Consider the following 57,671-nt stretch of genomic DNA (forward strand, 5'->3'; position numbering starts at 1 on the left):
CAAAATCAGTCCCTCGAAGGATTGGAATATTTCCTAAGCCCTGAATCAATCGTTTTCGATTTTGGAGTATATAATGACAGAAGTCTTTACTATAAAACAATGTCTCGACGGCGAAATCAGTATTGATGAAACCGTTACGGTAAGAGGATGGGTGAAAACCCGAAGAGATTCAAAAGCTGGCTTGTCCTTCATCAGTCTTCATGATGGCTCTTGTTTTTCTCCCATACAAATCGTCGCAACCGATCAGTTATCCAACTACCACAAAGAGGTTACAAAATTAACTGCTGGCTGCTCAATGATAGCGACTGGAAAATTGGTAGCATCACAAGGAAAAGGGCAATTTTTTGAAATCCAGGCCGAATCCATTGAAGTGGTGGGATGGGTTGAAAATCCAGATACATACCCTATTCAAGCCAAGCGCCATACTCTTGAATTTTTAAGAGAAGTGGCTCACTTGCGCCCCAGAACCAATACCATAAGCGCTGTCACCAGAGTGCGCCATTCATTGGCACAAGCCATTCACCGTTTTTATCATGAACAAGGCTTTTTTTGGGTGCATACACCTATCATTACTGCCAGCGACTGTGAAGGGGCAGGAGAAATGTTCAGGGTATCTACTCTGGATTTATTAAATATACCTAAAAATGATAAAGGACAAATTGATTTCAGTAAGGATTTTTTTGGCAGAGAAACATTCTTAACTGTTTCTGGCCAATTAAATGTGGAAGCCTATTGTATGGCCATGTCCAAAGTATACACATTTGGACCAACATTTCGAGCTGAAAATTCGAATACAAGCCGCCATTTGGCTGAATTCTGGATGATCGAACCTGAAATCGCTTTTGCAAATCTCGAAGACATTTGTAAACTTAGCCAAAATATGTTGCGTTATCTCTGTAAAACTGTTCTTGAAGAGCGTGCCGATGATATGGACTTTTTCAATCAATTTGTCGCGCCAGGATGCATAGAGCGCATGGAACATATTGCGGATTCTGAATTTGAAATTATGACCTATACCGATGCAATCAAAGCACTTGAGGCGAGTGAGCAAAAGTTTGAGTTTCCAGTGAGCTGGGGGCTGGATCTGCAATCAGAGCATGAACGTTACCTGGCTGAAGTGCTTTGCAAAAAGCCTGTCATTGTGACAAATTACCCGCAAGAAATTAAAGGCTTTTACATGCGCCTTAATGACGATGGGAAAACGGTAGCTGCCATGGACGTTTTAGCCCCGGGTATTGGTGAAATTATTGGTGGCAGCCAACGCGAGGAGCGATTGGAAATACTGGATAGACGCATGGACGAGTGCAACCTGAATAAAGAACATTACCAATGGTATAGAGACTTGCGTCGTTATGGCACTGTGCCTCATGCCGGATTTGGCTTGGGCTTTGAGCGCTTGATCAGCTATGTTACAGGGGTATCGAATGTGCGAGATGTAATACCATTCCCTCGCACACCAGGCCATGCGGATTATTAAATCGATAAGGCGCTTAAAGAATCTTCCTCAACTTCAGCTGTTTGTTGTTGAGGTTGATTCCCCTCAGACAGCAATCGCCGTCTATTTCTCGGCGAAAAAATTTTTTCTAATATTTCATCCTCCGGAGTACTCGCAAGCGGTCGTCCTGCATCCACTGTATCATACTGTTCCCTATTGAAATTAGGACCAGGTAGAAATCTTTTATTACTTGCCTGTTCTGAAGAAGGTACTTTTAAATTTTCGGTTGAGTGAGGATAAAAAATAGAAAAACTTCTTCTATGTGACTTTACAGGTAGATTACGCTCGGATTTTCTCAATGGTTGGGCTTTTTTCTCATCCTCAACAGTGCTTGTAATTTCATTGATCTGAATTGTTTTATCTTTTTTCTCATCCATTGTTAACACTCCTTATCTTATTTTTATTCTCTCGCATACAAACTGCCTTCATGCAAAACAAGTACTCTATCCATACGTTCTGCAATCCGTTGATCATGAGTTACTATAACCAAGGCTGTATTCATTTTTTTATTAAGTTCCAACATCAAATCAAAAACTTTACTGGCCGTTGCCTCATCCAAATTTCCAGTCGGCTCATCAGCCAGAACACAATGTGGCTGATGCACCAAGGCTCTCGCTATGGCAACCCGTTGCCTTTCTCCTCCAGACAACTGAGCGGGCTTATGCGTTAATCGTGGTTTAAGCCCTACCTGTTCCAGCATATTAATGGCTTTTTCTTCCGCATCTTTCACAGCCATACCCGCCAGCAATAACGGCATCATCACATTTTCAAGTGCCGTAAACTCAGGCAATAAGTGGTGGAACTGATAAACAAATCCTAATTGTTGATTGCGCAATTGACAACGTTGCTTTTCATTTATTTTTTGCCAATTGACATTGCCAAGAGTAATCAGGCCGCTGGTTGGTTTATCCAGCCCCCCCAACAAATGCAAAAGAGTACTTTTTCCAGAACCTGATGGCCCGATAATAGCGATCCGGTCCCCTTTTGTTATGGCCAAGTCCACTCCTTTTAACACCTCGACTGTTGAAGTGCCATCATGGTAGGACTTATACAGTTTTTGACTGGTTAAAATGATGTCATTCATAATGCAAAGCCTCCGCGATGACTGTCTTTGATGCTCGCCAGGCAGGATAAATGGTTGCAGCAAAACTCATTAATAATGCCATAGCACAAACTTGCCACAGATCACGAAACATAATTTTAGAAGGCAAGTAATCAACAAAATAGATGCTTGAAGACAACACCTTCACCTGGAAAAAGGACTGCAATGCATTAACTATCTCCGTTGCATTATTGGCCAACACTAAGCCTCCTAACAGCCCGAGAATTGTACCAACCAGACCAACCATCATTCCCTGTACAATAAAAACCCATAAAATGGTAGAAGGAGTAGCGCCAATAGTTCTTAAAATGGCAATTTCAGCTTGTTTGTCATTGACTACCATTACCAGAGAGGACACCAAATTAAAAGCTGCTACAGCAATAATAAGCAATAAAATCATAAACATCATCGTTTTTTCCATTTTAACTGCTTCAAAAAAAGCTCCAAATTGCTGGGTCCAATTGCCTACTTGATATCCTTCTCCCAAAAGATCGGATAATTCATAAGACAATTCAGGTGCTTTGTATACATTATTAATTTTCATTTTTATACCTGAAACGTCATTCTTATCCATTTGCATTAATTTTTGAGCATCTTCGATATTAATAAATGCCAATTTAGTATCGAAATTAAATCCTGTACCAGCAGAAAAAACACCTACAACGGTAAAGCGCTTGAATCGAGGGATCATACCGGCAGGAGTTACTGTTGCTTGCGGGATCATTATCGTAACCTTATCCCCAATCATCACCCCAAGGCTGTCCGCAAGACCTTTTCCAAGAATAATCCCAAAATGTTTCAGATTATCCATATTACCTGCCAGTAGTTTCTTATTGAGATGAGTTACAGATTGTTCTTTTTCTGGCAGAATACCGGTCAGGACGATAGGCAAAACCTGGCCTTCATGAGTTAACAACCCCTGACTTCCAACATAAGGCGCAATTGCCTTTATCCCAGGTATGGTTTCAATCTTTTTAACCACTTCAGGCCAATCACTTAATCGCTCATCAGGACCTGTTATGGTGATTTCAGGCGCCATCCCAAAAAAACGACGATGAATTTCCTGATCAAAACCATTCATCACTGATAAAACAGTGATTAAAACCATCACTCCCATGCCTATACCCAACATGGAACTTAGGGAAATAAAGGAAACAAAGTGATTTTTCTTACGTGAACGCGTATAACGTAATCCGATAAAAAGAGCCAATGGTTTATACATAATCGTATTCAGCTGGATTAAAGTTAGTATTGTACAGCACTTACAGAAAAGGCCAAGATTGAAGCCTAAAGATTTTAAAGAACTTATTAATAATTCATCATCAGACAACCCACATAGTTATCCACAGAATCTGTGGATAACTAATAGCTGGGATTTCATAATCATGGGATTTTGGGACACCTTCTCATATTCTAAATTTGGCATAACTGAAGGCTTTCATCGAAAGATGAAATTGATTTAAAGACGAGCTTATGGGTTTAGAAATTTTGAAAATTATAGATTAAGAGTTAGAGTGCTTTGTGGTTGATTGAAGTGCCCCCGGATTTGGGGAAGAGCCTAAAATTGGTGCCCAGGGCCGGAATCGAACCGGCATGGTGTTACCACCGAGGGATTTTAAGTCCCTTGCGTCTACCTGTTTCGCCACCTGGGCATTCACTATTTTTTAATGGAGGCTGAGGCCGGAATCGAACCGGCGTACACGGCTTTGCAGGCCGCTGCATGACCACTCTGCCACACAGCCTCAAATCTATATACTTCGCTATTGCTCTAAAAAAAAAGCGACCTTGATGTCGCTTAAATTTGGAGCGGGAAACGAGACTCGAACTCGCGACCCTAACCTTGGCAAGGTTATGCTCTACCAACTGAGCTATTCCCGCGTCTCTACGGGATGAGATTCTACCGAAAATAAATACCCTGTCAACAGCAAAATTAACTTTTTTTCATTAACTCTGGCCAGGCAATAGCCAAATAAATTACCATGGACCAAATCGTCAAAATAGCAGACACATAAAGAAGAACAAACCCTATACTCCCCCACCAGGAAACAAGGGGATTAAATGCCAGCAATAATACCAAAGCGATCATTTGCAAAGAAGTTTTAACTTTCCCTATATATCCAACGGCAACGCTAGCACGACTTCCAACTTCAGCCATCCACTCGCGTAAAGCTGAAATTACAATTTCTCGTCCAACGATTACGATAGCAGGTATAGTGATGTAATTAATATCCTTTGCTCCAACTAACAATAACAAACTTGTCGATACCAATAACTTATCAGCGACGGGGTCAAGAAAAGCACCGAAATGAGACATCATTTCAAGTTTACGCGCCAAATAACCATCTAACCAATCGGTAATGCTTGCAATAGCGAAAAGAACTGCAGCAGTAGGATGAGCCCATTTGAAAGGAAAATAAAATACCATAATGAATATAGGGATGATTGAAATCCGCATCAAGGTTAATATATTAGGCAAACTGGTTAATGTACTCACAGCTAAACATCCCCCTTATTCTATTCTTCTGGCAACATCAGATAAGCTGACAATAACTTATAATCATCAAATACAGCTAAAGCACCTGCTGCTTTAAGCTCTTCCTCTTGCTGATGGTAAAAATCCATGCCTATAGCATTAACATTGATTCTTTTTGCCATTTCCATATCCGTTGCAGAATCCCCTATCATCAAAGTTGATGAAGGATCTCTCCCGAATTCCTCCATAATTTCCTCAAGCATTTGCGGACAAGGTTTTGCCGGTACTTGTCCAGCTGAGCGTGTCACTTTAAATATTTGATCAAGCCCAGTTGCCTGAAGAGCGCGCACTAGAGAATTGTGGCCTTTATTTGTAGCAATAGCCAAATCAACCTTTGCTTGATGAAGCTGCTTGATAAATTCTAATACCCCGGGTATTAAACGTACTTCTGTAGGTCGAGAAATCATCGCAGACTGTACCGCTTGTAACAGATCTTCCTGTTGCCCGGCAGTGAGATTGGGCAATGTCTTTTTTACTGCTTGAACCAATCCCAAGTCTACATATTTTCTTGCTTGATAGGGGTCGATATCACCAAAGCCCAACATTTTGGCTTCAGTAGCAACAGTATGTAAAATCACTCCCAATGTATCAGCAATCGTGCCTTCCCAATCAAAAATTACTAATTGATATGCACTACTCATAGCTCAATAGGCTCCTTGCACGTAGTTGCTTTAAAGTATTTCCAAATCCGTCGTCTACATCAGCTTGAAATACCTGCATTGCTCCATTCAGATTGAATTGAATAGACCTTGCATGCAGATAAAGACGATTCTGTTGATAGTCTATACCTTCCACCTCACCCACCTTTGCACCATATTTCTCATCACCAACAATGACATGACCAAAGTAAGCGCTATGAACGCGAATTTGATGTGTCCGTCCTGTTTTAGGAGAAGCTTCTACCCAACAGGCCTGATGATAATTTTCCAACAATTTAAAATCTGTTTCTGATGCTTTACCATCTTTTTGAACGGAAACAACTCTTTCCCCTGATTTCAATGTGTTCTTCTCGAGAGGAGCTGTAATTGTGATTTTCTTTTTACCGTCCCAACGATGCGTTAATAAAGCCCAATAAGTTTTCTGCACTTCGCGGGCTTCCAATAGCGATTGAATGGCTCGTAATGTACTTCTTTTTTTAGCTAATAAAAGACAACCGGAAGTCTCTCTATCCAATCGATGTACCAATTCCAAATAGGATAAATCGTGCCTTGTCTTTCTTAAAGCTTCAATAACCCCCAGGCTTAAACCACTACCACCATGTACTGCAATACCTGCTGGTTTATTAATTACCAGCAAGGAAGAATCTTCAAAAATGATACTATCCTTCAAGCGTTTTGCCAAATTATCACTTACAAAAATTTCTTTAGAATCAGTCATTCGAATTGGCGGTATTCTTATACTGTCCCCAATTTGTAAGCGACTGTTAGCTTGTGCTCTTTTTTTATTAATCCGAACCTCACCGCCACGAATAATCCTATAGATATGGCTTTTAGGAACTCCTTTTAAAATTCGAATCAGATAATTATCCAAACGCTGCCCATTCTCTTCGGAGCCAATTTCTTTATAACTTACTTCACTCATTGTCAATAAACCTGTTTTCTGAGCGTGATTTTTTTGATATGATTAGATATCGTACGGGAAAATCCCTTACGACCGAATTATAACGTATAAATAGAAAAATAGTTTAATAATCGATTCATAATCGATAAAAGATTTGTAATTAATTAGTTAAAATACTTGCGTTCATCTTAATTTTTTATCATTAATCAAGAATGAAAAATTAACAGAATAGCATAAATTTAGTTAATTTGATAGCAAATCAAACTAAAGAAGCAACTGCTCAAGCGCATATAAAACAGGTTGGATTCAATAAGAACTTGAACCACAAGTTGAAGAATTACCCCTGTTTTTTCATCTTGATGAGCATGAGCAGATGCTTGGAAGAAAAAACAAGATGCGCTTCCATTTAAGTCGAAGATATAAGGAAGCGACCCAATACCAGAGTAAAATTGATAATTATTTCGACAGATACCTACGCATGCCAGACATGCTTTATACCAATTACGAATTATTGCCGGGCTTTTGCACGCCTGATGAAAGGCCTTTTTTTTCCAACCCACTTAATCTGTAAACGGTACATCATACAGTGTGCACCTTTAACTATTGAGGTAACATGCGTACGGTCTGTCAACAAGGTCATGGGTCAGCTTAAAGTTCCTCACCCTGCCTGCTCAATAACATTGTTTTTCAAAAACAAAATTGAGCAATTAGGAAATAGGCTGTTATCGTTTCGCCAGAATAATAGAGACCAGGACATTAATTTTCTGACTCCCTCTCTCAGCACATTTAATATGAATGCAAGATGTGGAACCAGGAAAATTAACTTCGTGGCAAGAAAACTGTAGAAATGATCATGCGCTATACAGAGCCTTACACTATCTCGATATAAATGTATGCGCCCTAAATATGGGGTTATACATGGAAAAAATGCTAATCAATGCAATGCAAACAGAAGAAATTCGTGTTGCACTAATTAAAAACAATCAATTATTTGATCTGGATATTGAATGCCCAGGAGAAATAAAGAAAAAAGGTAATATTTATAAAGCTATTGTCACAAGAAGAGAACCCAGCCTTGATGCTGTTTTCGTTGAATATGGTTCCAAACGTCAAGGTTTCTTACCCCTGAAAGAAATAGCGCCTGAATATTTAAGCAAAAACCCGGAAGAGTTTGGAGATGAGAAACCTCCAATTACCAGCCTTATCCGTGAAGGCCAAGAATTACTTATCCAGGTGGATAAAGAAGAAAGGGGTAATAAAGGGGCAGCTCTGACGACTTTTATTACCCTGGCAGGTTGTTACCTCGTTTTAATGCCCAATAACCCTCATTCTGGCGGAATATCAAGACGCATTGAAGGTGAAGAGAGAGATGAATTACGTGAAACATTAAATGCCTTAACCCTTCCTGAAGACATGGGTCTTATTATTCGCACTGCAGGTGTTGGGAAAAGCCTGGAAGAGCTGCAAGATGACTTAAACATGCTTTGCAATCAGTGGCAATCCATCAAGGAAGCTTATAATTCAGAACTTGCACCTTGCCTGATTCATCAAGAGGGCGATGTCATTATTCGTTCCATTCGCGATAATTTGCGAAAATCCATCAGTGAAATTATTATTGATGATCAAATCTCCTATATCAAAGCAAAACAATACATTGAACGCGTAAAACCAGAGTTTTTACCTAATCTAAAACTCTATAACAGTAGTATCCCTCTTTTTAATTTCTATCAAATTGAAAGCCAAATTGAGACAGCTTACCAGCGTCAGGTCATGCTTCCTTCTGGAGGTGCCTTGGTCATCGATAGAACTGAGGCTCTGGTATCAATTGATATTAACTCTGCCAAGGCTACAGGCGGTGCCGATATTGAAGCGACTGCATTAAATACCAACCTTGAAGCAGCTGATGAAATTGCTCGTCAGCTTCGCCTGCGTGATTTAGGTGGTCTGGTAGTTATTGATTTTATTGACATGAGTTCAAGTAAAAATCAAAGAGAAGTTGAAAATCGGCTCAAAGAAGCGCTGCAGGCTGATAGAGCCAGAATTCAAGTCGGACGAATTTCACGTTTTGGCCTTCTTGAAATGTCACGGCAACGCCTCCGATTATCATTAGGAGAAACTGCCCAGGAAGTTTGCCCTCGTTGTGAGGGTAGAGGAACTGTACGAAGTATACAGTCACATGGCTTATCGATTACCCGTCTTATTGAAGAAGAAGCGCTCAAAGAAAAAACAGCTGAGATTCAAGTGCAATTACCGCCAGAAATGGCCACGTTCATTATGAATGAAAAACGCAATTTTATCAGAGATATTGAAAAAAGGCATGGCGTCAGTGTCGTTGTTATTGCGAATCCTTATTTGCACCCTCCACAATATACGATTACTCGTCTGAAAGAAGACAATGTAGGGAAATCTAAAAAACCAAGCTACTCTTTGATTCAGCAACCTGAAGTACAGGTTCCCAGCAGTGATAAAGAGCCGGCGTCCCATGACGAACCTGCTGTTAAATCATATGCCGAACACAGGGTCATCAAACATCCTCATACCAGTTTCATTAAGCGATTATGGACCAGTTTATTTGGCGGCCATTCAGCAGCTGCCCATACCGCAACTCAAGAACCCGGTAAAAAACATCATCATCGCGCTCAAAGTCAAGGAAAACACACGTCTTCCAAAAACTCAGGAGGAGACAAACGTCAACAAGGCAGCAATCCAAATCGTAGACGTCGTTCAGGCGGAGGTCAGCAACGTTCTTCATCAGGAAATACAAATGCTGGCGTCAGCGCAAACCAACAACGGAAAAAATCCAACGCGAATCAGCAAAGTCATGGTGGCCAACAAGGAAATCGTTCAATCCCTGCAAAAAATGAAGGCAACAAAAAAAGGGAAGCCATACTGGCTAAAGAGCAAGAGGAGAAATAGGGCATATTAATATGTACCTATTCATTTTTTCAATTAAGGTTTATCCGCAAAATCCAGGCAACCTCTGGATTTTCGGATAAAACAGGGCACATTTTATTGTCAGGATACCGATTTTAAAATTGTAACTATTCATGGGGTATGCAAATTTTCCTGTATAATCCTTAATTACATATCCCTTGAACAGTTACTTAAAATTATAACTTTTAAAACAAGCCTGGCTCTTGTTCCTTAAGTCCTTCTCTTAATTAACTAAAGCAATAGTCTGATTATCCTCTACTACCTCTACTTTAGGTTGGGAGACTTTACCTTTGGGTGGACTATACATTCCATGGGAAAGCAAACCTGAATGAACAGGGGCATTACTGGGTTTAACGTTTTCTTTGTCTACTACTTTATCCAATCTGTGTACTTTATCTAATTTAGGTAAACCCAATTTTTCCAAGCGTTCAACTTGTTGCTCCTGACGCTTTAATAATTCACTATAGCGCTCATTGCTTTTTCTTAATTCTTCTTTGACTGTTTTAAGTTCTTCTTCTGCCTTGCAAATTCGCTCCGCTACTTGATCAAAGCTGACTTGTTTCTCATTCAGGAATCCATCCAGTTTCTTTTGAAATGTGACGCGTTGTTCTTCATCAGCAATGACTGTTCCTGTCAATGTCTGGACTGTTCCCTCCAATGTCCTCGCCACTGTTTTAGCCTTTTCAACTTCCAGACCTAAAGACAATCTGACTTCATGTAATTCAGCTATTTTTTCAGCTAACTGCAATTGGCTTTTTTCGTATTCCTTTCTGATTTTTGACAGTTCTTTTTGATTCTTTTCCAATAAATCCGTTTGTTTTGTGGTAGACTCTTGAAGTTTTTTGACGGTTTGCTCCATTTCATTTGTATCTTTACGGAGCATTTTCTCAATTTCAATATACAACTCGACCTGCGCACTCAGTGATTCCACTTCACTGCCCAGTCTATCGATGTTATCAGTTAATCTGAGATTTTCATTCTTAAATTTCTCTATTTCCTCGGCAAATTTTTTGCGAATTGAATCCAATGCCTCAATCGTAATTTGTAACAGATCTGCCAAACCAAAAAGTCCTTCTTTTAATCGTTTGGCAATATTCACATTGCAAGTATGGTGGTCATCCAAAACAATTGCACCTGCTGTATAGGTTATTCCTGTTACTCCCCCTATTACTAATAAAACACCGATGTGGGCAAATAATCCTACTGCCAAAGTAGGTGCTGTCAGGACAATACCACCTGTAACTTTCTGCCACATAGGTAGTTCACCCCAGGCAGACGCAGCACGAGTAATCAGGCTGGGATTTTCCGCTATACTGTCTACTATTGATTCCAGGCTTTCTTTAACTTGGCTCAGTTGTTTTTGGGTATCGACGATTTGGGCAAGACTACCGCTTTCAATTTCAGGAGTGTCAGTACTTGCCTTAGGATCCTTATCAGTACTGTCCAAGCTAGAAGTAGTGATTGTTGATTTGCTATCATGTTGGATCAATACTTGAAGCTCTGTTTCATTAGTAGCCATATTTACTCCTTACGATTAAAAATCTTCCTTAGATGTCCATTTTTAATCATAAATTATCAATAAGACAAGTAATTCTTGCATTTTTTACAATTAAATTTTATTTTAATAAACCAACCACAAAAAAGTTCTGAAAATTCAAATACTAAGTCAAAATGAGGCATTATCATCTTTTGACTTATTAATGCTCCTTATGAATTAATACTCTTCATGCAATATCGGATGACAAAATAATCTTTTCTTTTATTTAAAAATAAAAATTTGCTTTCACATGCAAATAAAACAATCAATTTGCCACTAAAATTATTTGTGTAACTTGTATCAAAAATTGATACAATCACGCATTAAAACATACAGTTCATTTTCAATTATTTAATAATGAACGTGAGTTATGGATAAGATAGGTCGTTATCTCCAATCGTTCGGGCTGAGGAGGCATTTATGCCGTCTCGAAGCCTTATATGGAATTTAATGTTTCATGCCAAGGCTTCGAGACGATGCTTAGGCATCTCCTCAGCCCGAACGAACCCTGCATATCGACTACTTCTTATATAATCCTTATCCATAATTCATGTTAATGAGGAAGTTTCTCTAAATGACATTTTGCATTGGTCAACGCTGGATAAGTAACACCGAATCACAACTGGGTTTAGGTATTATTACTGAAGTAGATGGCAGACAAGTTTCTATCAGTTTCCCGGCCGCTGGAGAGGATAGAATTTACGCTATAGATAATGCGCCACTAAGCCGCATAGTCTATAAAACAGGTGAAGAAATCCTTACCAATGATCAGCAAAAAATAAAAATAACTTCCGTCCAGGAACAAGATGGTGTTTTACTGTATACAGGAAACGACGACTTGGGAAATGTGACTCAAGTTAGTGAACTGGCACTTAACTGTTTCATCAAACTTAATTCCCCGCAACAAAGACTCTTCAGCGGATTATTAGACAAACTGAACGCTTTTAAGCTTAGAATTAAAACCTTAGAGCATTTAGGTCGATTACAACAATCTAAAGCAAGAGGCCTATTAGGTTCGCGAACTAGCCATCTTATCCACCAAATCTATATCGCTTATGAAGTTGCCCAAAGATTTGCTCCCAGAGTGATGCTTGCCGACGAGGTTGGATTGGGAAAAACCATTGAAGCGGGAATGATTTTGCATTATCAACTGCATACTGGCCGTGCTTCACGTGTATTAATCATTGTTCCAAATTCATTGATTCACCAATGGTTTGTCGAAATGTTAAGGAGGTTCAATCTGCATTTCTCTATCATTGGTCCAAATCAATACGATGCCATGCCATCCGCACTTGATGAGTTGGAAGATAACGACAATCCAATCGAGCCAGCATTAGAAGATGGCAATCTGTTTGAAGATGAACAACTGGTATTAACCAGCCTGGATTTCCTTCTGGAAAATGAAACAGCGCGTCAACAGGCATTAGCTGCGCAATGGGATCTTCTGGTAGTAGATGAGGCGCATCATCTTTATTGGTCGGAAGACTCACAAAGTCCCGAATACACGTTCATTGAAAAATTATCCGCTCGAAGCACAGGCCTGCTTCTTCTTACCGCGACTCCTGAACAAGTTGGAATGAAGAGTCATTTCGCTCGTCTTCGTCTACTTGATCCAGCACGCTTTTATGATTTTTCAGCCTTTGTAAATGAAGAAAAGCAATACCATGAAATTAATAAAATAGTTCAGGATCTCATGGATTATAAGGAAAAAAATGGCGTAGATGAGTTAAATCCCCAACTCCACTCTCATTTAAAACAACTCTTGGGTAAAGAAGCTCCTGCTGGCATTAATGCAACGATCAAAGAGTTGCTTGATAGATTCGGCACAGGTCGAGTACTTTTTCGCAATACTCGTGCAGCGATTAAAGGATTTCCCGAAAGAAGAATACACCCTGTCGCATTAACATGCCCAGCGCTTTATTCCGAGATAATCAGAGAATCCAACTTAATCCATCTTTACCCTGAAACTTTGCTTAATAATGACTCCTGGATAGACCATGACCCCCGAGTGCAATGGCTTGTTAACAAAATTAATGAATTACGTCCGGAAAAAATTCTGGTAATCTGCGCAAAGGCAAAAACAGCCATTAGTCTAGAACAGTATTTAAAATTAAAAACAGGCATTCGAAGTACTTTATTTCATGAAGGACTTACCATTATAGAGCGTGACAGAGCCGCCGCTTATTTTGCAGAACAAGAAAATGGTGCACAGGTTCTTGTTTGTTCCGAGATAGGAAGTGAGGGAAGAAACTTCCAGTTTTCCCATCATTTGGTTTTGTTTGATTTGCCATTAAACCCTGACCTTTTAGAACAGCGTATCGGGCGTTTGGATCGTATTGGTCAAAATCATCCCATTGAAATTCATGTACCCTATTTAACGGGTACCGCGCAGGAAAAGCTATTTCGCTGGTATCACGAAGGAATCAACATTCTTCAACAAAGCTGCTCTGTTGGCTTTTCAATTTTTGAAACTTTTGAAAATCGGCTGACACCTGTTTTATCTAATCCCATGCAGGAGACTAACGAACACTCATTAGAGAAGCTTATTGCTGATACCCAATTACACACCCACCATATCAAAGAAGCCCTTAATGCGGGAAGAGATAGATTATTAGAATTAAACTCTTGTAACTACGCTATAGGGAAAGAACTCATTGAAGCGATAGAAGCAGAAGAAAATTGCCTTGAACTTGAAAATTACATGTCGCAAGTGTATCAGGAATATGGAATTGATCAGGAATATCATTCCGAGAATGCCGAAATATTGCGCCCTGGTAACCACATGAAAACCGCTCATTTTCCTGGACTAAAAGAAGACGGTATGACCGTCACTTATTCTCGCCCTAAAGCTCTTGTTCGGGAAGACATGGAGTTTTTAAGTTGGGAACACCCCATGGTTTACGACACTATGGAAATGATCCTGGAGTCAGAACTTGGCAACGCCACAGTGACTACTATTTCAATCAAAAGCATAAAACCGGGTACCCTCTTCCTGGAAACTTTTTATACCATTAATTCTTCCGCCCCTAAATACTTACAACTTGACCGATTTATTCCTTCATTGCCAATTCGAATTTTGATGGATACTACCGGTAAAAATTTATCAAGCATTTTAAGTTATGAGCAGCTTAATAATCTGTGCCAACCACTTAAACGTCATCTGGGTTACCCTGTTATTAAACAAGTTCGTGAAGAGATTGAATCCATTCTGCAACAAACCAACAAAATCGCAGAAGATCAGATGAAATTATTTATTGAAGAAGCAAAATCAATGATGGAACTAACGACTTCTCAAGAAGTTAATCGACTGGAATCCTTGCAAAAAATTAATCCCGCTATTCGCGATGAAGAAATTGAGTTTTTTAAAAGGAAAATTTCAGAGAGTAATTACTTCATTAATAGCTCCACTTTAAAACTTCAGGCTATTCGGGTTGTAATCAATGTCAGTTAGTTAATCATCCCTTCACAAATTGACACGAGAATAAAAGAAATTGCTTGTCTTACAGGCTGGACGCTGATTTCACAAAATCAACAACTATTAGATTATTAACCGAAAATTTCTGTTTATAGGCCTGTCGCAACAGGATTAACGCCAATATTAGGATTAATCCCACAATCATCCAGAATTTTCAATAAATTATTTCCTTTACGGGTTAATCGTTTAATACAGTATTCTTCCAGATAACTGCTCAAAACATAATAATATTCATCTAATATCAAAATATTAAGAATTTTCTCCGCTCTTTCCAGATGATGCTTCTTGCCATGATCACAAGCTTGAAACAAAATACCTCCCAATATTGCAGCAATACTTGCTTTGCGTTCAGGACTGGCTAAATAAAAGCGTTGTATGCATTCATCAAGGGCCCTGTCTTTATCCCACTCGACCCACTCATCATACAGTGATAAGGCCGCGTCAGGATTAAAATTTTCTACACTGGTCAGCTCTTGCATAGAATATGCGACTGGGACAACCGCTTGCACATTAGCCCAAGAACAATTTCCACTAATTTGAGAGCTGATTGGCATTTGAGCAAAAGGAAGCAGCCCCAATTGTTGGTTTATCACTTGATGATAAAATCTTCTGTTTTGTTTTTTATATAAAAAGTCATGGATAAAATTGACTGTCAGTGCCTCTGGCCTGGTTATTCGGTAAATATTAACGCTTCCTTCTTGCAAGCTGTTTTCACCCCTGTCAATTTTTGCCCACCACTGGTGATAGCGGACAAAACATAAGGCATGACCACGACTTGCCGCAGGAAGAATCAGCATGGGAGCTTTTAACAAAGCGGCGATACGTTTGAAATGTTGTTCGCCAAGTCTGGGATGATGTTGATACTGCAACAGTTCTGCTGCGTCAGTAAAAGCATCCATAATATTATGAATATATGGAAAATAATCCCTTAAATGCCGAGTCGAATAACTACTGATAAATCTCCGCAAGGAGTCTTTTACAACAGCAACAGTGAATTCCAAAATAAACCCTTCATAATCGAGCTCGATGAATTCACCTTTCGCATTGACAATATCCACATCGCCTTGCAATTCAAATCGATGACCAATCAATTTGGCATTAATAAAATCAAGAGCAAAATCAAGTTTCGCACCATGATGGTACAACAACTGCTTTATTGCGTCTTGGCCACGCAAAACCGGGTAAACCAACACACAAAGACCATTACGAGTGTAAGCATTAGGATCAGCACCATAGGTTAACAAGAGTTTGGTCATATCCAAATCATTATTGTCCACTGCCCAATGTAATGGAGTACGTCCTGTGACATCTGGCTTGTTAATATCAACTTTGCGAGCAATTAACTGCTCCGCAATTTTAACTTGCCGTGTAATAGCACACTCTATGAGGGGAGTAAAACCATATTCATCGATATCATCCAAAGACTCCCCTGCGCGCAGATAAGCATCAAAATCAGGCATTCTATGACTGATAATATCGTTTGCAATACTCATTTAGGGCCCCCGTGGGGTAGGTGCTGTAGTAAATTTTGGCATGTTGCCTAAACGTAATTGTTTTTCTTTATCCTGTTCTCTTCTCTCATTATCAAACTCCCTCCGTGCTTCCGTATTGAGCGGAGGTTCGGGATTTAAATTAGGATCTATTCCATCGAAACGCTGACTGTTCAATTCAGGGTGTTGCAATATATTGTTTTGCAACTCCCCTTCTGGAGCAACCTTGATTTCTTCTTCCGAATGTTCGCGTGCTTTAACAGAAGCAAATCTCCTCTCTCCCTGCTGCTCAGCCAACCGCCTCCGTCTTTCCATTGCTTTTGTTTCAGCCACCAGAAAAGTACTTTCACTTCGATTGGAAGGCAAGCGTGTGGGTAACTCGACATGAAATACTGAGCCCAGCAAGACATAAACAGCCGCAGAACCACCATCCTTAGGCTTGGCACTATGAAATGCCAATACTTCATTGATCTGAGGTAACCACCGATTAACCAGATTTTTCATTAAAGGCGGTTTGTCCTGAGAATTATCCGCGCCATGAATAATAAGAATGCATTGCTTATTACTTTTTATTTGAGTTTGGATAAATTGATATAAACTCTTACGCGCAGATTCAACTTTTAAACCGTTTAAATCCAGTTCCGCTTCCCAAGGAATTTTCCCATTTTTTAAATCATTGAAGCGTTTTGATGATAAATTGGAGCGAGAGTAAGACAATACAGTACTCGCGAGTACTATCTCTTCGATTTCATCAGATAAATAATATTCTTTCGCCATCTTTTTCAAAATTTAACAGTCATAATAGAAGTATAACTTAGGATATAAAAAGTATGGCATTTTTTCTAACATAACCTGCATGACCGATGGAGGACATACAGGTTTGCTATCAAGATACTGAATCTCTGTTATTGTGGCAACGGAAGCTTTACAGAAACTCTCTTTGCAGTATTTCAGCGATCTGTACCGCGTTAGTTGCCGCACCTTTTCGGATGTTATCAGCGACTATCCACAAATTGAGCCCGCAAGGATGAGAAATATCCTGTCTTATACGCCCTACAAAAACATCATCATGTCCGACTGCATCCTTAATTGCAGTGGGATAACTTGCTTTAGCAGTATTATCCACTACAGTAACTCCAGGTGCTTTTGCCAAAAGCGCACGAGCATCGTCAGCCGTCAAAGGTTTTTTTAATTCCAGATGAACCGCTTCAGAATGCCCATAAATAACAGGAACCCTGACGGCTGTAGGGTTAACCATAATGCTGTCATCTTCCATAATCTTGCGAGTTTCCCAGACCATCTTCATCTCTTCTCGGGTATAGCCATTGTCTTCAAATTGATCAATATGCGGAAGTGCATTAAAAGCAATTTGCTGAGGATAAACTTGAACATTAGCTGGTCTTCCATTTAAAAGATCACCTACCTGAGCAACCAGCTCGCTGATGGCTTTTTTGCCAGTCCCGGAAACAGACTGATAAGTCGCTACATTGATACGACTAATACCAACAGCGTCATAGATTGGCTTTAGAGCAACTACCATCTGAATGGTGGAGCAATTAGGGTTAGCAATAATACCTCTTTTAATATAATCAGCGATTCGATGAGGATTGACTTCAGGGACAACAAGAGGAATATCATCCTCATAACGAAAACAGGATGTATTATCAACCACCACACACCCGGCAGCCACAGCTTTTGGCGCATACTCTTTTGAAACAGCGCCACCGGCAGAGAATAAGGCGAGATCCACTTGGCTAAAATCAAATTCTGCCAAATCCAAAACATCCAATTCCTGATCTCGAAAAGTTACTGTCTTGCCTACTGAGCGAGAACTCGCTAATGGATAAAGGGATTCAATTGGAAAATTTCTTTCTTCCAAAACGGTTAAAAAGGTTTCTCCAACAGCGCCTGTTGCCCCTACAATAGCTACATTCAAATGTCTGCTCATTATGACCTCATCTTACCATCAGTTAACAATGCCTTAGCCAAGTATATCCCCTATCTGCGAAACGAAGTACTGACTACGACACGGATAAATTTTTAAACAGTCTAATTTATTATTTACACTGTGCTTTATGTCGTAAATAATGATCCATTAACACCAAAGCCATCATTGCCTCTGCAATTGGCACGGCTCTTATTCCCACACAAGGATCGTGACGTCCCTTGGTTACTACAGTGACCTCTTCACCTTCAGTATTAATGGTTTGTCCTGGAGTTGTGATACTTGAAGTTGGTTTTAAGGCTATACTCACTTCGATAGGTTGTCCAGTCGCTATTCCCCCTAAAATACCACCGGCATGATTACTCAAAAATCCCTTGGACGTCATTTGATCTCTGTGATTACTTCCCAGCTGCTCCACAGCATTAAAACCAGCTCCTATTTCAACACCTTTAACAGCATTAATCGACATCATTGCATAAGCGAGAGTGGCATCCAGTTTATCAAATACCGGATCTCCCAACCCTGTTGGCACTCCTCGTGCCAGTATCTTCACTCGAGCCCCAACGGAATCGCCCTGGCGTCTCAAGCGATCTATATAATCAGCCAGCTCGTGAACTTGCTTATTATTAGGGCAAAAAAAAGGATTTTTATCGATTTCACTTTCATTTTCAAATCGCAACTTCAAATCGCCCATTTGTTGCAAGTAACCAATAATATCCAGGTTTAAATAACGCTTTAAATACAATCTGGCAATGGCACCGGCAGCAACTCGTGCCGCTGTTTCACGAGCGGAAGACCGACCCCCGCCCCTATAATCTCTGTGCCCATATTTATGATGGTAGGTAAAATCAGCATGCCCTGGTCGGAACAAGTTTTTAATGTCTTCATAATCCCTGGAACGCTGATCAGTATTCTGTATCAGTAATGCTATAGGAGCGCCTGTCGTTTTCTCTTCAAATACACCAGAAAGAATTTGTACCGTATCGTCCTCTCGCCTCTGGGTGGTGTATTTGGATTGACCCGGTTTGCGTTTGTCTAGAAAAGGCTGGATATCTGCTTCATTTAAAGGCATTCCGGGAGGGCAACCATCAACCACACATCCAATAGCAGGACCATGGCTTTCACCAAAGGTTGTTACAGTAAATAACGTTCCAAAGGTATTCCCTGACATGCCTTACTCGCTTATTTAAAAAATTCTTCTAATTGCTGTTTTGTTAATAAAAACACCCCTTGCCCACCGTTGCTCATTTCCAGCCAGGTAAAAGGAACCAAAGGATAGGCTTCGCATAGAGCCTGTTCACTATTACCTACTTCCACGACCAAAACTCCATGTTCACTTAAATAAGCATGGGCGTTCTTTAAAATTTTTTCAATAATAGCTAAACCATTATTTCCTGTTTCCAATGCCAAAACCGGTTCATGGCGATATTCATCCGGCAGGGTCTGCATCTCTTCCTTACCCACGTAAGGGGGATTGCTCACGATCAAATCATATTGTTTCCCTGACAGTGCTGTAAAACAATCCGATTCGATCAGTGTCAATTGATCGCCAACATCATGACGTTCACAATTCTTCGTAGCTACAGCCAATGCTTCATTTGAAATATCCACGGCATCGACCTGAGCCTCAGGGAATGCATAACAACAGGCAATCGCTATACAACCACTCCCGGTACACAAATCCAAAACCTGATGTACTTGTTCCGCGTCTATCCAGGGGGAAAATTGATTACTGATTAACTCTCCTATTGGTGACCTGGGAATAAGCACTCGTTCGTCAACATAAAAAGGCAAATCACAAAAATAGGCTTCCTTGATTAAATAAGGTACGGGCACTCTTTGATTAATTCGTTTATCCAGTTGATTACAAAGATGTTTACGTTCACTGGTTGTTAAACGTGCATTTAATAAAAAAGGATCAACATCGTATGGTAAAGACAAACTTCTCAAAATCAGGGATCTCATGTCATCCCATGCATTGTCCGTACCGTGACCATAAAATAATTGTGCGTTTTCAGCACAGGATAAACTAAATCGTAAAAAATCCAGAATAGTAACGAGTTCTTCTGTTTCCTTGCTAAAATAACTGCTCACGAGCTTATCAACCATAACCATAGAAAAAGTACAAATTGTACACTAAATTAAAACATATGTCGTGCATTCTTTAATACTAGGGATGTGATCAAAAGAGTGCCTTTGCATAGCTCGATTCTCACCTAAAGAATTACTCCAAATTAAGTTATAATTAAATATATTCTTTTGATTCCTGTTAAAAATGACTGATGATTTCTTGTCTGATGAGGATAAAGCCCTGTTTCGTCATCATATGCGTTCTGTAAAACCATTAAACGAAAAAACCAAGCGAGAGAAAACCTCGACTTTGTCCACCCATGAAAAAAAAACCACAACGTCCGAGAGTCACTCCATACCCAAAGAAGAATATTTTTTATCCGATTTTATTCGTGACACTGTGGAGTCTGATACTGTTTTGTCTTTTTCAAATTCCAGTATACCCAGTCAGAGATTTCGATCGCTAAAAAATGGACAAATTCTGTGGGAAGCCAAACTGGATTTACACGGATTAAAAACTGAAACAGCTCGTCAAGCTCTTTATGATTTTATCCAGACTCAATCACTCAATAATAAACGCTGCTTACTCATTATTCATGGCAAAGGAGGTCATCAAGGCGCTCCTCCGGTAATAAAAAATCTAATCAATCGCTGGTTGCCGCAATTTAGTCAAGTTCTGGCATTCCATAGTGCTCTTCCAAAAGATGGAGGCTTGGGGGCTGTGTATGTCTTATTAAAAAGAAATAGAGAAAAAGATGAACAAGACAATTACTAGTAACACTTTACTTGCGTTAAAGCAGTAATCTTAGGATAATTCGTCAAATTAAAAAATATCTTGAGTACAGCTATGGAAAAATTAGGTCAGTTCATCATCAATCATTGGCAACTCTGGCTCGCCTTTGTTGTGGTTGTATTTTTAATTTTCATTAATGAAATACTCTCTCAAAGAAAGAAAGCCAAGGAGGTTTCACCGCAATCCTTAGTTGATTTAATGAACAATGAAAATGCCATCGTCATCGACATACGCGACAAGGAATCATTCAAAAATGGCCATATCATTAATTCAATGAACGTAAACCCTGATGATTTTGATCAACAAAAAATGAGCAAGTACAAAGATAAACCCATTATTCTGGTCTGTGCCCGAGGCTTACAATCTCCAACCCTTGCAATGAAAATCCGCAATCAAGGCTATCAACCTCTCGTTCTGAGTGGAGGAATTCAAGCTTGGCAAAACGCTGATCTTCCTTTAGTGAAGGGTAAATGAACAGATGAATGAAGTCATACTCTACACTACAGGTTATTGTCCTTATTGTATTAAAGCGAAAGAATTGTTAGATAAAAAGAAGGTTATCTACACCGAAATCCGCGTCGATTTACAGCCTGAATTACGTGAAGAAATGATACAAAAAAGTGGTCGACGTACAGTGCCTCAAATATTCATTAATAACCAGGCAATAGGTGGTTGCGATGATTTATATGCCCTGGAAGCCCAGGGAACATTAAATGAACTTTTAAAAAAATAGGAATAAAACATGACTGAACAACTGAATACTAATCAGCAAAATGATGAAGCTCAATTCATGATTCAACGAATATATATCAAAGATTTATCCTATGAAACACCAAATACTCCGGCTGTTTTTCAACAACAATGGGAACCAGAACTCAAACTGGATCTCAATACAACGACGACTCAACTGGATAAAAACGTTTATGAAGTGGTTTTAACTGTTACAACCACAGTGATGAATCAAAAAACCACTGCATTTTTGGTTGAAGTAAAACAAGCAGGCATCTTTACTATCCAGGGCGCCGCAGCAAGTCAGTTGGATCACTTGCTTCATAGTTTCTGCCCCAGCATCCTGTTCCCCTATGCTCGTGAAGCAATTACCTCGCAAGTCATTCGTGGCAGCTTCCCCCAATTAGTACTCGCACCGATTAATTTTGATGCTTTATATATGCAGCAGCTGGAAGAAAAACAAAAAGCAACTGGAGCTAAAGACGAGACTGTTTCTCACTAAGATGAATAAAAAAACCATTGCCATGTTAGGTGCCGGCTCCTGGGGCACCGCTGTCGCAATTCATTTAGCTAAAATAGGGTATAAAACGCTGCTGTGGAGCCATAATCCACAGCATGTTGCCCTCATGGCTGAACAACATTCAAATCCAGCTTATCTTCCTGATATAACTTTTCCAGAGAATTTGATCCCATCTGATGATTTAATTCGATGTGTTCAAGCGTCAGATTATGTCATCATAGCGGTTCCATCCCATGCCTTTGCGGAATTAATCAATAAAATCCCTAAATCAACCAAAGGGTTAGCGTGGCTTACTAAAGGTGTTGATCCAGGAAGTCATCAATTATTAAGCCAGCTGGTTGCGAGTCGATTTGGGATTGATTTTCCCATAGCAGTTATTTCAGGACCTTCCTTTGCCAAAGAAGTGGCCCGCTTCCTGCCAACAGCTCTCACTTTGGCCAGCAACAATATGAGCTATCAAAAAAAAATGCATGAGTTATTTCATCACGATAACATTCGTGTCTATTTAAGTGATGATTTAATAGGCGTGCAATTATGTGGCGCTGTTAAAAATATCCTGGCGATAGCGTGTGGAATCAGCGATGGCTTAGGGTATGGTGCCAATGCCAAAGCAGCGCTTATCACCCGTGGACTTGCTGAAATGACTCGTTTGGGATTAAGCCTGGGAGCACGGCAAGATACTTTTCTAGGCTTGGCTGGTGTAGGGGACTTGGTATTGACTTGTACCGATGATCAATCGCGCAATCGCCGCTTTGGATTGCTCTTGGGTCGTGAAGTGCCTATTCCTGAAGCCGAACACCAAATTGGCCAAGTAGTTGAAGGGAAACACAATGCCGCTCAAATTTGCGCTATAGCCAACAAAAATAGGGTGGAAATGCCAATTTGTGAGCAAATTAATGCGCTATTGCATGGTATTGTTCATGCCCAAGAGGCCGTGAACAACTTAATGAGTCGTCCCGCTAAGGAAGAATAACCCTAACCCATAGCATCAATCAATTCAATATCACTCAAACTCAATTGCTCGCCTAAAAATATCTCGCCTACCTTCTGGAACCTATTAATAGAATCTGTTACCAAATAGTTGATTTTAGGGGCCACAACCAAATTGTCATTGTGTAGATTTTGATTTCGCAATAATTCATAAAGAGAAATTGCAGTCGCCTGAGCAGAATCGACAATTGCTACGCCTTTGGGTAATAAGCTGGATAACAAGGGTTTAAATACTGGAAAATGAGTGCATCCCAACAACACCGCATCTTCATCCGAAAAATCGTCGAGATAATGTTTCAATGCCTCACGAGCAACGGAATTAGTCACCATGCCTTCTTCTGCCAAGGCGACCAAAACACTACAAGCCCGACTGCTGACAACCGCCTCAGGCAAACTCTTAATGATCAAGTCATGATAAGCTCTGGAAGCAATGGTTGTTTCTGTAGCCAGAACAGCAATACGATGATTTTTTGTAGCAGACACAGCAGCGGCTGCACCAGGTGCCACCACACCCAGAACAGGGATATCGGTTAACATGCTCTGTAAATGAGGCAAGGCAGCCGTCGTTGCCGTATTACAGGCAATAACTAAAGCCTTTATGCGACGCTCAACCAGAATTTTTGCCATTTGCATAGCATATTGTTTGACTGTGTCAGGGCTTTTCGTACCATAAGGCAATCGGGCCGTATCTCCCAAATAAACAAAGGACTCGTGAGGTAATTTATCACGCAGAGCCCTTAAAACCGTAAGCCCCCCCATGCCTGAATCAAATACACCAATAGCCAATTCCTTGTTAGAGTTCAATTGAGTACTCCTTATTGTCATTTATTTCTTAGCCCTGTCATTTGGCAAAAGAGCGTCGTTCCACCAAAAATGAGAACCAGAGTCATTATTATTTACTTACGCATCCCTGTACTTGGACTTTCAGGTGCTGGTCCTTCCTGTTCAATGGTTTTCTCGGTTGTTTTATGTACCGGATTCAGTTCCTTCTTCATCTTGCTTTGTTTATCAGTGATCTCTTGTACTTTGGAGTCCACTTTTTCTCTTTCTTTTTGAGGACTAAATTTCTCATCAGTCATTTGTTGCATATGTTTTATTTTAGACTGTATTATGTTTTGGGTCTCAGTTAATCCTGTGTTAGTAAATACTTGGCTATATAATGAATTGCTACTAAATCCCCACAACCGTCCTTTTACATTATCTGGATGGAATACCGCAGAATTTACCTCAATCGCGTCACGGCTAAACTTGAATTTTGGATTCTTTTCACCAAGAATCACCAAGGCAGTGTACAAATATTCCAGCTCTTCAGGATTAGATCCGCGTAATCTTATTGGTTTATCCTTGGTTGGAGGACTATCCAGACTCGCTAAAATATCAGCCGCCATAGCCATGGAGAAATTGACTTTAGCTTCTACCAGAGGATCATCACTTGGACTGGTTGGAGGTGGGACTTGGGTCGGGAATTGTAAAATCTCAAATTTACTTCCGGGAACCTTGCTTATTTCTCCTTTTTTGCTCGTTACCTGATCAGGAACGTTGTTATCCTGAGTATACCGTCCTATCGTTTCAACAGGAGCTCCGGATTTTGGTGCCGTTTTATGAGACACATCAACAACAACGATCTGTCCTTCCGGTATTTTTTCACCAACAAGAAATTCTTGTATCTTTCCGGTAGAGCCAGTGATAGCTGTCGTACCTGATGATCTCAAGGAAGGGTTGGGTACATTGGGTAATGGAGGTATCTGATCGCGCGAAACAGGAGGATGGCGTTTAATACCCTCGGAATTGTAGTAGTAATGCATCTTACCTTTGGCTGCGACATCCACTTCTTTTACAATAGTCTCTAATTTTCCCTGTATTTTTTTATAAAAATCCAAATCGTTGCGCACCGCACTCAATTCCGCTTCCAAATCAGTACGTAACTTTTTGATTTCCTCTTTTTGTTCCAGGGTCAAGCCAGTAGCCTTAAATTCACTGTCTTTGGGCAAACTTTTCAAATGACCTTCGAGAGCGACCACCTGACGCCTTAATTGATCAACAACAAGCCCACAATCCCTGGACAATCCTTCGTATCTCTCTTTCATTTCAGCCGCTTTCGATCTGGCGGTACCCTGAAAGGTTGGGTTGTATAAATGAACCGGATCAATATCATTGATAAACTTTAACTTATCAGCATTGGTTCTTATTGGCCCTGTGATTTTTTTAATAGCCTCGAATTCGGTATTCAGATCATGGACTGCTGTCATTACATTAGCAGGATTGGTATCTAACAATTCCTGTTTCCTGATATCATTTTTTATTTCGTTAAATAAAGCAGGGGTTAGCTCCCTTAAACAATCTTGTTTAAGCTTTTGAAGCCCCGGATCAGTCGGATTTTTGCCAAATAATTTATCGGTGTATTCTTCAACGGTTTTACTGTCCTTTAGATGTTCCAAAAAATAATTTGTTATAGGTGAGCTTGTAGGTGTTGATGGCTTTCCACGTATTCCAAAAATTACAAGTTTATCCAAACTTAATAAGACACCTAATAGTTTTTTATTTCCTGAATTGGCAGGGTTATTGTATTCAATGTACAAATTCTTATTATGTTGTTGCTGCTTACTCATCTCATCTTTTCGAGGAGTTGAACTGGTAAAAGCACTACCATCATCGTTTAAATTAAACGCGTTATAAAAATCTTTTTGATTTACCGAGCCAGATTGAGTTTTAATGGCATCAATCAAGGTTTTGTAGTCGGTGACCTGGGTATAGGTATTGGGGTTAGAGTTGGCGGTGGTTAATGCCTGATTAATAGCAGCAACTTGCTTATCATTTAAAGTGATTTCAGGTTTAAAATTAGCCAAAACTCTGGCTACCTCGGCATTGTGAATAGCTCTAAATCCCTCGAGTCTTTTATTCTCTGTCAAGAGCTCTGCAATGCCGGATGCGTTTTTTCCAAGGTAATGTTCTGCTACATGAGATTCATAAGCGTTCATTAAATGGCGTAATTGTTGTGGCTTGGCCAAAATCTCTCTTTGTTTTTCTACTGGAAGCTGGGTCAATGCGCTCATTAATTTCGAATGAGCTCCACTACCTAAAGAAGAGACCCTGTTTATTTCAAGTTCAAACTGGCGCGCTCTCGCCCATTGTTTCATATCCTTCAAGTCGCTGTCTTTTACCCAGTCCGCTGGAGTAATACCTAATTTACCCAGTACCTCTTTAAATTTATCCAGATTTTTAGCCCCATCCAATGCCTTTAAAGCATCCAGTGCTTTTAAATTCGGCTCATCCTTAATATTATTAATAAAGCTTTTCATCATGCTTTTTTTGAGCGAGCCTAAATTTTCTTCTGTCACCGCTTTATCAATGTAGTCATGGGATCCCAAAAGGGCAGTTTTTTTTAATTCAGCAATCAATGCATTGGCATCTTTAGCATTGAGAGCATCCTTGAGATTTTGAGTTGTTGATGATAAAACGGCTTGAAGATAACGAGCTCCCAAAACACTTATAGCCATGCCCGATGCATATTCTGGTAAATACGTATTGTAGGGCTCGTCCAAGCTGTCTTTAAATGCCTCAAATGCACCATCCTCTAATCCTGTTTTCTTGGCTAAAAGTGCATCGTGCGATAGTGATTGGACATAGTCAACAAATCCAGCCTCGGCAGCTTTCTCTTTTAGCTTCTGAATCCTCTCATCCAAAGCCTCTTTTACTTTATCATTTAGAGGATATGCTAATGCTCCTTTCCCTTCAGGAGGAAAACCCAAAGCACTCATAACGCGCACAGCATCATCCCTAGTCCCCGCACCAAGTAATTCCTCTAGTCGTCCGTTATTTTCAGAACCGTTAATCAATTTGATTAATAACAATTCCCCAGCTTCTTTTTTAATTCTATTAATCGCTTCATCAGATAATACATTAGAGGATTTATTGATTGTTACCGAAGGAATAGTGAGTGCAGGCTCATTCTGTTTCCAACCATGCACATTCCCTTCACTAAAATTACCCAAAACAGGTTTTTTGGATTCGATATAAGCCCTGCACTCATCTGGATTGTTTTTCAAAATTGCAACTAAAGTGTCTGCATCTGATTTTTCTAACCCGAGTTTGACTCGTTGTTCTGCAGCCAATTGATGTAATTTTTGAAAACTGTTTGTTGAATCATTAGAGTCCAAAAAATTGTCTGATTCTAAATATTCTTCTCGACTTGGACCAAAAAGCCATCCTTCTTTAAACTCCATCAAGCTGGAATAATCATGCTTATCCCAAAAATCCTGATTATCAGTTATTACCTTTCTAAAAGCTTCAGGATCAGAGGGATCGGTTTTCAATATATCATCTAAAACTTTTGTAAGCTCATTACGAAGAGTTTCATCACTTTTTGCTGATTCTGCAATTTCTTTCAGCGCATCAAAAAATTCTTTATTTTTGGCCATACGGATGTACTCCTCGAGAATCATTATGTGTTCATTTTAAGCTAAAAATCTTAAGTTATCCTTAAATTTTGCCGATACTAATTCCACAGGGTGAATAGATTGAAACTTAAGTCAGCTTTATAAATAGAAGTATAGCAAGGATAAGGTGAATAGAATGAGAATAAAAATAATTCTTTGTGGATTAATTCTAACAAACCTAAGCTATTCCCAAGGCTGTATTGTTGGCGGTCAGGCTTCTCAGCCCAGGTATGTCTGTTTTGATGGGCGGACCCTGGACCTGACTGAAACAGGTTTTGTTTGGAATGCCAAGCGGGGATGTTTTATCAGTTCAGTACCTTGCTGCAACTATAATGCCACGCATTACGCCTATTACCCAAACCCAACTAAAATAGGCGGAGCCTATGCCCGCTGCAGACACGATTATCCGTTTACTCTTGGTCAAATGCAAACGCATTAATGTTTAAACCAACAAAAATCGAAAGTTTTTTTGAATTTCATTTAAGTCAAACTGGTTCAAATACAGAGAGAAACTCATCCACGCGCTTAAAGCAGCCAAATCCTGGAAAGGAGGCGGAAGATACACTGGATCCGTTAAAATCTCGCGCTCTTTTAACTCCCCTAACAAAGGTAAATCATCCAAAACCAGCTTGCCGGTAAATAATAGTGGGATTGTGTCGACTCTTTTTTGACCTATAGCAAAGCGTATATAATTGTAAATTAAAACAAATCCCTTGGCATAGGATAAATCCTTGGTAAATGGGCCACCTGTCGGTGTGCTGCCTCTAAAGATACGTACTGATTGATTATAGCTGTCTTCCTCTGATAATCCACATTCCAGGAAGTAGCGATAAATATCAATAAAATCCGCTCCTTGAGTCACCTTATCCAGGGCAATTACGCGGTTTGTAATTTTCAACATCCGGCCCGGATAAGAAGAGAATGTCACTACTTCAGTAATGACTGCCAAGCCCTCCTGAATCACACTGCTGGAAGGAGAACCTTTAGAAAGAAAGAAGCAATTCGGTTGCAAAGCCCCATTGAGGGTCGTACCCACATGAACCCAGCCCTCATGGACTTCCAGATAGCGCAAATCCCTATCGCTAAACATGGCATTCTGGCTTAATTTGATACTGTCAGCCCCGGCAGACGCATCAGCAATCATATCATCACTGACCATAACACTCACTCGACCAGGGTGCTTGTCAAAAAACGTTCCTAACCGCTCCTGTAAAATTTCCTGAGCCTGTATCGGCGTGTAACGCTTGACATCAGCCTGAGATTGCAATTGGACCTGGAGACTCTTTAATACATCAAACAGCAGAGAACCCATTTCACACATACGTGGTCCCCCCACATAAAACACATCATCCGGGCTACCATACAATTCCATGGCCATTTCACTAAATGAGGGAGTACCTCGCAAGGATAACATCTGGGCAGCACGACTATACTCTTCGCATTGACGCCTGATTAAGCGAGTTACAGTGGAATATTGCCCTAATTGATTTTGCGCATCACGCAAAATGATACGGAATTCTTCCTGCTTGTCTTTTACTTTAAAGGGCAGTGGCTTACCGTCATAATAAGCCTTATCAATAGAAGGGAGTTTTTTTCCCTTGAACTTAAAAAATTCCTGCTTTACTGACTCATCCCATTTGATGCTATCAAGAATCCTGATTTGACGCTGCGCCTCCACGATACGCTGAGACAACTCCTGTATTATTAACAACTCTCCTGATTCTGATGGCGTCATGATGAATCCTTATGAAGTTGTAATATCTTCCACAGGAGGCACTATGCTGACCCGCGCATCCTGAGTTTGTTGAGGTAAATCATAAAAATTACTAATATTGGCGCTAGTCAATGGAGGCGGTACTACCAAAGCTTCACCATTACGGCTCTGTAAATATAAATTCTCTCCATTACTGGCATAGCGAGAATTACATGCTGCTAGTGCCAGTGCTGCCAAGACTATAAAACTCAATTTTTTCACAACAAAATCCTCAGTTATATCAACTCTAAATTCTTCAATACCTTTTCCAAAGCCTGATGATGTTTTTCAGACAACTCCGTCATAGGTAATCTTAATTCCCCTCCAATCAATCCCATTTTTTTCATGGCCCACTTCACTGGAATTGGATTCGATTCCACAAACAGGAGTTCATGTAAAGGCATTAATTGTTCTTGAACACGCAAACAACCTGCTTGGTCATCATCCATTGCCAAATCACACATTTTTGCCATCAATTTAGCAGCCACATTAGCCGTGACTGAAATAACACCTTTAGCCCCCGTCAACAACCATTGGGCAGCTGTCAAATCATCGCCACTGTAGACATCAATACTCCCTTCACACAAGCGCAAAATTTGCTGCAAACGAGTCATCTGCCCGGTTGCTTCCTTTATTCCTATTATATTCGAAATTTTAGCCAGTCTTGCTACCGTTTCAGGCAACATATCGCAAGCTGTTCTCCCTGGAACATTATATAAAATAATCGGAATAGCTACAGATTGGGCAATATGACTGTAGTGCTGATACACCCCCTCTTGAGTAGGCTTTATATAGGCTGGTGTCATAATTAAAGCAGCATGCGCCCCATACTCCATGGCTTGCTGAGTTAGTTCAATACAATCCTTGGTCGCATTCATAGCGGTACCTGCAATCACTGGCACTCTTTCTTTTGCCTGTTCAATGACTGTTTTGATAACCAGAAGTTTTTCACTATGTGATAAAGTACCAGCCTCACCGGTTGTACCAGCCGCAACCAAGGCATGAGTTCCCTTGGCTATGTGAAATTCAACCAGCTCTCGCAGATGATGAACATCGACGCTGTCATTTCGCATCGGGGTTACCAAGGCTACTATGCTTCCACTAAACATGTTACCCTCAAAAAATTAATAGTCCACATTCTTATATTACTGGAAAACAGACATCCGAGTAAATTTTTAAATAACACTTTAGTCAACCGTAACGCTCTATCAGCAAACCTTATCTCCAACAACACGCCTATATTTGAGTAAATTTTTTACATATTTGTCTTATTTTGTACTATTCTTGATATGAAGGCAACAACTTACAAAAGGAAGTTTACTATGAAAAAGATTATACCAATGTTGTTTTTCATAGGGATATCAACCACTATGATGGTAGGTTGCACGAATACTCAAGTTGGAACAGCAGTTGGAGCAGCCGCGGGCGCTGGTATTGGCTATGGAGTTTCTGGAGGATCAGCATTAGGAACTGCAATTGGCGCAGGAGCTGGTGCATTGGTAGGCGGCGCCATCGGTCAAGAGCAAGACAGACGTGAGTATTATTACTACAGCGGTTACCCCTACTATTACTACTAATACCACTGGCTGACTAAATTTATTCTTCATTTAATAATTTTAGCGCTCTGATTAAGAACCTGGTCTTTTCTAAATGTAGGAAGGATCAGGATAGTTCTTTATTTGAGCAAAACCATTGGATAAACGATAAGAAAAAATCGATTACTCCTTTGAAAAAAATCCTGCTACTAAAATTTATACAATTCATCAAAAATTTTTGTTAACAAATAATAAGGCATTATTAAAAATCCATTGCTATAATCAAGTCATGGAAAACAATGACTAAGGATAGTAAATATGAAACTGAAAAATAAAGTCGCTATTGTCACAGGGGCAGCAAGTGGAATTGGTAAAGAAATTGCGCTTGTTTACGCTAGAGAAGGGGCAAAGGTAGCAATCGCTGATCTGAATCTTGATCAGGCAAGTCATGTAGCAGAGGAAATCAAATCATCAGGCGGACAGGCAATGGCTGTGGCCATGAATGTAACCGATGAAACACAAGTCAATCAGGGTGTGGATAAAGTAGCCGATCACTTTGGAGGGGTTAATGTTTTAGTCAGCAATGCTGGCATTCAAATCATCGAATCAGTTGATAAATTAGCTTTTTCAGACTGGAAAAAAATGCTCGCTATTCATTTGGATGGTGCCTTTTTAACTACTAAAGCTTGCTTAAAATACATGTATGCCTCTGGAAATGGCGGCAGTATCATTTACATGGGCTCTGTCCACTCCAAAGAAGCCTCTGTACTCAAAGCACCTTATGTGACTGCCAAACATGGTCTTTTGGGCTTATGCAAAGTAGTTGCCAAAGAAGGTGGCACACACAAGGTCAGAGCCAATGTTATTTGCCCGGGATTTGTCCGCACTCCTCTCGTTGACAAACAAATTCCAGAGCAAGCAAAAGAATTAGGCATCAGTGAAGAAGACGTCATTAAGAAGGTGATGCTAAAGGAAACAGTTGATGGGGAATTCACCACCACAGACGATGTGGCGCAAACCGCTTTATTTTTTGCGTCTTTTGAATCGAATGCGCTTACAGGACAATCATTGGTAGTCAGTCATGGTTGGTTCATGGAGTAAACAACCATGACTCGAACTAAAAAGTCTGCAAAACAGGTTGAGTATCCCCATATTGCATGCAGCTTTCAAGGCGGTGGCGCTTTGGGCGCTTATCAGGCAGGAGTATTGCACGCTTTAAATGAAGTGGGATACCACCCTCATTGGTACGTGGGAACTTCAATTGGAGCAATTAACGCTGCCATTGCTGCAGGTAACTCTGATAAAGAGCGGATAGAAAAAATGGTTCAATTCTGGGAATCTATCGCTACTCCTTCTGCCGTCAATGAATCCGCCCTTCTCGATGATCAGATAAGTAGAAAAGTTCAACACTTAATTGCTGCTCATTCGGCTTTACTCTTGGGCCAGCCCGGTTTTTTTGTACCTCGTTTCCCTTCTCCGGATTTCGGTTGGCATAATAGCCCTGATTTATTAAGTTATTATGATACTTCTCCCCTGCATAACAGTTTGGAAAAGTTTATCGATTTTGATCGCCTGAATAATAATAAGGTAACACGAATCAGCGTAGGTGCTGTTGAGGTAAGCAGTGGCATGATGACTTATTTTGATTCCTATAAACAAAAAATTGGACCTGAACACATTATGGCAAGCGGCGCGCTTCCTCCTGGTTTCCCAGCGGTTAAAGTCGATGGTAAATATTACTGGGATGGTGGCATATCAAGTAATTCACCAGTCAATTATATCCTCAATCATAACAATCAAAAACAGCTGCTTTGTTTTATGATTCATTTGTTTGATTCTTTTGGTATGGTTCCCACCTCAATGGATGAGGTATTAAAACGTAAAAAGGATATTGAGTTTTCCAGTCGGTTTATAAAATTAATCAACCTTCACAAGGAAATTTATGATTTAAGAAACACGATTCATATTTTATCAAACCATCTTTCTCCAGAGGAAAAATCAAAACCTGAAATAAAGGAATGTATTAAAAAAGGACACCCTTCCTCTATCTCACTGATTCGATTTTTATATGAGCACGATGAAACGGAATTGTCTTCAAAAGATTACGAATTCTCCAAAAAATCCATTCATGAACGCATTCAAAAAGGTTATGATGATGGTAAAAAAGCGATAAAAAAATCGCCCTGGAATCAATCAGTCCCAACGACCGAAGGTATAGCACTGTATGACATGTCTGCCAAAGACACTATGAAAAAATATCAAGATTAATTAATTGGACACCAGGTACTATAGGATAAGGATATGTTAATTTTAGTAGGCTATATTGTAATACTACTCTGTGTGTTTGGCGGATTCAGCCTGACAGGCGGCCATCTCGCCGCTATCTTTCAACCCGTTGAATTATTAATCATTGGAGGAGCCGCTATAGGTTCTTTTATCGTTGGTAATAATACTACCGTTTTAAAATCTGTTCTAAAAGCTCTGCCTGCTACATTTCGCGGTCAGAAATCAGCAAAACAAGCATCCAGTGATTTGTTAAGCCTTCTATACCATTTACTCAGTAAAGCACGGCAACAAGGGCTAATGTCACTGGAAACCGACATTGACGAGCCGGATAAAAGCCCAATTTTTACCAATTATCCCAATTTAATGAGTAAACACCATTTAATAGAGTTCATTTGTGATTACTTAAGATTGATTATTACTTCCAACATGCAGCCGTTTCAATTGGAAAGCTTGATGGACATGGAGATTGAATCTCACCATGAAGAAGAAATGATCCCGGCCAATGCCATCACCAAACTGGCTGATGCCATGCCTGCTTTTGGTATCGTTGCAGCAGTATTGGGTGTTGTCCATACTATGGAATCCATCAGCCTGCCTCCCTCTGAATTGGGAGTTTTAATCGCCCATGCGTTAGTGGGAACCTTTTTAGGTATTTTAATCGGTTATGGCTTTGTTGGGCCTATAGCTACCGCTATGGAACAAAATGCCAATCAAAATCAGTTGATGCTGCAATGTATAAAAGTTACTATACTGGCAAGTTTGCACAATAATCCCCCTATTATTGCTACTGAATTTGGCCGTAAAGTATTATTTACATCACAAAGACCTTCATTTAATCAGTTAAATGATGAAATAAAAAATGCCAAAACTGCTCAAGCAACAACTCAAAACTCTGAAACAACAGAAGCTACGTCCAGTTAGGTTACAGCCATGAGCGAAATAAACGATATCAGCGACCCAATCAAAGATGATCTGGAAAAAAAGGACAAACGGGAAAAAAAAGAAAAAACCACTCACTTTACTCCTGTCATTAAAAAAATCAAAAAAAATGATCATAAGCATCATGGTGGTTCATGGAAAATAGCCTTTGCTGATTTTGTAACTGCGATGATGGCCTTCTTTCTGCTCATGTGGTTAGTTGCTTCGTTAAACAAAGCCCAAAAAGCAGGTATTGCCGAGTATTTTAAACAACCAATGAAAGTAGCTCTATTTGGTGGAGAAAGTATGGGGAATAGAAAAGCAACGATCAAAGGAGGAGGCCCTAATATTGAAGACACAGATGGCCAGGTTTCTGCCACCAATAAACCTTTAATCAATGAGAGCATAGCAAAAGATAAAGAAATTGTTGAATCTCAAGCGAATGAAATAAAAAAACTTGAAGAGTTGAAATCAGAGATCAATTTAAGCATGGAAAAAGATCCCTCTCTTGCCGGTCTAAAAAAACAACTCCTGATGGATGTGGTTTCCGATGGCTTGCGTATTCAACTGATAGACAATCAGAAAAAACCGATGTTTGATGTGGGCTCTGATAAAATCAATCCCGAAATTGAGCCCATCCTTGCCAATATCGCAAAACTACTCAATTCTGTACCCAATAAAATAACCATTCAAGGGCATACTGATGCCAATCCTTATCATAATCCTGATGAGTTGGAGTACACCAACTGGGAATTATCCGCGCAAAGAGCAAATGCAGCAAGACGCGCACTGATAAAAGCTGGCATGGATGAAAATAAAGTCATGACTGTCACAGGTTATTCTTCCACTGTTCTTCTTGATAAAGCAAATCCCTATAACCCTGAAAATCGGCGTATTAGCATCATTGTCATGAAAAAAGGGGCAGAAAACAAAATCAAGGTCAATAAATAACTTGGCATTCGACCAAGGCTAGCCCCGCTTTTGAGAGCTTTTCATTAAAATTAATACTATTTACTTTACAAATTAACATTCACAACATCAGAACTCATAATGCATTCACCATCTTGATTAACCATAAGATAAATCCTGCTATCGCCATTTTTATACAAATGAAAAATAATTCGATAAATGGTTACCTCACCCCCTTCAATCTGAACCGCTTTGGGCTTCATATCCGACATAAATGCATAATAATTACTTAAACCGAGCGGATACAGTGTTTCGCTCCACTTGGTCGATTGCAACTGCCTTAAATGAGCCAGCCCCATATTTCGCTCAAAGTTATAGTCATAATCAACAAAAACTTTTGCACTATGCAGCAAAGCCGGGCATGAATCACCACGCTCTGTATTGGCTAGAGTAAAAAGAATACTTGCGTGGGATGGAAGTGAGTGAGAAGAATAGGCTGAATTCAATAAACTCCATGCGATCATAAACAAAATGATTCGTTTCATAACTACTCCATTAATTAAACCTGGTTCAAGAAACATTCTTATTACAATACGAATTCATTTGCAACAATTTAAAAGAATAAGATCGGAATGAGCCTAATGAATTATTCAAAATGGCAAAGCCATTTTCCTGACTTCTTACCTTAAATTAATCTCTTGCTTTGTTCGTTTCAGTTGGATATGATTTAGGCCACAACTGTTGAAATATTGTCTTTGTAGTGTTAATATTGATCAGATTGTGGGGCGCCATTTTACTAGTATTAAAACGAGGATGTTTTTCATGTCATCAAATGAATCTGCAGCTATAGTATCTCCGATAGTCAACCAAAAACTATCGCAATGGAAAAAACAAGATACGATTTGGATGTTAAGCCTCTATGGCACAGCAATCGGTGCCGGAACTCTTTTCCTTCCTATAGATGCTGGTCTTAATGGCATTTTGCCTTTAATCATTATGACAATTCTGGCCTTCCCCATGACTTATTATTCTCATAGGGCTTTATGTCGTTTTGTCCTTTCAGGCTCGTCCTCACACAATGACATCACCGATGTTGTAGAAGAGCATTTCGGCTCATTTGCGGGTAAGATGCTGACTATTCTGTACTTTTTTGCGATTTATCCCATTTTACTGATGTACAGTGTCGCAATAACAAATACCACGGAAAGTTTCCTGATTAATCAAATGGGAATTACCCCTCCGCCACGAGCTCTTTTAGCGATCATATTAATTCTTGGGTTAATGGGTATCGTGCGTTTAGGACAAGACATTATTGTCAAATCGATGTCGGTATTGGTTTATCCTTTTGCCACTATTCTATTTCTGCTTTCGCTTTATTTAATTCCAAATTGGAATAACGCTATTTTTATCCAAAGCAATTCCTTACATGCCAATGGAGGGCATGGACTATTAATGACTTTATGGTTAATTATTCCAGTGATGGTGTTCTCCTTTAACCATTCTCCTATCATTTCCTCTTTTGCTGTGAATCAAAAGCAACAATACGGTAGCCAAGCTGACGAGAAAAGTTCATTAATTATGAAATACAGTCACTTGATGATGGTATTCTCTGTAATGTTTTTTGTATTTAGCTGTGTGTTGAGCCTGTCACCTCAGGATCTTTTGCAAGCAAAGCAACAAAATATTTCCATTTTGTCTTATCTGGCGAATCATTTTAATACCCCTATTATGGCCTATATTGCGCCTGTTATTGCATTCATAGCCATTTCAAAATCTTTTCTGGGACATTATTTAGGTGCCAAAGAAGGCTTAAGTGGAATTATTGTTAAATCATTAAAATCAACAACAGGCAAAACAATTAATAAGAACTCCCTGCACAGAATCATTGAAATCTTTATGATTCTGACTTGTTGGGCTGTTGCTACAATTAATCCTAATATTTTAAAAATGATTGAAACGTTAGGAGGCCCCATCATAGCTGTCTTATTATTTATCATGCCAATGTATGCCATTGCTAAAGTGCCAGCCATGAAAAAATACAGTAATCAAATCAGTAACGTATTTGTTACCGTCATGGGGATTATTTCTATCTCAGCCATCATTTATGGCTTAATTTAACAATCAACCCAGTAGTTCCATCTATTTATTAAGGCGTATAATACGCCTTAATAATATCGCTATAAATTGGTATTTCGCCTCAATAGAATGGACTTAGATTTTATTTTTTGATAACGATACATCCAAAAATACATTATCCAAAGTACTGCTGTCCCTGGAATCAAATAATGAATGTCTTTTTATATCTTTAGTATCCAAACGCGCCAACTCCTTATCAATCATATAATCAATCTCGCCTTGCGTTGTAGACCATCCATAAAGTCCTCTGATTTGACGAACAATCCATAGCCGACTTCTCAATTGACGTATATACATTAAAGGCGCATTTTCTGATTTTGTTCCCTTACCATCTACTTCCTTTTTTAATTTTAAAAGTATCCCTCTTAAACTGAGATTGTTTTGATTGGCCTTTATAAATTCAGAAATACATTCCACTGCCAACATCTTTTTGAATTTCAAGCAATACTGATGATCTTCACCGATATCCCTGAGCACTTCTTTCAGTTCATTATAAGTTTTAGCCTTAATGGCTTTATTTAGATAAGGGGTATGAAATTGATAGGATCTGATATTTTCAATTTTATCGAACTCTTCAAACTGTTTTGTCCGATTGGCTCCATTGGTCAATAAATGTTTCATGATAAAACGATAATCTTTACGCACATCAGCAGGGTGAACTTTGGACTGCCCTGCCATCTGTAAAGCGATATCCAGAGGAGTTTTTCCTGAGCTATTTTTAGCATTGATGAATTGTCCATACATGCCAATCGTCTCGTCATAACGATAATCGCCTGACTTGATTGCTATATGCAATGGAGTATCCCCATCCTCAAAAACAGCGGAACAACAAAGGTTATGGTTATAATCTAACAATTGTCTAATTTCATTTTCAAAAGACTCTCTCTCTTCTTCTGGCAAGTTATTCAGGATTTCATGACATAATAAATCTCGTTCTTTTCCATTTTGGGAAAGAATAAAATCACGAAAATCTTTTAGAGAAAATAACATCGCTTTTAAACGCGCCTGTCTGGCCAGCATCGCTTGAATTACCAGAGAAATATGCGCTCTGTCTGAAGCATTATTCTCATCAAAGCAGACCTTTAAGGTCGCCTCCATTTGAGATTGAGAGATTAAAATATGCTTGTAAAAAGACCGCCATTTTGCTTTGTTAAACTCTTCCACATGGGATAAATCTGCAAAAGCCTGAATTTCAGCATAGGTACGATAATCTTTATTATCCCATGGTTTATAAAAAAAGCTGGTTTTGGTTGGCCAATAACCATTAGCAGAATATTTTAAATTAGGAAACTTCAACAAGTCTTCTTCAGTGATATCAAAAGCATCACATCCATCAAACAAATGGCAGAATCTTCTTGTTGTAAATGACATGATGCTGTCAACAAACATTAAATCATGATCGATTTTGAAAAAGACAACTCGCGGTTTTCCTTTTTTCTTCACCAAATAAAAACCAAAATTCCCTTTATGCAAATCATCCTCTTCCAACGTGTACGAAGTAGCCAATATACTTGCCAAAGAGGCATAATCTATGCTCAATTTATTATTTTTTTCTGCCGCCAGTAATTGATTAAAAAAACCTTGAGGCAATTTATCCAGGAAATAGAAAGGTATCTCGTTCGCGCTAGTCACCCGCTTTTCAGTATAGTCACATCCATTCCTTGGAGCATTCAAAGTATAAAACGGCTGCTTCAATCCTTCTTTATTTTCAATAACATAATTTAAATGCTCTACTATCAATCCCTGTACTTTATTAGCATCATTCACTACCATTTTTTGAAAGGAAGTTAATCCATTATCTAAAAATAATCGAGCTAACTGACTAAATGCCACTTCCATGCGAGATAAGTTAGCATTACCAAACTTATTTTTCTTATAAATAACTCTAAAATGTTTTTCAGACGGATCAGAAGGATAATAAACTGCATCAAGATAAACTTCATGCCCTGAAAAAGAAGGGGCACCCAGATAAATATCTTTAAGATTATAAACTCTAGGCATAGATTGGAAGAAAAACTAACAAATTAGACTATAATTTTATCACAATGCTCCAATCAAAACAATGTATAAAAATAATGCATAATGGATCAAATTTTATCTATATCATCAGGTTGTATTTGAAGGTTCTCATCTTGAACATTAAAATTTTTTTCTTCACCCAAGCGAATTTGTAAGCCCACATTATTTTTTGAATCCGCATACTTAATCGCATTCTCTTTGGTAATTTTTCCTTCTTTATATAAATTAAACAAAGCCTGATCGAAAGTCTGCATTCCTTGTTCTGTACTTCTTGCCATGACTTCTTTAATATCGTCTATCTTCCCTTTTTCAATTAAATCAGAAATATAAGGAGAATTAATCAAGATCTCCACCGCTGCAACACGCTGATTATCTATTCCTGGTATCAAACGTAATGAAATAATTGCTTTTAAATTAAGAGATAAATCTAACAATATTTGTTGTCTTGCCTCATCGGGGAAAAAATTAATCACTCTATCCAGAGCCTGATTGGCGTTATTGGCATGTAAAGTAGAAATGCACAAATGTCCTGTTTCGGCATAAGCTATGGCGTGTTTCATTGAGTTAAGATCACGAATTTCACCAATTAATATCACATCAGGCGCTTCTCTCATTGCATTTTTCAATGCATTGTCATAGCTTAGAGTGTCAATGCCTATCTCTCGTTGATCAACTATTGATTTTTTATGCTGATGTATATATTCAATAGGGTCCTCTATTGTTAAAATATGCCCCCTATGATTTTCATTGCGATGATTGATCATCGCAGCCAGAGTCGTTGATTTACCTGATCCCGTGGATCCAACAACTAATACTAAACCTCGCAACTCCAAAACCAGAGACTTTAAAATTTGCGGAAGATTTAAATCTTCTATAGAAGGTATTTCGCCCTTGATATAACGCACTACCATAGCCACTTCACCACGTTGCCTGAATAAATTGATTCGGAAACGACCTACCCCAGCTAACGAAAAAGCCATATTGAGCTCCATTTTGGACTCAAATTCTTTTTGTTGTGCGTCATTCATAATAGATAAAACAATTTCTGCCATTTGATTTGATTTGATAGGAACCTGGCCAACAGGTGAGGTGACTCCTTCGATTTTAATATTCGGCGGCGCCCCAACACTGAAAAACAAATCTGAGGCACCTTTATCCACCATAAGCTTAAAAAAAGGAGTAATATCCATAAGTTAACTCGAAATATTATTATATTCTTAAGTTTAGTAGAGACTCCTGAATTTGCTAGGTTCTGTTTTTTTGATTATTTTCTGATTCTTTAACTCAGTAGAGGTACGGGGGTCTCCAGTCGACTGTTCCTGTGCTCCAATTCCGTCTTGCAAACTTCTAAAAACCCTCTTTTTGCAGCAAGAGCTTCCTCTGAAGACATGCTCATCCTGGATACCTCAGCATATAATTTACTTAAAAACTCAGCACATTCGAGCTCGGAGTGCTCTTCATGCAACCTCTCCACACGTTGCTCGTTTTTATTTTTATCAATTAATTGATTGCTTAGTACACTTGGAGATAACATGCCTTGCAAATAAGGGGTATAAAAAGGAGACATGTTCAGGCGCTCAGTACCATCGTCTTTTCCGGGGGTACAATAGAATCTCTCCAGTGCCTGCTTATACTTTGACACCCTCTCCGCGCCCAAAAACTGATCATAATGAACTATGCCCGCGGGAAAATTTTTTCCCAAATGATTTCTGGGAGTAATATTCATCTCATTTAAAAAGGACATGAATCCCTTTTCAAAATTTGTAATCCCCGGTGCTTCAGGGTGAGTGACTACGTCTATCGCTAAAATACGCTCATCATCCGACGAAGTAAAACTGGTTGATAATCCGCCGTTAGTACCCTTAAGATAACGAACATAAATCGCATAAGTGACAGGAAACTCCCCTTTACTAGCCGCTTCGTTCAACATGGCTTCCATTTTTTGTAAAATAAGCTCTAATTTTTTTCCTGCTTCGTCGTCTTTGACTGGAATCAAATAACTCACATCCCTCATCTCTTTTGGAAAAGCAACCTGAGGATGGGTAATATGATTTTCATAATCTACTTTGGGTGCAGTACCACGAGTACCTGTGACTACTGCTGCTGACAGCAACATAAAAGAAGGTAATAAATGTTTTAATCCTGAATCCAGTAAAAAGTCCATCGCTGAGGCACCAATACGAACTTGTAACTCTTGAGCAAAAGAACGAATATCCGGATCATAGGGCGCATTTTCCCTTTTACTTGGTTTGTCTGTCGTATAATTCCATTGACGAATTTGCCATTTGGAAACCAGTTTATCCGATTCAGGACATCCGTAACTTGGCATTCCCATAATACTAATGTATTGGTTATTTTTTAATATCTCACTTAACCTGCCTGTCATTTCTTTGGTATTGGGGAATAATTCTATTGTTTCGCATAAATTGAATGCCTTAACCGCCCGTAGTTTCATGCTGACGACTATACCCAACAACCCACTATGACCACCTATCAAATCTTTGAAATCAGGATGATCGGAATTAATTTCACGCAGATTGCCATCCATATCACAAACTGTAACCGATTCAATTAAGCCACTAAATGCCGGCTCATCACGCCCGGTACCATGTCCAGCTGTTCCAGCCAAGCCCACAGGAGTCACACAATAAATCATGCTAACAGTTGACAAGGATAACTGATGATTTCGCAGAAAATCTGCAAAATCACCCACTTGCATGCCTGCACTTACTTCCACCAAAGTCACAGGAAGTCTGTGAATGGGATTGTCCGGATTAAAAACAGGGGGATTCTTTAATGGGCCGATCACTTTTGCGTGATGAAATTTTTTTGCAAAACGGATAATTACATCGGTACCTGCCGTATCAGGAGATGCTTTACCCCCTACGACCTGAGAAAAAGAAAACCCTTCATTGTACTGACTTTCTTGAGCTTCGCTCCAAGGAAAAAAACAACAGCTATTACCCGGTTTATCAGTCCATCCAGCAGTAGCCCGCACAGTAACCTTATCTTCAGGTTTCCTGTCAGAATTCAATTCCTTAACCGCTTTAATAACTGTCTGAACCTCTTTTACATTCTTAACTTCGACTACAATAGCAGCTGAATTATTAACACTCTCCATGTAGTTAGACCAACCAACAGAATGAGGGATCTTATTTTGATTCAAAATTTGAATGAACTTGCTTTTTAACTCCTTAGATAACGCCATAATTACTCCTTGTAATATTAATCATCAAACGGTTAAACATGGAAATAAAGGATGATCCATACTTGCGCCTGCTGGTATTTCGTCCGTCAAACCAGGAAAATCAGGTGAAGTAGTCCATGACCTGGGAGCATGCGTAATATCATCACCTAAAAAACGCACAGAAAATACTCTCCTTCTATGTTTTCCCTCGACTCCTCTTGCCATATGTAAAGTCAGCATATGAAAACAGACCACATCACCAGGCTCAATTTCCCATCCAATAATCGGATACCTCGCACGCGCCTCTTCTATAGGAGGCAACTCCTGCAAACTTCCTTCAGGAAACCATTTTGCCTGATTGTCTAAAAAGGTTCTTGGCATTAACCAGGGGCCCAAGTGAGAGCCAGCTACGAACTCCAGAGTTGAAGAACGACTGACAGGATCAACCGGGATCCAGAAACTACAGTTTTGTCTTCCCTCAATATTATAATAGGGTTGATCCTGGTGCCAGGGTGTAACCTGACGTGTCCCTGGCTCCTTTACTAACAAATGATCATGATACAACCGGACTGTTTGGCTTTGCATCATTTGAGCGGCAACTGCTCCTAAATTCGTATCAAAGATAATTCGTTGATAAAAAGGATTTTTTTGCCAGGTACAAAAATCCTCAACAAAATAGCCGGGATCATCTGGTCTGCTGGCTATTTTGGCACGGGAACTCAAGGAAGATAAATTAAATTCTATTCCTTCTTTTAGAATTGCAATGTCATCCGCATTTAAAAATTGGCGAAGACACACGGCACCATCACGATTAAAATCGCGGAGAATGTCTTCATTCACTTTGTATTCAGGCATGATTGCTTTTTGATAACTCACATTTTCTCCAATACATCTCGCAAATGTTTAACCGGCTCTATCACCATAGAATCCAGTTGCTGCTTGGGGGCATTGGCAAAAGGAACTATAGCACGCTTGAATCCATGTTTTATAGCTTCTTTAATGCGTTCCTGACCACTTTGCACTGGTCTGATTTCTCCTGCCAATCCCACTTCACCGAATATGATGGTTTCACTGTCAAATATACGATTACGCAAACTGGAAATCACTGCGGCCAACAACGCCAAATCACTCGCTGTTTCTGTTACCTTTACCCCCCCGACTACATTGATAAAAACGTCTTGATCGTAAGTGGCAATACCTCCATGGCGATGTAAAACGGCTAACAAAATCGCCAGGCGATTATGCTCTAGACCCGCAGTAACGCGTTTCGCTTGCTGACCGTGGGCTTCATCAACCAATGCCTGTACTTCTACCAGCATAGGTCTTGAACCTTCCCATGTCACCATCACTGCACTGCCTGGAGTAGGTTCAGGTTGACGAGATAGAAAAATAGCCGATGGGTTGGCTACTTCCTTCAAACCTTTGTCAGTCATGGCAAATACACCTAATTCATTGACTGCGCCAAAACGATTTTTGATTGCGCGAATGACCCTGAAGCGACTATCGTTCTGCCCTTCAAAATAGAGGACACTATCCACCATATGTTCTAATACCCGAGGCCCGGCTAATGTTCCTTCCTTGGTGACATGGCCTACCAGGAAGACCGCCGTATTGCTCATCTTGGCATAACGCACCAATTGCGCTGCTGATTCCCTCACTTGACTAACTCCTCCCGGCGCAGAGCTTATGGCTTCAGTAAATATGGTTTGTACCGAATCGACGACAATAATGCGCGGTCTTTCCTTTTGAGCTTGAGCAATGATGGATTCAACCTGTGTTTCTGCCAATAGCCGCAATCCGGCCAAAGGTAGCCCCAATCTTTGGGCACGCATGGCAACTTGTTGTAATGACTCTTCCCCCGTCACATACAATACGGTTTCCTGCATAGACAAATTTGCGAGAGTTTGCAGCAACAAGGTAGATTTACCGATCCCTGGATCCCCTCCAATCAAAACAACCGAACCATAAACCAGACCACCTCCTAAAACCCGATTGAGCTCGGATATGCCGCAGTCCATACGCACTATTTTATCCATGACGACGTCTTCAACCGCAGTAATGACAGAACGTTGATTTGCCCATTGCCCGCTTCGTAAAGTCCTGTTTTCTGGCACAATCCCTTCTTCAACAATGGAATTCCAAGCGCCGCATTGAGTGCATTGTCCTGCCCACTGTTTAAAAACAGCTGCGCATTGATTACAAACAAACTGGGTCTTCACTTTCATAATTTTTGCCTTGATTAAAGCATTTTACTCAGTACATCCATGATAACTCGTGCCGAAAATATTTACCTTAAATAATTTTTTAAACGAACCAAGACTTAGCTCATTTTGAAGAGTCTTTTTTCCTTTATTGCATTCAATTTACGAAATATTTATTAAAACTTTACTTTTCAAAAACACTATCTTGCTTTATTATTTGCCGAAGTGATTTTTTTATAAAAACTGAGGATAAAATTATGGCAAAATTTACCGTGGGTCAGGATCCAGTTAAAGGTTTAACTGAACTTAAAGCATACATGGAAGAGCAAATATCAAAAATTAAAAAAGCAACCACAGAACAAGAAATAGATCAACTGCTCGTAGACGTTTTGAACGAGTACGATGATAAAATGGGTTCATTATCAAAAATTTACAAAGGCGGAAACGAGCAAGTTGAACAGCTAAAAATTGACGTAAGAAAACTTTATGAGCCTTTACGTGATCAATTTAGTTATAACCATCCACAAACACTGGTTGGTGAATTTCAAATAAAAATAGAACAACAACACAAACGGGCTGAAGAAGAAAAGCGTAAGCTGGAAAAACAGCGCGAAGAACAATTGAAACTGGAAAAGCAGCTTGAAGAAGAAAAACAAAAACTTGCAAAGCAATCTGATGAAGAAAAGCGTAAACTTGAAAATCAACAGGAAGAAACTATAAATCAAGCTCTCCTGAAAGTTGATGGAATTCTTCAAGAACTCACACTCAAAATAGACAGGGTCGATCAACATCAGTATAAAAAAGCACACGACACAGCAAATACACTTCTCCAAAGTCTTATAGCTGCTCGCGATGAATATGAACGAGACTTAAGAGCCAATGAATTTTCTCAGGAACTTGCTGGAAGAAAGTTTAAATTAGCTTGTCAAGATGCCGTAAAAATAGCTAAACCGGTTTTAGAAAAAGACTTAGGCTGGGGTGACTACCTGAAAAATCTTTTAAAGTGCTTGGCCAATGCTGTGATTACCGTCTTTACATTTGGTTGCCAACAAGGTTTCTTCACTTATGCACGTCCAGATTCAGCTAAAGCGATAGAAAAAGCTGAAGAAGATTTGGGGCTTCGTCAAACTGCTTCATCACCCAAATAATTAAACGTCAAATAAAAGCCTGACATGCGCTTGGTTAGCTGTCAGGCTTTTTTTATACAATCCAATCTGCCTCGACCAGCAAATGCCAAAAAGATCTTGCTCTCCAATTGCACCTGATTCCCGCAGACTTATCTGACAAACAATATGACTTCATTTTAAATTGATTAATTCTATACCAAGCACTATGCATTAATACTTATCTAATAAAAATGAATATGAGAATATTTGCTTTTCAATTGTTTGTTTTTGATTTAACTTACCTAAGGGATTATTTTAAAATGTGAGGTCAAAATCATGCCTGCTTTCAAAAAAGGACAAAATCCAGTAACAGAACTTACTAGATTAAAGGAGTATATGGAAGACCAAATAGCGAAAGCAAAAGAGTCCTCCTCTTTAACAGCGCAACTAAAATTCCTGGAAAACGCCCACACAGAACACTTTGTCAAAATGGGCTCTCTAACCACAATTTACAAAGGCGGCAGTGAAGTGGTTGATCGCTTGAAAATTGAAATCCGTGCTTTGTATGAAGAAATGATTGCGTTAAAAGATCAATGCCGTGACCAGATTCAACAACACGATACATCTATGAAACACAGCCCCACCTTCTTCACTGCGAAGAATAACAATACAAAGACTGAAGAACTCGATATAGATTTTGACAAGGCATTCGGACTTTAAATGCTGTTCACTACTCAATGTTGGTCTTTGATATTAAATAAGCAAAGCCCAACATTAAGCACTGGATTTCCTTTATCAAACCAGAAGCTGCCAGCAAGCTTTCCTCGTTGATTTTCCATTTACTTCCATTCAGAAGTTGAATCCTCATATTAACTCAGTATAATCACACCTTTTATCGCCTTGGAAAACAGTCATGAGTAAAGGCATACATTTCGAACAATCAATCACTGAACTCGAAGAAATTGTCCGGCAACTGGAAAAGGGGGAGCTTACCCTTGAAGAATCGCTGAAACAATTTGAAAAAGGAATTAGCCTTGCAAGACGTTGCCAAAATGCTTTAAATCAGGCAGAGCAAAAAATTGAAACGTTAACTAGTACTGATTCCAACTTTGAACTCGACTCAGATGAACAAACAAGTGATTGATAACTATACCCAAAGACATGAGCTATATCTCGAGCAATTGCTCAATGAAACAATAATACCAGCTCCCAAAATTCGCTCCGCACTGCATTACGCTTTATTTTCAGGCGGCAAAAGAATAAGACCCATTTTGGTTTATTTAGCTGGCGATTTAATTGATGTGAACCAGGAAGTTCTGGATATTATAGCAGCAGCGCTTGAGTTAACACATTGCTATTCGCTGATTCATGATGATCTTCCGGCGATGGACAATGACGATATACGCCGAGGTAAGCCCAGTTGCCATAAAGCATTTGATGAGGCAACTGCTATTTTAGTTGGTGATGGTATGCAAGCTTTCGCGATTGAGGTCGTATTGACCAGATTATCGCCCCTGCTCCCCGCATCACAAATCGTAGCCATTACTCAATTATTAGTGAATGCCAGTGGAATCAGTGGAATGGTTAGTGGTCAAAGCCTTGATTTATCAGAACTGGCCAATTCATCGGTCACTGAGGAGCAATTAAGAGAAATTCATCTATTGAAAACTGGAAAATTGATCCTGGCCTGTTTTGAAATGGTTTTAGCAGCACAGCATTTGGTATCAGAACAAATCAAATCCGCACTAAGGACTTATGGAAAACATATAGGGCTTGTATTTCAAATGCAAGACGATTACCTGGATCTCTATGCTCCCACTCAAGTATTGGGTAAAGGCCGCTCCTCGGATCAGGCAAACCAAAAAACCACCTTTGCTACCCTATTTAGCAAACAGCAATTAGAAGAAGAAATCGCTGTTCATTATCAAATTGCAATGGATTCTCTGCAGTTATTTGGTAGTAAAGCGGCTGCATTAATTGAATTAACCAAACAATTACAAAATCGCAGCAACTTGTCTTGACACCATTGATGTACCGGACAATCCAATTGATATCCGTGTTAAACTAGGGTTTTTTGGCGATACGTGAAACAGGAATCCAGGTTTCTATGCCTTGCTCCATTTTACGTTGCTCACCTTTCCAGGCTTGCCCATAAACCACTTCATAAGTTAAAGGATATTTCCCGTTAGCAGTTCGCATGGTAGCGTATTGCGTTTCAAATTGTTGCCAAGCACTTTTACCTGTCAATCCATGATTTCGTTTAGGATTAATATTTCTGACTCCTTGAGTTTTTAGGGCCAAGAGCAATTGGTGTAAAGTATCGTAATGTATAGAGAGTAATTCCATGTCCATAACCGGATCCATAAAATGCTCTGCAAGCAGGCAATCTCCAATATCATGCATATCAATAAATTCATTAATATGAGCATATTGATTAGCAGCAGACCAGGCTCTTTGTAATTCTTTGAAGGTATCAGGGCCTAATGTAGTAAACATCAAGCATCCGTTGACATTCATTACACGATTAAGTTCCCGAAAAACAGGTCCTAATGAGCTACTCCAGTGAATGACCTGGTTAGCAAATACCAAATCAAAAATGCCAGTAGCGAAGGGCATTTGCTGCATATCAGCCGTAACTAAAGGCCATTTACGACGCCAACCCTGCTTTTTCCGGGCTTGTTCTAGCATGGCGAACGACAAATCCATTCCAACAATCTGCGCTTTGGGGTATAACAAAGCCAATTCTTTTGAAAAAAAACCCGGCCCGCACCCTAAATCCAGAATTCGTCGAGGAGTAATTTTTAAATATTGTAATCGTTCAAACAAACGACTGCCTATTTCTTTTTGTACTTTGGCAACACGCTCATAGTCATCGGCATGTTTGCTAAATGCCTTGCTTATTTCATTGTTGACCGTCATTATAAAGACCAGGGAAAAGTTAAATGCTGGAAATCCAACTATCGTGCTCCAAAAATTCTTAAGTATAACACAGAACTTACGCTTGCCTTCAATATGTACTCTTTGCAACCAGCTTCACAAAAGTCAACTTGCAATTTGCTCTTATTGCATGGAGTATATGAAACAACTTGGACCTTCCTGTCAATACTGTGCCTACCCCCTTTCTGATGATACCTACCTGGTTTGTGGTCACTGCATTAAAAAAAGGCCTCTCTTTGATAAGGCCTATATAGCGTATCGTTTTGAAGAACCTCTGCGTAGTTTAATACACCAGTTTAAATACCATAATGGTCTTTATCTGGCCTCATTTCTAAAGCAATTACTTCTTAATGCCTTGCCACAAAACGCATTTAAACCAGACTGTCTAATTCCCGTTCCCATGCATCCCAAACGATTAAAGCGAAGGGGATTTAACCAGTCTGTTATATTAACCAAATTATTAGCTCGTCAATTAAACATCCCTTATGACTTATACCATTGCCGAAAAGTAATCAATACCGCTTCACAAGCCAATCTCGATGGAGAACAACGAAGGAAAAATTTGCATCATGCTTTTTATGTATCGCCTGTAACTTATGAGCACGTCATGATTGTAGATGACTTATTAACCACAGGAAGCACAGCCAATGAAATGGCATATACATTAAAAAATGCCGGGGTTAAGAGAGTAGATATATGTTGTTGCGCAAGGGCTGTGACTAAAAATTAAAAGATAACTCCATGTTCATAAGTAAACTGTCAATGGTGCAAATATCGATTCAAATCATTCATTAACAAATGCACTAGCAACACACAAAATAGAATAACCATTAAACGATGCAACAAGACTTCCATAGCGACTGAAATGGGTTTCCCGCGAATTTTCTCTATAACCGAGTATAAAATACTTCCTCCATCAAGGCCGGGTATAGGAAATAAATTGACCAAAGCAACGGCTAAACTCAACGTGGCTATGAACAAGAGAAAAACGATAACACCTTGAGTTAAAGAGGCCACAGAAACAGAAAAAATAGCCAAGGGCCCAAGTAAAATAGAAAAAGGAATAACTCCGAGAAACAATTGTTTCAATATCATTATAAAAAAGTACATTGTATGGATTATCTCATCAAACGCCTTTTGTATTGAAGCCAATAGAGATGGATAACGCTTCAGACTAGAAACTGCTGACAAATCAGGCTTGATCCCCATACTCTCCAGCAAAGAACCATCTTTTGAAGTAAATTCGATCTGACTTAAATCAAGATTCAATTGTTTTAATTGCTGATTCGCTTGTCTTAAAACAATTTGCACATTCTTTTGCCCCCAATGAATCACCAACTGCATACCTACCCCTTGCCAGGAATCAGTAGGGTAACTCTCTACAGCAACCCATTGGTCGCCTGCTTGAATACCTGTCTTTGCAGCAAGGCTATCCGGTTTTACCGATTGAATTTGGGGTAATTTATAGCTAATACCAATATAAAAAACCAACACCAAAGCTATCCATGCGGTAACAAGATTTGCAATCGCTCCCGACAATAAAATCACCACACGAATCCAAACTGGTTTCTTATCAAAACAATAAGCATTTTCTTGCGGCTTTACTGGGCTAATCCGTGAATTCAGTAGTTGAACATACCCTCCCAAAGGCCACATTGCCCAGATCCAGTTACATCCACTTCGGGTTTGCCACTGAATTAATGGTTTTCCAAATCCTATAGAGATTTTACTAATTTTGACCTGAAACAAACGGGCTGCCAATGCATGTCCCAATTCATGTATACCAATCACCAAGATTAACGTGAGTATTATGGCTAGCAATGCCATAATCATGATGGACTCCTTATCCAGAATATGAGGCTTATTAAAAAAGCACAGAAAGAATAATCTATTTGTGCGTATTATCAACTACCAGCTGCAACATTGGAATCCCTTTTCTTCCAGCCAATTCATATCCTTTACGATAAACTTCAAAAATTCGATAAGGTTGATTAGTCTCACTATCGACCAACTCCACCTCATCGCCCTGTTCATCAACTAAAGTGACAGTCAAATGAATCTCGCGAAATCCATCAACCTGGTAACGCTCTTTAAATAATTTCAGAACCCTCTCCAGGCTCTCAACAGTTTCAATAGCATTATGTTGACCTTGCAGGATAATGTCCATTTAAAGCTCCTATTGAAATGACACATGTTGTACAATATGTGTCTATACATGTTGGCGGCAAAACTCAACAGGACTTTAGAAAGTCACTGTTCTCATTATTAGATATGAGCCCGTTTGAAGATAGAGAAAGTAAATTGAATCCCTTGCCAGCAAATTTTCCCAAGCGGGACAATCTTGAGGAAGAAGACGGGTAAAAAAATATACTGTAAAATGATTGCAAGAAACAGAAATACAAGGAACCTTACCTTTTTCTCTACAAATTTTACAATGAATCGTTTACAATTCGTTAACTCTCTTAAATAAATAAATCAAGATTCTATGGTATTTGTAGCTTGCGGGCTTAATCATAAAACTGCTCCAATTCATGTGCGTGAAAAAGTCGCACTGCAGCCAGCCATGCAAGATTCTCTACTGAATAGCCTGCTTGATTTACCTGAAGTCAATGAAGCAGCTATTTTATCTACATGCAACCGGACTGAAATCTACTGCGATACCAATACCCCTGAGGTTCTTGGAAACTGGTTAGCCCATGAACACCAATTATCAGAGGAATTATTATCTCAATTTTTGTATATCCATCAGGGAAAAGAAGGAATCAAACATACCTTGCGTGTTGCCAGTGGCCTGGATTCCATGATGATAGGTGAGCCGCAAATCCTTGGTCAAATGAAACAGGCGTATCAACATGCTTGTCGTCTTGGCACAGTAAAAACACAATTACGACCTGTTTTTGAATATATTTTCAGAGCGTCCAAACGCATCAGAACTCGTAGCGGAATTGGAGCCAATCCCGTATCGATTGCCTATGCTGCTGTGCAACTGATAGGGCAATTATTTAAAAACTATCATTCTTTAAGTGTCTTTTTAATTGGTTCCGGAGAAACAGCCTCCCTGGTTGCCAAATACCTGCATCAACAAGGTGTCCATCGTTTTTTGATAGCGAGCCGCACTCTGGAAAATGCTCAAAAATTAGCTGAAACTTTTGGTGGGAAAACACTGTCCATTGGTGATATCCCGCAATATTTGCCTCTGGCCGATGTGGTTATTTCTGCCACAGCATGTCCCCTTCCTTTCATTAATAAAAGCCTGGTTGAACATGCCTTAGAGCAAAGAAACCATGCTCCTATGTTTTTATTGGATTTGGCTGTTCCTCGTGATATTGAAGAAAATGTCAATGAATTGGAACAAGTTCATCTCTATAACGTCGATGATTTACAATCCATGATAGAAAAAGGGATGGATGAAAGGCGAAATGCGGCATTGCAAGCAGAACAATTGATCGAAAGCGAACTGGATAACTACATTAGATGGCATCGCTCGCTTAGAGCCAAAGACGTCATTTGCGATTACCGCAATCAAATGCACACTTTGGCTCAACAGGAATTACAACGTGCTTTGAAAAAAATATCCGCTGGTCAAAATCAGCAAGACGTTTTAAATGAATTCAGTATGCGCTTGGTCAACAAGCTAACTCATAATCCCACCATAGGTTTAAGACAAATGGCATGGGATAACAGAGAAGACTTACTTGACCTCGCACGATATCTCTTTGATACAACAGCCAATCAATCATTATATGAAGAAATCTCTTGAGTTAAAATTACAGCAAATGTTGGAGCGATACGAGGAAGTAGGCCGCTTACTGTCCGAAGCATCCATTATTGCCGATCAAAATCAATTTAAGTCTTTATCAAAAGAATATGCCCAACTTGAACCAGTTTCCCAATGTTATGAGTCGTATTTAGAGGCAAAAAATAATTTGGATTCTTTAAACGAATTATTGGAAAGTGATGACAAAGATTTAGCGGCTATGGCTGAAGAAGAGATAGACACCGTCAAGAAACAAATTGAGGAATTGGATGAACAATTACAATGGCATCTCATTCCTAAAGATCCTGATGATGAACGCAATATTTATCTTGAAGTCAGAGCCGGCACAGGTGGAGACGAAGCAGCTATATTTGCCGGGGATCTCTTTCGAATGTACAGCCGTTATGCAGAAAGCCAGGGTTGGCAAATTGAATTAATTAGCGCCAGCCATGGTGAACATGGAGGCTACAAGGAAATAATTGCCAAAATCAGTGGGCAATCGGTTTATTCACAACTCAAATTTGAATCAGGAGCTCACCGAGTACAGAGAGTACCTGAAACTGAATCGCAAGGTCGTGTCCATACTTCCGCATGTACGGTCGCTATCATGCCTGAGGTGGATGAAATTAATGACATTCAGATAAATCCCGATGACTTACGCATCGATACTTACAGATCTTCTGGAGCCGGTGGACAGCATGTTAACAAAACAGATTCTGCTATTCGCATCACACACATCCCTACAGGAGTGGTTGTAGAGTGCCAGGATGAGCGTTCACAGCACAAAAACCGTGCCAAAGCCATGTCCTTGTTAAAAACAAGATTATTAGATGCCGAAGTAAGCAAACAAAAACAAGAACAAGCGCAAACACGTAAGTCACTGGTTGGTACAGGTGACCGCTCCGAGCGCATTAGAACTTATAACTTTCCTCAAGGTCGACTCACTGATCACCGCATCAATCTGACTATCTACCAGCTTAGTGACATCATGGAAGGGAATTTATCCCTGGTCATTGACCCGTTAAAACGCGAATACCATGCTGAACTGCTAGCCGATTTAGGCCGACATGATTGATATTCGTTCATTACTGGAACAAGCTCTGCAACAATTCAAAGTCAAAAACCAGGAAACCAAGTTAGAGGCAGAACTTTTACTCTGCCATGTGTTAAACAAAAACCGGACCTATCTTTTTGCCCACCCGGATGCCTTGGTTTCTCCTGAACAGATAGAAACCTATTTGCAGATGATTAAACAACGTGCTGAAGGTATACCAATCGCTTACATTACTGGACAGCGCGAATTTTGGTCTCTTTCGTTAAAAGTAACACCCAATGTTCTCATTCCAAGACATGAAACCGAGCGTCTGGTGGAACTTGCACTGGAGCTAATACCTGACAAGGAGAATGTTTCTGTCCTTGATCTGGGAACAGGAAGTGGTGCCATTGCCCTGGCGCTTGCAAAAGAAAGACCCCTTTGGCATATTGACGCGTGTGACTTCAGCAAAGGAGCATTGGAGTTAGCCCGTTATAACGCTAAAACGCTCGGCTTAAACAATATTAATTTCTGTCATTCCTACTGGTTTAATAATCTCCCCCTAAAACAATACCATGCTATTGTATCTAATCCGCCCTACATTGCTGAAAATGATCCTCATTTAAAACAAGGCGATGTCCGCTTTGAACCAACAAGTGCATTAGTCAGTAGTCAAGATGGATTAGCTGATCTACAATATATTATTCAGCACAGTTATGAATATCTTTTGCCTGATGGACTGCTCTTGGTTGAACATGGTTTTGAACAAAAAAATGAGATAAGCGCTATACTTAATCAATTAGGATATAAAAACATACACTGTTGGCAAGATCTTCAAGGACATGATAGGGTAAGTGGAGGACAACGTCCAAGCAATAGGAATAACAAACCTTTGTAGTGATTATTTTTTTGTTGATGATACTGACGTTTTTTGGTATACGTAGCGATTTTGTATAAAACTCAGTTTCAGATACAGAATGAAATATAGGGTCTGGCATGACAGGACAATTAATTGATAAAACCAAAGAGAGATTATACAACGTGAAAAACGATGCAATAGGAAATATGGGAATAGCGCCCTACCAAGAGACTGAGGGCGAGGAATATATGAATGAAAAACAGCTGGCACATATTGAAAAAATATTACTCGCTTGGCGCCAATCTTTAATGGAAGAAGTAGATCGTACTGTCTCACACATGAAAGATGAAGCAGCCAACTTCCCAGATCCTTCCGACAGAGCAAGCCAGGAAGAAGAATTTAGCATTGAGCTGAGAACCCGCGACAGGGAACGAAAACTCATTAAAAAAATCGAAGACGCTCTTGAGCGATTAAGAAATGACGATTTTGGATATTGTGAAGCCTGCGGAATCGAAATTGGTCTGAAACGCCTTGAAGCAAGACCTACTGCAACCTTATGCATAGATTGTAAAACTCTATCTGAAATCAAGGAACGCCAAAATCAAGGGGCTTGATTCTTTCTTGTCTCTGAACATTAAACAATAAATTCCCGCCAAGCGGGAGTTTATTACTACAAACAATCGATGTTTTTTATGTATTTTACCAATTACGGCTACAGATTAAATCAAATCAAAAAAGGCTCGGATCAACACTGGCTGTTTCTGCCAGGTGGGCCGGGACTTGGTTCTGAATATTTAGCCGGTTTTTGCGACAAGCTAGCTTTGCAGGGCACTGTAAGCCTTGTTGATTTTCCAAAAGATGGAAATAATGGTGAAGGCCAACTTGATTTTGTATCTTGGCAGGAAGGCCTCATTTTATTGCTGAAATCTTTGAACAAGCCAATCCTTGTTACCCATAGTTTTTCAGGAATGTTCACGCTGAATTTTCCGGAAATTGAGGATCATTTAAGCGGGCTTGTTTTAATGAATACAACAACAACCAACAGTTTCTTTCAGCATGTTAACGAAATGCGTCAAAAACATCATTTGCCGGATTTAGTCCCCGCTGCGAGCCAATATCATTTATATCCATCCAACGAGACCTATAAAAAATTTTGGGATACTTATAAACATTATTGTTTTACTCAAGAAGAGCTACCCATCGGTGAGCAAATGATGGAATTATTTGCCTACAACAATGAATCCTATCATTATGCCATCGAGCATTTTTATAATGATTTTCACTATAAGTGGCATCCTCAAACCATTCCAACCATGACCATTGCCAGTGAACTTGATTACATTTGTCCACCTGCAATATTTATTCAGGATAAGAATTTTCAAAATCAAAATGTGATTAATAAAATAATTTATAAGGCAGGCCATTGCCCATGGATACTCCACCTTGAACAAGTCCAAAAATGTTTTGATGAGTTTGCTGGCATGATACAAGGAATAAATACCGAGAGAACTATATAATAAGCTATTATCCCAAAGCTGCCTCAATTTTCTGCAAATACCTCAATACAGAACCCTTATTACTTTCAAGAACTGAACTGGCATTTGTCACCATAGTGCTTTGAGATTCTTTATCCTGATATAACTTGATAATCGCATCAACCAACTCATTGACATGATTCACTAGCAAAATAGCCTGAGCCTCTTTAAGCTCTCTGCAAATTGTTTTAAAATTATGTACTTGATTCCCGCTTAAAACAGGGACATTCATTGCGATTGGCTCTAATACATTATGACCACCAACCGGGACAAGGCTACCGCCAACAAATGCAAAATCACTAATTTGATAAAATCCCAAAAGCTCACCCAAACTGTCCAGTATAACCACTTCATTTTTTCTGGAAACCGTATCCAAATTGCTACGACATCCGGTATTAAATCCCGCCTGAACACTCAACTGATAGACTGATTGAAACCTTTCTGGATGACGTGGGGCAATTAATAACACCACTCCTGGAATAGCCTCCTGCAACCGAGGTAGCTGAGATAAAATCTGAGATTCCTCGTTATCATGGGTGCTTGCTGCAATAACGGTCACTCTGTCTTCTCCCCAGTGACTTTTTAATTCCCTGTATTTTTTACTATCAACAGAATTAATCTGTAAATCAAACTTCATATTCCCTAATACATGCACTAAAGCAGCATTTGCGCCCAAAGCAATGAACCTCTCAGCATCTTCATTGCTTTGTGTCAGAATCCCTGAAAATTGATTCAAAACTGGTTTAAATAAATATTTGAGCTTTAGATATCCTTGCAAAGAGCGATCGGATAAGCGTCCATTCGCCAGGAATAATGACACTCCTGAAGCATGAGCCTGGTTAATTAAATTAGGCCACAATTCCGTCTCCATAATAATCCCGACACGAGGTCTCGTCTTTTTAAAAAATCGTTTGAGAACCCAAGGTAAATCATACGGTAAATATTGATGCGCTACCTTATGACCAAATCGCGATTTGACTCGCTCAGAACCTGTAGGGGTCATAGTGGTGACTAGCACCGACCAGCGTTTGTCGAGCATTGCATCAATCAAAGGTGTTGCCGCAATCACTTCCCCCAGAGAAACAGCATGAACCCATACATCAACTGGTGCATACTCTTGTAATCCCAGACAAAATCGTTCTGCTATGCGCTGTCTGTATGCTGGTAATTTTCTACCCTTCCACCACAGGCGAAAAAACAAATAAGGCGTCAGTAAATACATTAAAAAGGAATACACAAAACGCATAAACAGGTACCAAACACAAAAAGGTAAAGTATATACCTAAAACAGTTCCTTGTGCGATATGTTACAATTCAATTAGAGGCTATGTTGTGCTTTGTCTGTATTAAATTAAAATTTGAAATCAAATTTAACATACATCTTTATAGGTAACTTCTGATAATGAACTTACGCGATTTCTTTGTAATAACAACCTGGTGGGGAAAAATACTTGGTGCCTTCTTTGGCTACTTAACTGCTGGGCCAGTAGGCGCTTTGTTTGGCATTCTCGTTGGAAACTTTTTTGATCGGGGCCTTGTCAGCTATTACTCTAATCCACATTGGCTATATCATGCAGAAAAACAAAAAATTGTCCAAAAAGCCTTCTTTGAAGCAACCTTTTCCATAATGGGGCATGTTGCGAAATCAGATGGCCGTGTTTCTGAACAAGAGATTAACATGGCTAAATCCCTGATGAGTGAAATGAAATTGAATAAGGAACAAAAAGATTTGGCAAAACGATTATTTAATGAAGGGAAACAACCTGATTTCAATGTCAGTCTTGCTCTTATCCAATTACAAAGAATCTGCAAGGATAACCGTGATTTGTTAAAGCTTTTTGTAGATATTCAGTACAGAGCCGCCCAAGTCGATGGATTAAACAGCCAAAAA

General features: G+C 39.5%; 54 protein-coding genes, 3 tRNA genes and 1 pseudogene (1 of these 58 only partly in view). 28 read left to right on the top strand and 30 right to left on the bottom strand.

The window, feature by feature from the left end:
* The first annotated feature begins 73 nt into the window (after positions 1–73).
* Entirely contained in the window at positions 74–1,477 is a 1,404-nt protein-coding gene (gene asnS, locus CC34_RS0113065) for an asparagine--tRNA ligase (RefSeq protein ID WP_028377821.1), read from the top strand.
* On the opposite strand, the gene CC34_RS0113070 is transcribed toward asnS, so the two are convergent.
* Genes CC34_RS0113070 through CC34_RS0113080 form a run of 3 tightly spaced genes read right to left on the bottom strand, consistent with a single transcriptional unit; the run spans position 1,474 to position 3,819 of the window.
* On the bottom strand, positions 1,474–1,872 hold the full coding sequence (locus tag CC34_RS0113070; RefSeq protein ID WP_028377820.1) for a hypothetical protein: 399 nt from the start codon (positions 1,870–1,872) through the stop codon (positions 1,474–1,476). The two genes, asnS and CC34_RS0113070, sit on opposite strands and share 4 nt — an antisense overlap.
* Before the next feature lie 23 nt (positions 1,873–1,895).
* On the bottom strand, positions 1,896–2,579 hold the full coding sequence (gene lolD / locus CC34_RS0113075) for a lipoprotein-releasing ABC transporter ATP-binding protein LolD (protein ID WP_027265217.1): 684 nt from the start codon (positions 2,577–2,579) through the stop codon (positions 1,896–1,898).
* On the bottom strand, positions 2,572–3,819 hold the full coding sequence (locus CC34_RS0113080; RefSeq protein WP_028377819.1) for a lipoprotein-releasing ABC transporter permease subunit: 1,248 nt from the start codon (positions 3,817–3,819) through the stop codon (positions 2,572–2,574). The genes lolD and CC34_RS0113080 overlap by 8 nt, the downstream gene beginning before the upstream one ends.
* Positions 3,820–4,018: 199 nt before the next feature.
* Here CC34_RS0113080 and CC34_RS1000000117585 point away from each other — a divergent pair.
* A pseudogene (locus tag CC34_RS1000000117585) lies at positions 4,019–4,126 on the top strand (transposase); the annotation flags it as partial.
* A gap of 36 nt (positions 4,127–4,162) precedes the next feature.
* Here CC34_RS1000000117585 and CC34_RS0113085 read toward each other — a convergent pair.
* The 6 genes from CC34_RS0113085 to CC34_RS0113110 form a co-directional block, all read right to left on the bottom strand.
* Positions 4,163–4,249 (bottom strand) — tRNA-Leu (locus CC34_RS0113085).
* Positions 4,250–4,265: 16 nt separating this feature from the next.
* Positions 4,266–4,339: transfer RNA gene (locus CC34_RS0113090), tRNA-Cys, on the bottom strand.
* A 60-nt stretch (positions 4,340–4,399) separates the two neighbouring features.
* Positions 4,400–4,475 (bottom strand) — tRNA-Gly (locus CC34_RS0113095).
* 52 nt (positions 4,476–4,527) lie between these two features.
* Positions 4,528–5,091 carry a CDP-diacylglycerol--glycerol-3-phosphate 3-phosphatidyltransferase gene (gene pgsA / locus CC34_RS0113100; protein ID WP_027227324.1) on the bottom strand — a complete coding sequence of 188 codons (564 nt, stop codon included), beginning with the start codon at positions 5,089–5,091 and terminating at the stop codon, positions 4,528–4,530.
* A gap of 20 nt (positions 5,092–5,111) precedes the next feature.
* A complete protein-coding gene (locus tag CC34_RS0113105; RefSeq protein ID WP_027227325.1) occupies positions 5,112–5,771 on the bottom strand; it encodes an HAD family hydrolase in 660 nt (219 codons plus the stop codon).
* Entirely contained in the window at positions 5,764–6,711 is a 948-nt protein-coding gene (locus CC34_RS0113110; protein WP_028377818.1) for an RluA family pseudouridine synthase, read from the bottom strand. Before CC34_RS0113110 ends, CC34_RS0113105 begins: the two co-directional genes overlap by 8 nt.
* Positions 6,712–7,063: 352 nt before the next feature.
* Here CC34_RS0113110 and CC34_RS1000000117175 point away from each other — a divergent pair, with 352 nt between their 5' ends.
* Positions 7,064–7,261, top strand: coding sequence for a hypothetical protein (locus CC34_RS1000000117175; protein WP_011216190.1), 198 nt, complete (start codon positions 7,064–7,066; stop codon positions 7,259–7,261).
* 347 nt (positions 7,262–7,608) lie between these two features.
* The gene (locus CC34_RS01000000116595; protein ID WP_032830202.1) at positions 7,609–9,606 is read left to right on the top strand and encodes an Rne/Rng family ribonuclease; all 1,998 of its coding nucleotides are present in this window, start codon (positions 7,609–7,611) and stop codon (positions 9,604–9,606) included.
* A 241-nt stretch (positions 9,607–9,847) separates the two neighbouring features.
* Here CC34_RS01000000116595 and CC34_RS0113125 read toward each other — a convergent pair whose 3' ends face one another.
* Complete coding sequence (locus tag CC34_RS0113125; protein WP_027227328.1) at positions 9,848–11,143, bottom strand: LegC2/C7 family Dot/Icm T4SS effector; 1,296 nt, start codon at positions 11,141–11,143, stop codon at positions 9,848–9,850.
* Between the two features lie 592 nt (positions 11,144–11,735).
* Here CC34_RS0113125 and rapA point away from each other — a divergent pair.
* Positions 11,736–14,612, top strand: coding sequence for an RNA polymerase-associated protein RapA (gene rapA / locus CC34_RS0113130; RefSeq protein WP_027227329.1), 2,877 nt, complete (start codon positions 11,736–11,738; stop codon positions 14,610–14,612).
* Positions 14,613–14,725: 113 nt separating this feature from the next.
* Here rapA and ankH read toward each other — a convergent pair whose 3' ends face one another.
* The 5 genes from ankH to prmB form a co-directional block, all read right to left on the bottom strand.
* Positions 14,726–16,129 (bottom strand): Dot/Icm T4SS effector AnkH/LegA3, encoded by a 1,404-nt coding sequence (gene ankH, locus CC34_RS0113135; RefSeq protein ID WP_027227330.1) that lies wholly within the window; start codon positions 16,127–16,129, stop codon positions 14,726–14,728.
* A complete protein-coding gene (locus tag CC34_RS0113140; RefSeq protein WP_028377817.1) occupies positions 16,130–16,903 on the bottom strand; it encodes a Smr/MutS family protein in 774 nt (257 codons plus the stop codon).
* Positions 16,904–17,051: 148 nt separating this feature from the next.
* Positions 17,052–18,074, bottom strand: coding sequence for an aspartate-semialdehyde dehydrogenase (locus CC34_RS0113145; protein ID WP_027227332.1), 1,023 nt, complete (start codon positions 18,072–18,074; stop codon positions 17,052–17,054).
* A 109-nt stretch (positions 18,075–18,183) separates the two neighbouring features.
* A complete protein-coding gene (aroC, locus tag CC34_RS0113150) occupies positions 18,184–19,242 on the bottom strand; it encodes a chorismate synthase (protein ID WP_027227333.1) in 1,059 nt (352 codons plus the stop codon).
* 11 nt (positions 19,243–19,253) lie between these two features.
* Positions 19,254–20,186 (bottom strand): 50S ribosomal protein L3 N(5)-glutamine methyltransferase, encoded by a 933-nt coding sequence (prmB, locus tag CC34_RS0113155; protein ID WP_027227334.1) that lies wholly within the window; start codon positions 20,184–20,186, stop codon positions 19,254–19,256.
* Between the two features lie 160 nt (positions 20,187–20,346).
* Between prmB and CC34_RS0113160 the strand changes: the two genes are divergently transcribed.
* The 5 genes from CC34_RS0113160 (at position 20,347) to CC34_RS0113180 (ending at position 23,156) form a co-directional block, all read left to right on the top strand.
* Positions 20,347–20,916 (top strand): Smr/MutS family protein, encoded by a 570-nt coding sequence (locus tag CC34_RS0113160; protein WP_027227335.1) that lies wholly within the window; start codon positions 20,347–20,349, stop codon positions 20,914–20,916.
* A gap of 72 nt (positions 20,917–20,988) precedes the next feature.
* A complete protein-coding gene (locus CC34_RS0113165) occupies positions 20,989–21,408 on the top strand; it encodes a rhodanese-like domain-containing protein (protein WP_027227336.1) in 420 nt (139 codons plus the stop codon).
* Positions 21,409–21,412: 4 nt separating this feature from the next.
* Positions 21,413–21,667 (top strand): glutaredoxin 3, encoded by a 255-nt coding sequence (grxC, locus tag CC34_RS0113170; RefSeq protein ID WP_027227337.1) that lies wholly within the window; start codon positions 21,413–21,415, stop codon positions 21,665–21,667.
* A gap of 9 nt (positions 21,668–21,676) precedes the next feature.
* Positions 21,677–22,165: a protein-export chaperone SecB gene (secB, locus tag CC34_RS0113175; RefSeq protein WP_011216200.1), complete on the top strand. Its 489-nt coding sequence runs from the start codon at positions 21,677–21,679 to the stop codon at positions 22,163–22,165.
* A gap of 1 nt (position 22,166) precedes the next feature.
* On the top strand, positions 22,167–23,156 hold the full coding sequence (locus tag CC34_RS0113180) for an NAD(P)H-dependent glycerol-3-phosphate dehydrogenase (RefSeq protein ID WP_027227338.1): 990 nt from the start codon (positions 22,167–22,169) through the stop codon (positions 23,154–23,156).
* 2 nt (positions 23,157–23,158) lie between these two features.
* Here the strand turns inward: CC34_RS0113180 and murI are convergent, their stop codons facing one another.
* The gene (murI, locus tag CC34_RS0113185; RefSeq protein WP_080272063.1) at positions 23,159–23,998 is read right to left on the bottom strand and encodes a glutamate racemase; all 840 of its coding nucleotides are present in this window, start codon (positions 23,996–23,998) and stop codon (positions 23,159–23,161) included.
* Between the two features lie 71 nt (positions 23,999–24,069).
* Positions 24,070–27,615 (bottom strand): interaptin, encoded by a 3,546-nt coding sequence (locus CC34_RS0113190; protein ID WP_080272064.1) that lies wholly within the window; start codon positions 27,613–27,615, stop codon positions 24,070–24,072.
* Between the two features lie 130 nt (positions 27,616–27,745).
* Between CC34_RS0113190 and CC34_RS0113195 the strand changes: the two genes are divergently transcribed.
* Positions 27,746–28,048 (top strand): hypothetical protein, encoded by a 303-nt coding sequence (locus tag CC34_RS0113195; RefSeq protein WP_027227341.1) that lies wholly within the window; start codon positions 27,746–27,748, stop codon positions 28,046–28,048.
* Between the two features lie 3 nt (positions 28,049–28,051).
* On the opposite strand, the gene CC34_RS0113200 is transcribed toward CC34_RS0113195, so the two are convergent.
* From CC34_RS0113200 to dapA, 3 genes are read right to left on the bottom strand one after another with little or no spacing between them, the layout of a single operon-like run.
* Positions 28,052–29,344 carry a flavohemoglobin expression-modulating QEGLA motif protein gene (locus tag CC34_RS0113200; protein ID WP_027227342.1) on the bottom strand — a complete coding sequence of 431 codons (1,293 nt, stop codon included), beginning with the start codon at positions 29,342–29,344 and terminating at the stop codon, positions 28,052–28,054.
* Positions 29,345–29,353: 9 nt separating this feature from the next.
* Positions 29,354–29,584 (bottom strand): hypothetical protein, encoded by a 231-nt coding sequence (locus CC34_RS0113205; protein ID WP_027227343.1) that lies wholly within the window; start codon positions 29,582–29,584, stop codon positions 29,354–29,356.
* 14 nt (positions 29,585–29,598) lie between these two features.
* A complete protein-coding gene (dapA, locus tag CC34_RS0113210; RefSeq protein WP_028379626.1) occupies positions 29,599–30,471 on the bottom strand; it encodes a 4-hydroxy-tetrahydrodipicolinate synthase in 873 nt (290 codons plus the stop codon).
* 213 nt (positions 30,472–30,684) lie between these two features.
* Between dapA and CC34_RS0113215 the strand changes: the two genes are divergently transcribed.
* The 5 genes from CC34_RS0113215 to motB all read left to right on the top strand — a co-directional run bounded on the left by CC34_RS0113215 (position 30,685) and on the right by motB (position 35,052).
* Positions 30,685–30,939, top strand: coding sequence for a YMGG-like glycine zipper-containing protein (locus CC34_RS0113215; protein ID WP_027227345.1), 255 nt, complete (start codon positions 30,685–30,687; stop codon positions 30,937–30,939).
* A gap of 276 nt (positions 30,940–31,215) precedes the next feature.
* Positions 31,216–31,998: a 3-hydroxybutyrate dehydrogenase gene (locus tag CC34_RS0113220; protein ID WP_027227346.1), complete on the top strand. Its 783-nt coding sequence runs from the start codon at positions 31,216–31,218 to the stop codon at positions 31,996–31,998.
* Positions 31,999–32,004: 6 nt separating this feature from the next.
* Positions 32,005–33,165, top strand: a complete 1,161-nt coding sequence (locus CC34_RS0113225) for a patatin-like phospholipase family protein (RefSeq protein ID WP_027227347.1) — start codon at positions 32,005–32,007, stop codon at positions 33,163–33,165.
* Between the two features lie 33 nt (positions 33,166–33,198).
* Positions 33,199–34,104, top strand: a complete 906-nt coding sequence (gene motA, locus CC34_RS0113230; RefSeq protein ID WP_027227348.1) for a flagellar motor stator protein MotA — start codon at positions 33,199–33,201, stop codon at positions 34,102–34,104.
* Positions 34,105–34,113: 9 nt separating this feature from the next.
* Positions 34,114–35,052, top strand: coding sequence for a flagellar motor protein MotB (motB, locus tag CC34_RS0113235; protein ID WP_027227349.1), 939 nt, complete (start codon positions 34,114–34,116; stop codon positions 35,050–35,052).
* Positions 35,053–35,117: 65 nt separating this feature from the next.
* Here the strand turns inward: motB and CC34_RS0113240 are convergent, their stop codons facing one another.
* Entirely contained in the window at positions 35,118–35,555 is a 438-nt protein-coding gene (locus CC34_RS0113240; protein WP_027227350.1) for a hypothetical protein, read from the bottom strand.
* Between the two features lie 277 nt (positions 35,556–35,832).
* Here CC34_RS0113240 and CC34_RS0113245 point away from each other — a divergent pair, with 277 nt between their 5' ends.
* Positions 35,833–37,128: a serine/threonine transporter gene (locus tag CC34_RS0113245; RefSeq protein ID WP_027227351.1), complete on the top strand. Its 1,296-nt coding sequence runs from the start codon at positions 35,833–35,835 to the stop codon at positions 37,126–37,128.
* A gap of 93 nt (positions 37,129–37,221) precedes the next feature.
* Here CC34_RS0113245 and ankK read toward each other — a convergent pair whose 3' ends face one another.
* The 5 genes from ankK to radA all read right to left on the bottom strand — a co-directional run bounded on the left by ankK (position 37,222) and on the right by radA (position 44,577).
* Complete coding sequence (gene ankK, locus CC34_RS0113250; protein WP_027227352.1) at positions 37,222–39,147, bottom strand: Dot/Icm T4SS effector AnkK/LegA5; 1,926 nt, start codon at positions 39,145–39,147, stop codon at positions 37,222–37,224.
* A gap of 86 nt (positions 39,148–39,233) precedes the next feature.
* On the bottom strand, positions 39,234–40,355 hold the full coding sequence (locus CC34_RS0113255; RefSeq protein ID WP_027227353.1) for a PilT/PilU family type 4a pilus ATPase: 1,122 nt from the start codon (positions 40,353–40,355) through the stop codon (positions 39,234–39,236).
* 89 nt (positions 40,356–40,444) lie between these two features.
* Entirely contained in the window at positions 40,445–42,373 is a 1,929-nt protein-coding gene (locus CC34_RS0113260) for an FAD-binding oxidoreductase (RefSeq protein WP_027227354.1), read from the bottom strand.
* Positions 42,374–42,397: 24 nt separating this feature from the next.
* Positions 42,398–43,228, bottom strand: a complete 831-nt coding sequence (locus tag CC34_RS0113265; protein WP_027227355.1) for a phytanoyl-CoA dioxygenase family protein — start codon at positions 43,226–43,228, stop codon at positions 42,398–42,400.
* On the bottom strand, positions 43,225–44,577 hold the full coding sequence (gene radA, locus CC34_RS0113270) for a DNA repair protein RadA (protein WP_050598233.1): 1,353 nt from the start codon (positions 44,575–44,577) through the stop codon (positions 43,225–43,227). The genes CC34_RS0113265 and radA overlap by 4 nt, the downstream gene beginning before the upstream one ends.
* 233 nt (positions 44,578–44,810) lie before the next feature.
* Here radA and CC34_RS0113275 point away from each other — a divergent pair, with 233 nt between their 5' ends.
* From CC34_RS0113275 to CC34_RS0113295, 4 genes are all read left to right on the top strand, one after another.
* Positions 44,811–45,701: a lpg2327 family Dot/Icm T4SS effector gene (locus CC34_RS0113275; RefSeq protein ID WP_027227357.1), complete on the top strand. Its 891-nt coding sequence runs from the start codon at positions 44,811–44,813 to the stop codon at positions 45,699–45,701.
* A 294-nt stretch (positions 45,702–45,995) separates the two neighbouring features.
* Positions 45,996–46,379, top strand: a complete 384-nt coding sequence (locus CC34_RS0113280) for a hypothetical protein (RefSeq protein ID WP_027227358.1) — start codon at positions 45,996–45,998, stop codon at positions 46,377–46,379.
* 193 nt (positions 46,380–46,572) lie between these two features.
* A complete protein-coding gene (locus CC34_RS0113290; protein ID WP_027227359.1) occupies positions 46,573–46,803 on the top strand; it encodes an exodeoxyribonuclease VII small subunit in 231 nt (76 codons plus the stop codon).
* Positions 46,784–47,680, top strand: coding sequence for a polyprenyl synthetase family protein (locus tag CC34_RS0113295; RefSeq protein ID WP_027227360.1), 897 nt, complete (start codon positions 46,784–46,786; stop codon positions 47,678–47,680). Before CC34_RS0113290 ends, CC34_RS0113295 begins: the two co-directional genes overlap by 20 nt.
* A gap of 43 nt (positions 47,681–47,723) precedes the next feature.
* On the opposite strand, the gene bioC is transcribed toward CC34_RS0113295, so the two are convergent.
* The gene (bioC, locus tag CC34_RS0113300; protein ID WP_027227361.1) at positions 47,724–48,578 is read right to left on the bottom strand and encodes a malonyl-ACP O-methyltransferase BioC; all 855 of its coding nucleotides are present in this window, start codon (positions 48,576–48,578) and stop codon (positions 47,724–47,726) included.
* Positions 48,579–48,621: 43 nt separating this feature from the next.
* Between bioC and CC34_RS0113305 the strand changes: the two genes are divergently transcribed.
* Positions 48,622–49,326 carry a ComF family protein gene (locus tag CC34_RS0113305; RefSeq protein WP_219819312.1) on the top strand — a complete coding sequence of 235 codons (705 nt, stop codon included), beginning with the start codon at positions 48,622–48,624 and terminating at the stop codon, positions 49,324–49,326.
* Positions 49,327–49,355: 29 nt separating this feature from the next.
* Here CC34_RS0113305 and CC34_RS0113310 read toward each other — a convergent pair whose 3' ends face one another.
* Both CC34_RS0113310 and CC34_RS0113315 read right to left on the bottom strand, forming a co-directional pair.
* On the bottom strand, positions 49,356–50,429 hold the full coding sequence (locus CC34_RS0113310) for a M50 family metallopeptidase (protein WP_027227363.1): 1,074 nt from the start codon (positions 50,427–50,429) through the stop codon (positions 49,356–49,358).
* Between the two features lie 55 nt (positions 50,430–50,484).
* Positions 50,485–50,763 (bottom strand): hypothetical protein, encoded by a 279-nt coding sequence (locus CC34_RS0113315; protein ID WP_027222429.1) that lies wholly within the window; start codon positions 50,761–50,763, stop codon positions 50,485–50,487.
* 318 nt (positions 50,764–51,081) lie between these two features.
* On the opposite strand from CC34_RS0113315, the gene hemA reads away from it, so the two are divergent.
* From hemA to CC34_RS0113345, 5 genes are all read left to right on the top strand, one after another.
* Positions 51,082–52,356 carry a glutamyl-tRNA reductase gene (gene hemA / locus CC34_RS0113325; protein WP_027227364.1) on the top strand — a complete coding sequence of 425 codons (1,275 nt, stop codon included), beginning with the start codon at positions 51,082–51,084 and terminating at the stop codon, positions 52,354–52,356.
* Positions 52,340–53,428, top strand: a complete 1,089-nt coding sequence (gene prfA, locus CC34_RS0113330) for a peptide chain release factor 1 (RefSeq protein WP_027227365.1) — start codon at positions 52,340–52,342, stop codon at positions 53,426–53,428. The genes hemA and prfA overlap by 17 nt, the downstream gene beginning before the upstream one ends.
* A complete protein-coding gene (gene prmC / locus CC34_RS0113335) occupies positions 53,421–54,284 on the top strand; it encodes a peptide chain release factor N(5)-glutamine methyltransferase (protein WP_027227366.1) in 864 nt (287 codons plus the stop codon). Before prfA ends, prmC begins: the two co-directional genes overlap by 8 nt.
* A 98-nt stretch (positions 54,285–54,382) precedes the next feature.
* Positions 54,383–54,859 carry an RNA polymerase-binding protein DksA gene (dksA, locus tag CC34_RS0113340; protein WP_027227367.1) on the top strand — a complete coding sequence of 159 codons (477 nt, stop codon included), beginning with the start codon at positions 54,383–54,385 and terminating at the stop codon, positions 54,857–54,859.
* A gap of 69 nt (positions 54,860–54,928) precedes the next feature.
* Complete coding sequence (locus CC34_RS0113345; protein ID WP_028379627.1) at positions 54,929–55,762, top strand: alpha/beta hydrolase family protein; 834 nt, start codon at positions 54,929–54,931, stop codon at positions 55,760–55,762.
* Positions 55,763–55,769: 7 nt separating this feature from the next.
* Here the strand turns inward: CC34_RS0113345 and waaA are convergent, their stop codons facing one another.
* Positions 55,770–57,026, bottom strand: coding sequence for a lipid IV(A) 3-deoxy-D-manno-octulosonic acid transferase (gene waaA / locus CC34_RS0113350; RefSeq protein ID WP_027227369.1), 1,257 nt, complete (start codon positions 57,024–57,026; stop codon positions 55,770–55,772).
* A gap of 156 nt (positions 57,027–57,182) precedes the next feature.
* Here waaA and djlA point away from each other — a divergent pair, with 156 nt between their 5' ends.
* Positions 57,183–57,671: the 5' portion of a co-chaperone DjlA gene (gene djlA, locus CC34_RS0113355; protein ID WP_027227370.1), read on the top strand. The gene runs 402 nt beyond the window's last position; 489 of the gene's 891 nt are visible here — the first part of the coding sequence; its start codon is at positions 57,183–57,185; the stop codon falls past the right edge of the window.

Origin of the sequence: Legionella pneumophila subsp. fraseri (assembly GCF_000586315.1) — a bacterium.
Lineage (GTDB): Bacteria > Pseudomonadota > Gammaproteobacteria > Legionellales > Legionellaceae > Legionella > Legionella pneumophila_B.

What these genes read in the sequence shown, in the direction of transcription:
- dksA (WP_027227367.1), top strand. Translation starts at nt 54,383, where the DNA reads ATGACAGGACAATTAATTGATAAAACCAAAGAGAGATTATACAACGTG.
- CC34_RS01000000116595 (WP_032830202.1), top strand. Translation starts at nt 7,609, where the DNA reads ATGGAAAAAATGCTAATCAATGCAATGCAAACAGAAGAAATTCGTGTT.
- CC34_RS0113245 (WP_027227351.1), top strand. Translation starts at nt 35,833, where the DNA reads ATGTCATCAAATGAATCTGCAGCTATAGTATCTCCGATAGTCAACCAA.
- CC34_RS1000000117175 (WP_011216190.1), top strand. Translation starts at nt 7,064, where the DNA reads ATGCTTGGAAGAAAAAACAAGATGCGCTTCCATTTAAGTCGAAGATAT.
- asnS (WP_028377821.1), top strand. Translation starts at nt 74, where the DNA reads ATGACAGAAGTCTTTACTATAAAACAATGTCTCGACGGCGAAATCAGT.
- ankK (WP_027227352.1), bottom strand. Translation starts at nt 39,147, where the DNA reads ATGCCTAGAGTTTATAATCTTAAAGATATTTATCTGGGTGCCCCTTCT.
- CC34_RS0113240 (WP_027227350.1), bottom strand. Translation starts at nt 35,555, where the DNA reads ATGAAACGAATCATTTTGTTTATGATCGCATGGAGTTTATTGAATTCA.
- radA (WP_050598233.1), bottom strand. Translation starts at nt 44,577, where the DNA reads ATGAAAGTGAAGACCCAGTTTGTTTGTAATCAATGCGCAGCTGTTTTT.
- prmC (WP_027227366.1), top strand. Translation starts at nt 53,421, where the DNA reads ATGATTGATATTCGTTCATTACTGGAACAAGCTCTGCAACAATTCAAA.
- murI (WP_080272063.1), bottom strand. Translation starts at nt 23,998, where the DNA reads ATGACAATAAGGAGTACTCAATTGAACTCTAACAAGGAATTGGCTATT.
- CC34_RS0113275 (WP_027227357.1), top strand. Translation starts at nt 44,811, where the DNA reads ATGGCAAAATTTACCGTGGGTCAGGATCCAGTTAAAGGTTTAACTGAA.
- CC34_RS0113165 (WP_027227336.1), top strand. Translation starts at nt 20,989, where the DNA reads ATGGAAAAATTAGGTCAGTTCATCATCAATCATTGGCAACTCTGGCTC.
- secB (WP_011216200.1), top strand. Translation starts at nt 21,677, where the DNA reads ATGACTGAACAACTGAATACTAATCAGCAAAATGATGAAGCTCAATTC.
- CC34_RS0113200 (WP_027227342.1), bottom strand. Translation starts at nt 29,344, where the DNA reads ATGACGCCATCAGAATCAGGAGAGTTGTTAATAATACAGGAGTTGTCT.
- CC34_RS0113160 (WP_027227335.1), top strand. Translation starts at nt 20,347, where the DNA reads ATGACTGATGATTTCTTGTCTGATGAGGATAAAGCCCTGTTTCGTCAT.
- motA (WP_027227348.1), top strand. Translation starts at nt 33,199, where the DNA reads ATGTTAATTTTAGTAGGCTATATTGTAATACTACTCTGTGTGTTTGGC.
- CC34_RS0113295 (WP_027227360.1), top strand. Translation starts at nt 46,784, where the DNA reads ATGAACAAACAAGTGATTGATAACTATACCCAAAGACATGAGCTATAT.
- ankH (WP_027227330.1), bottom strand. Translation starts at nt 16,129, where the DNA reads ATGAGTATTGCAAACGATATTATCAGTCATAGAATGCCTGATTTTGAT.
- bioC (WP_027227361.1), bottom strand. Translation starts at nt 48,578, where the DNA reads ATGACGGTCAACAATGAAATAAGCAAGGCATTTAGCAAACATGCCGAT.
- CC34_RS0113190 (WP_080272064.1), bottom strand. Translation starts at nt 27,615, where the DNA reads ATGATTCTCGAGGAGTACATCCGTATGGCCAAAAATAAAGAATTTTTT.
- CC34_RS0113105 (WP_027227325.1), bottom strand. Translation starts at nt 5,771, where the DNA reads ATGAGTAGTGCATATCAATTAGTAATTTTTGATTGGGAAGGCACGATT.
- aroC (WP_027227333.1), bottom strand. Translation starts at nt 19,242, where the DNA reads ATGTCAGGGAATACCTTTGGAACGTTATTTACTGTAACAACCTTTGGT.
- CC34_RS0113310 (WP_027227363.1), bottom strand. Translation starts at nt 50,429, where the DNA reads ATGATTATGGCATTGCTAGCCATAATACTCACGTTAATCTTGGTGATT.
- CC34_RS0113260 (WP_027227354.1), bottom strand. Translation starts at nt 42,373, where the DNA reads ATGGCGTTATCTAAGGAGTTAAAAAGCAAGTTCATTCAAATTTTGAAT.
- motB (WP_027227349.1), top strand. Translation starts at nt 34,114, where the DNA reads ATGAGCGAAATAAACGATATCAGCGACCCAATCAAAGATGATCTGGAA.
- grxC (WP_027227337.1), top strand. Translation starts at nt 21,413, where the DNA reads ATGAATGAAGTCATACTCTACACTACAGGTTATTGTCCTTATTGTATT.
- CC34_RS0113255 (WP_027227353.1), bottom strand. Translation starts at nt 40,355, where the DNA reads ATGGATATTACTCCTTTTTTTAAGCTTATGGTGGATAAAGGTGCCTCA.
- prmB (WP_027227334.1), bottom strand. Translation starts at nt 20,186, where the DNA reads ATGGTTATGGTTGATAAGCTCGTGAGCAGTTATTTTAGCAAGGAAACA.
- CC34_RS0113345 (WP_028379627.1), top strand. Translation starts at nt 54,929, where the DNA reads ATGTTTTTTATGTATTTTACCAATTACGGCTACAGATTAAATCAAATC.
- CC34_RS0113080 (WP_028377819.1), bottom strand. Translation starts at nt 3,819, where the DNA reads ATGTATAAACCATTGGCTCTTTTTATCGGATTACGTTATACGCGTTCA.
- hemA (WP_027227364.1), top strand. Translation starts at nt 51,082, where the DNA reads ATGGTATTTGTAGCTTGCGGGCTTAATCATAAAACTGCTCCAATTCAT.
- rapA (WP_027227329.1), top strand. Translation starts at nt 11,736, where the DNA reads ATGACATTTTGCATTGGTCAACGCTGGATAAGTAACACCGAATCACAA.
- CC34_RS0113280 (WP_027227358.1), top strand. Translation starts at nt 45,996, where the DNA reads ATGCCTGCTTTCAAAAAAGGACAAAATCCAGTAACAGAACTTACTAGA.
- CC34_RS0113290 (WP_027227359.1), top strand. Translation starts at nt 46,573, where the DNA reads ATGAGTAAAGGCATACATTTCGAACAATCAATCACTGAACTCGAAGAA.
- dapA (WP_028379626.1), bottom strand. Translation starts at nt 30,471, where the DNA reads ATGTTTAGTGGAAGCATAGTAGCCTTGGTAACCCCGATGCGAAATGAC.
- CC34_RS0113315 (WP_027222429.1), bottom strand. Translation starts at nt 50,763, where the DNA reads ATGGACATTATCCTGCAAGGTCAACATAATGCTATTGAAACTGTTGAG.
- CC34_RS0113110 (WP_028377818.1), bottom strand. Translation starts at nt 6,711, where the DNA reads ATGAGTGAAGTAAGTTATAAAGAAATTGGCTCCGAAGAGAATGGGCAG.
- CC34_RS0113215 (WP_027227345.1), top strand. Translation starts at nt 30,685, where the DNA reads ATGAAAAAGATTATACCAATGTTGTTTTTCATAGGGATATCAACCACT.
- CC34_RS0113145 (WP_027227332.1), bottom strand. Translation starts at nt 18,074, where the DNA reads ATGAGCAGACATTTGAATGTAGCTATTGTAGGGGCAACAGGCGCTGTT.
- waaA (WP_027227369.1), bottom strand. Translation starts at nt 57,026, where the DNA reads ATGCGTTTTGTGTATTCCTTTTTAATGTATTTACTGACGCCTTATTTG.
- CC34_RS0113220 (WP_027227346.1), top strand. Translation starts at nt 31,216, where the DNA reads ATGAAACTGAAAAATAAAGTCGCTATTGTCACAGGGGCAGCAAGTGGA.
- CC34_RS0113070 (WP_028377820.1), bottom strand. Translation starts at nt 1,872, where the DNA reads ATGGATGAGAAAAAAGATAAAACAATTCAGATCAATGAAATTACAAGC.
- CC34_RS0113140 (WP_028377817.1), bottom strand. Translation starts at nt 16,903, where the DNA reads ATGGCGAAAGAATATTATTTATCTGATGAAATCGAAGAGATAGTACTC.
- lolD (WP_027265217.1), bottom strand. Translation starts at nt 2,579, where the DNA reads ATGAATGACATCATTTTAACCAGTCAAAAACTGTATAAGTCCTACCAT.
- CC34_RS0113125 (WP_027227328.1), bottom strand. Translation starts at nt 11,143, where the DNA reads ATGGCTACTAATGAAACAGAGCTTCAAGTATTGATCCAACATGATAGC.
- CC34_RS0113225 (WP_027227347.1), top strand. Translation starts at nt 32,005, where the DNA reads ATGACTCGAACTAAAAAGTCTGCAAAACAGGTTGAGTATCCCCATATT.
- CC34_RS0113180 (WP_027227338.1), top strand. Translation starts at nt 22,167, where the DNA reads ATGAATAAAAAAACCATTGCCATGTTAGGTGCCGGCTCCTGGGGCACC.
- prfA (WP_027227365.1), top strand. Translation starts at nt 52,340, where the DNA reads ATGAAGAAATCTCTTGAGTTAAAATTACAGCAAATGTTGGAGCGATAC.
- CC34_RS0113195 (WP_027227341.1), top strand. Translation starts at nt 27,746, where the DNA reads ATGAGAATAAAAATAATTCTTTGTGGATTAATTCTAACAAACCTAAGC.